42 protein-coding genes are annotated in these 57,671 nt (G+C 45.8%); 22 read left to right on the plus strand and 20 right to left on the minus strand.

Annotation, left to right across the window (positions count from 1 at the left end):
* The first annotated feature begins 1,108 nt into the window (after positions 1-1,108).
* The 4 genes from QUA56_RS15350 (at position 1,109) to QUA56_RS15365 (ending at position 10,739) form a co-directional block, all read left to right on the plus strand.
* A complete protein-coding gene (locus tag QUA56_RS15350) occupies positions 1,109-5,839 on the plus strand; it encodes a glutamate synthase-related protein (protein WP_333358985.1) in 4,731 nt (1,576 codons plus the stop codon).
* 843 nt (positions 5,840-6,682) lie between these two features.
* The gene (locus QUA56_RS15355) at positions 6,683-7,102 is read left to right on the plus strand and encodes a helix-turn-helix domain-containing protein (RefSeq protein ID WP_333358987.1); all 420 of its coding nucleotides are present in this window, start codon (positions 6,683-6,685) and stop codon (positions 7,100-7,102) included.
* The gene (locus QUA56_RS15360) at positions 7,059-7,898 is read left to right on the plus strand and encodes a transposase (protein ID WP_333358990.1); all 840 of its coding nucleotides are present in this window, start codon (positions 7,059-7,061) and stop codon (positions 7,896-7,898) included. Before QUA56_RS15355 ends, QUA56_RS15360 begins: the two co-directional genes overlap by 44 nt.
* Positions 7,899-8,000: 102 nt before the next feature.
* A complete protein-coding gene (locus QUA56_RS15365) occupies positions 8,001-10,739 on the plus strand; it encodes a DEAD/DEAH box helicase (RefSeq protein ID WP_333358992.1) in 2,739 nt (912 codons plus the stop codon).
* Here QUA56_RS15365 and QUA56_RS15370 read toward each other — a convergent pair.
* The gene (locus QUA56_RS15370) at positions 10,720-10,863 is read right to left on the minus strand and encodes a hypothetical protein (RefSeq protein ID WP_333358994.1); all 144 of its coding nucleotides are present in this window, start codon (positions 10,861-10,863) and stop codon (positions 10,720-10,722) included. The genes QUA56_RS15365 and QUA56_RS15370 overlap by 20 nt on opposite strands.
* A 224-nt stretch (positions 10,864-11,087) precedes the next feature.
* On the opposite strand from QUA56_RS15370, the gene QUA56_RS15375 reads away from it, so the two are divergent.
* The 11 genes from QUA56_RS15375 (at position 11,088) to QUA56_RS15425 (ending at position 30,504) form a co-directional block, all read left to right on the plus strand.
* Positions 11,088-13,835, plus strand: a complete 2,748-nt coding sequence (locus QUA56_RS15375; protein WP_445242913.1) for a family 10 glycosylhydrolase — start codon at positions 11,088-11,090, stop codon at positions 13,833-13,835.
* A gap of 901 nt (positions 13,836-14,736) precedes the next feature.
* Positions 14,737-18,681 carry a PAS domain S-box protein gene (locus QUA56_RS15380; RefSeq protein WP_445242914.1) on the plus strand — a complete coding sequence of 1,315 codons (3,945 nt, stop codon included), beginning with the start codon at positions 14,737-14,739 and terminating at the stop codon, positions 18,679-18,681.
* A 7-nt stretch (positions 18,682-18,688) separates the two neighbouring features.
* Positions 18,689-20,110: a response regulator gene (locus tag QUA56_RS15385; protein WP_333359001.1), complete on the plus strand. Its 1,422-nt coding sequence runs from the start codon at positions 18,689-18,691 to the stop codon at positions 20,108-20,110.
* A gap of 484 nt (positions 20,111-20,594) precedes the next feature.
* Positions 20,595-20,987 carry a response regulator gene (locus QUA56_RS15390; RefSeq protein WP_333359003.1) on the plus strand — a complete coding sequence of 131 codons (393 nt, stop codon included), beginning with the start codon at positions 20,595-20,597 and terminating at the stop codon, positions 20,985-20,987.
* Positions 20,984-23,554 carry a response regulator gene (locus QUA56_RS15395; RefSeq protein ID WP_333359005.1) on the plus strand — a complete coding sequence of 857 codons (2,571 nt, stop codon included), beginning with the start codon at positions 20,984-20,986 and terminating at the stop codon, positions 23,552-23,554. Before QUA56_RS15390 ends, QUA56_RS15395 begins: the two co-directional genes overlap by 4 nt.
* Complete coding sequence (locus tag QUA56_RS15400; RefSeq protein WP_333359007.1) at positions 23,529-25,187, plus strand: adenylate/guanylate cyclase domain-containing protein; 1,659 nt, start codon at positions 23,529-23,531, stop codon at positions 25,185-25,187. The genes QUA56_RS15395 and QUA56_RS15400 overlap by 26 nt, the downstream gene beginning before the upstream one ends.
* Before the next feature lie 68 nt (positions 25,188-25,255).
* Positions 25,256-25,771 (plus strand): DUF1499 domain-containing protein, encoded by a 516-nt coding sequence (locus QUA56_RS15405; protein ID WP_333359009.1) that lies wholly within the window; start codon positions 25,256-25,258, stop codon positions 25,769-25,771.
* Between the two features lie 603 nt (positions 25,772-26,374).
* On the plus strand, positions 26,375-27,229 hold the full coding sequence (locus tag QUA56_RS15410) for a DUF2382 domain-containing protein (protein ID WP_333359011.1): 855 nt from the start codon (positions 26,375-26,377) through the stop codon (positions 27,227-27,229).
* Between the two features lie 222 nt (positions 27,230-27,451).
* On the plus strand, positions 27,452-28,345 hold the full coding sequence (locus QUA56_RS15415; RefSeq protein WP_333359012.1) for a DUF2382 domain-containing protein: 894 nt from the start codon (positions 27,452-27,454) through the stop codon (positions 28,343-28,345).
* Between the two features lie 553 nt (positions 28,346-28,898).
* Positions 28,899-29,384: a glutathione peroxidase gene (locus tag QUA56_RS15420; protein ID WP_333359014.1), complete on the plus strand. Its 486-nt coding sequence runs from the start codon at positions 28,899-28,901 to the stop codon at positions 29,382-29,384.
* A gap of 658 nt (positions 29,385-30,042) precedes the next feature.
* Positions 30,043-30,504, plus strand: a complete 462-nt coding sequence (locus QUA56_RS15425; RefSeq protein WP_333359016.1) for a VOC family protein — start codon at positions 30,043-30,045, stop codon at positions 30,502-30,504.
* 93 nt (positions 30,505-30,597) lie between these two features.
* On the opposite strand, the gene QUA56_RS15430 is transcribed toward QUA56_RS15425, so the two are convergent.
* Positions 30,598-30,729, minus strand: coding sequence for a hypothetical protein (locus QUA56_RS15430; RefSeq protein ID WP_333359018.1), 132 nt, complete (start codon positions 30,727-30,729; stop codon positions 30,598-30,600).
* A gap of 277 nt (positions 30,730-31,006) precedes the next feature.
* On the opposite strand from QUA56_RS15430, the gene QUA56_RS15435 reads away from it, so the two are divergent.
* The 3 genes from QUA56_RS15435 (at position 31,007) to QUA56_RS15445 (ending at position 32,360) form a co-directional block, all read left to right on the plus strand.
* Positions 31,007-31,351: a BON domain-containing protein gene (locus QUA56_RS15435; RefSeq protein ID WP_333359019.1), complete on the plus strand. Its 345-nt coding sequence runs from the start codon at positions 31,007-31,009 to the stop codon at positions 31,349-31,351.
* 168 nt (positions 31,352-31,519) lie between these two features.
* A complete protein-coding gene (locus tag QUA56_RS15440) occupies positions 31,520-31,669 on the plus strand; it encodes a hypothetical protein (RefSeq protein ID WP_333359021.1) in 150 nt (49 codons plus the stop codon).
* A gap of 319 nt (positions 31,670-31,988) precedes the next feature.
* Entirely contained in the window at positions 31,989-32,360 is a 372-nt protein-coding gene (locus QUA56_RS15445; RefSeq protein ID WP_333359023.1) for a DUF4278 domain-containing protein, read from the plus strand.
* 122 nt (positions 32,361-32,482) lie between these two features.
* Here the strand turns inward: QUA56_RS15445 and QUA56_RS15450 are convergent, their stop codons facing one another.
* From QUA56_RS15450 to QUA56_RS15480, 7 genes are all read right to left on the minus strand, one after another.
* Positions 32,483-32,752: a type II toxin-antitoxin system RelE/ParE family toxin gene (locus tag QUA56_RS15450; protein WP_333359025.1), complete on the minus strand. Its 270-nt coding sequence runs from the start codon at positions 32,750-32,752 to the stop codon at positions 32,483-32,485.
* Between the two features lie 5 nt (positions 32,753-32,757).
* The gene (locus tag QUA56_RS15455; RefSeq protein ID WP_333359026.1) at positions 32,758-32,973 is read right to left on the minus strand and encodes a hypothetical protein; all 216 of its coding nucleotides are present in this window, start codon (positions 32,971-32,973) and stop codon (positions 32,758-32,760) included.
* 113 nt (positions 32,974-33,086) lie between these two features.
* The gene (locus QUA56_RS15460; RefSeq protein WP_333359028.1) at positions 33,087-34,268 is read right to left on the minus strand and encodes an RtcB family protein; all 1,182 of its coding nucleotides are present in this window, start codon (positions 34,266-34,268) and stop codon (positions 33,087-33,089) included.
* Between the two features lie 408 nt (positions 34,269-34,676).
* A complete protein-coding gene (locus QUA56_RS15465) occupies positions 34,677-35,810 on the minus strand; it encodes a hypothetical protein (RefSeq protein ID WP_333359030.1) in 1,134 nt (377 codons plus the stop codon).
* Positions 35,811-36,304: 494 nt separating this feature from the next.
* Positions 36,305-39,529, minus strand: coding sequence for an efflux RND transporter permease subunit (locus QUA56_RS15470; RefSeq protein WP_333359032.1), 3,225 nt, complete (start codon positions 39,527-39,529; stop codon positions 36,305-36,307).
* 190 nt (positions 39,530-39,719) lie between these two features.
* A complete protein-coding gene (locus QUA56_RS15475) occupies positions 39,720-39,854 on the minus strand; it encodes a hypothetical protein (RefSeq protein WP_333359035.1) in 135 nt (44 codons plus the stop codon).
* A 38-nt stretch (positions 39,855-39,892) separates the two neighbouring features.
* Positions 39,893-40,495, minus strand: coding sequence for a thioredoxin family protein (locus QUA56_RS15480; RefSeq protein ID WP_333359037.1), 603 nt, complete (start codon positions 40,493-40,495; stop codon positions 39,893-39,895).
* Between the two features lie 178 nt (positions 40,496-40,673).
* On the opposite strand from QUA56_RS15480, the gene QUA56_RS15485 reads away from it, so the two are divergent.
* The gene (locus QUA56_RS15485; RefSeq protein ID WP_293126164.1) at positions 40,674-41,078 is read left to right on the plus strand and encodes an NIL domain-containing protein; all 405 of its coding nucleotides are present in this window, start codon (positions 40,674-40,676) and stop codon (positions 41,076-41,078) included.
* A 90-nt stretch (positions 41,079-41,168) separates the two neighbouring features.
* Positions 41,169-41,612: a hypothetical protein gene (locus QUA56_RS15490; protein WP_333359039.1), complete on the plus strand. Its 444-nt coding sequence runs from the start codon at positions 41,169-41,171 to the stop codon at positions 41,610-41,612.
* A gap of 983 nt (positions 41,613-42,595) precedes the next feature.
* Here QUA56_RS15490 and QUA56_RS15495 read toward each other — a convergent pair.
* The 9 genes from QUA56_RS15495 to QUA56_RS15535 all read right to left on the minus strand — a co-directional run bounded on the left by QUA56_RS15495 (position 42,596) and on the right by QUA56_RS15535 (position 52,782).
* Positions 42,596-43,147: a shikimate kinase gene (locus QUA56_RS15495; RefSeq protein ID WP_333359041.1), complete on the minus strand. Its 552-nt coding sequence runs from the start codon at positions 43,145-43,147 to the stop codon at positions 42,596-42,598.
* 22 nt (positions 43,148-43,169) lie between these two features.
* Positions 43,170-44,054, minus strand: coding sequence for a LapA family protein (locus QUA56_RS15500; protein ID WP_333359043.1), 885 nt, complete (start codon positions 44,052-44,054; stop codon positions 43,170-43,172).
* 349 nt (positions 44,055-44,403) lie between these two features.
* Complete coding sequence (locus tag QUA56_RS15505) at positions 44,404-45,039, minus strand: flavin prenyltransferase UbiX (protein WP_333359045.1); 636 nt, start codon at positions 45,037-45,039, stop codon at positions 44,404-44,406.
* A 174-nt stretch (positions 45,040-45,213) separates the two neighbouring features.
* A complete protein-coding gene (locus tag QUA56_RS15510) occupies positions 45,214-46,548 on the minus strand; it encodes a glycosyltransferase family 39 protein (protein WP_333359047.1) in 1,335 nt (444 codons plus the stop codon).
* Positions 46,549-46,639: 91 nt separating this feature from the next.
* Positions 46,640-48,046: a glycosyltransferase family 39 protein gene (locus tag QUA56_RS15515; protein ID WP_333359049.1), complete on the minus strand. Its 1,407-nt coding sequence runs from the start codon at positions 48,044-48,046 to the stop codon at positions 46,640-46,642.
* A gap of 172 nt (positions 48,047-48,218) precedes the next feature.
* Positions 48,219-48,869, minus strand: a complete 651-nt coding sequence (locus QUA56_RS15520) for a hypothetical protein (RefSeq protein WP_333359051.1) — start codon at positions 48,867-48,869, stop codon at positions 48,219-48,221.
* Entirely contained in the window at positions 48,824-49,723 is a 900-nt protein-coding gene (locus tag QUA56_RS15525; RefSeq protein WP_333359053.1) for an FAD-dependent oxidoreductase, read from the minus strand. The genes QUA56_RS15520 and QUA56_RS15525 overlap by 46 nt, the downstream gene beginning before the upstream one ends.
* A gap of 207 nt (positions 49,724-49,930) precedes the next feature.
* The gene (locus tag QUA56_RS15530; RefSeq protein WP_333359055.1) at positions 49,931-52,294 is read right to left on the minus strand and encodes a ribonuclease R family protein; all 2,364 of its coding nucleotides are present in this window, start codon (positions 52,292-52,294) and stop codon (positions 49,931-49,933) included.
* Between the two features lie 239 nt (positions 52,295-52,533).
* Entirely contained in the window at positions 52,534-52,782 is a 249-nt protein-coding gene (locus QUA56_RS15535; protein ID WP_333359057.1) for a hypothetical protein, read from the minus strand.
* 386 nt (positions 52,783-53,168) lie between these two features.
* Here QUA56_RS15535 and QUA56_RS15540 point away from each other — a divergent pair, with 386 nt between their 5' ends.
* The gene (locus QUA56_RS15540) at positions 53,169-54,167 is read left to right on the plus strand and encodes a hypothetical protein (protein ID WP_333359059.1); all 999 of its coding nucleotides are present in this window, start codon (positions 53,169-53,171) and stop codon (positions 54,165-54,167) included.
* Between the two features lie 213 nt (positions 54,168-54,380).
* On the opposite strand, the gene clpP is transcribed toward QUA56_RS15540, so the two are convergent.
* On the minus strand, positions 54,381-55,025 hold the full coding sequence (clpP, locus tag QUA56_RS15545; protein WP_333359131.1) for an ATP-dependent Clp endopeptidase proteolytic subunit ClpP: 645 nt from the start codon (positions 55,023-55,025) through the stop codon (positions 54,381-54,383).
* Positions 55,026-55,034: 9 nt separating this feature from the next.
* On the opposite strand from clpP, the gene QUA56_RS15550 reads away from it, so the two are divergent.
* Positions 55,035-55,193, plus strand: a complete 159-nt coding sequence (locus tag QUA56_RS15550; protein ID WP_333359061.1) for a hypothetical protein — start codon at positions 55,035-55,037, stop codon at positions 55,191-55,193.
* A gap of 67 nt (positions 55,194-55,260) precedes the next feature.
* On the opposite strand, the gene QUA56_RS15555 is transcribed toward QUA56_RS15550, so the two are convergent.
* Complete coding sequence (locus QUA56_RS15555; protein WP_333359063.1) at positions 55,261-57,426, minus strand: carotenoid oxygenase family protein; 2,166 nt, start codon at positions 57,424-57,426, stop codon at positions 55,261-55,263.
* Positions 57,427-57,671 lie beyond the last annotated feature (245 nt).

The raw sequence follows: 57,671 nt of genomic DNA on the forward strand, positions 1-57,671 counted from the left end.
TTCCTACTGCCTCTGTCAAGCCAGAAGTTTCTTAGAGTTGATATCTACTATTTTCGCTCGCTCTGATGTGGTATTCAGTGAATTACATTTTTCTTAACATATTTGGGAGAGCGAATGATGAAAGAGCGATTAAAAAACAAGACTTGAATTTTTTATGCGATCGCTGTTGATACGGCAGTAGAGACTAAGTAGAAAATGACTTAGCTTTAGCCGATCGAACGACAGCAGTTCAGGGAAGAGGAACTTAAAAAGCTAATTAACAGGCGTGGCATAATTATGGGATGATTTTTGACACTCTCTGCCCTAAATAAACTGAGATTCTTGATTCAAAAAGGCTGCGCTGGCTCTACCAGTTACTCCACAATGTGTCAGAAATCCTTAAAATAGCCTTGATTGATGAGTTACAAATGTTTGTGGGTCAAAAAACACAAATTAGGGTTATAAACAACTGTCAACCTTTTTCGGCCAGGCATCTTAGCCTGGGTTCTGGACGATCGCTTACAAGACTTGCGCGCAAACTCTGACTGTAATTGGTGAAAATTTATCAGTTTCTTGATACAATTGATGTTCGCGGCACGAGAGTTGACTGCACAATAAGACAGGTTTCACGAGTTGTGAACCGCGCTGCTACATTGCACCTACCGACTGACCGGGTAGGTGGGTTTTGTGTCTGCGGGCGCTGACGAAACCAACTCAACAGCGCAGCCAACAAAATAAAGCTAGATTTACTATCTACCCGTGTTCGCTGCAAGGCTACCCTTGCGGACTCAGGAAAAAAACACCCAAAAAGCCCGCGCGGCGCAGCTATCCCGTAGGGAATCGCCAGCAATGTATCTATTTGCAGGGGGGCGATTTCCCAAAGAATCACTGCTTTTTAACAGCAGGGTATTCTAGGAGACATATCCAAGGCGATTCGAGCGAGATAATTTAAAATCTGCAAACAGGGTTTAATTGCTAAGTACAGGCCGCATCGACGTAAATTTTTAATCGAATCAGCTTCCAACGTGCTGTCTTAAAGTTTACTCGGCTCCCACCGCTCGGCAGTTTTCTATCTCCGAGCTATAAAAACGCATCAACCACACAATCACGGAAATAACATTCAATCAACATGGGTAACACGATCGATCCAAACAGAAACGTGCATCAGACTCAGCGAGGAACTCCCTATGCCGGCCAAAGCTGGTTAGTGGAAGAAAGAGATGCCTGCGGTGTGGGTTTTATTGCCAACCAAAACGGTGCAGCTACTCACTCCTTAATTCAAAAAGCTCTGCCAGCCTTAACTTGTCTGGAACACCGCGGCGGTTGCAGCGCCGACCAAGATTCCGGTGACGGTGCGGGTTTGATGACCGCGATTCCTTGGGAATTGCTGGATGCTTGGTTTGCCGAACAGGGAATTGTGCCTCCCCCACGGGAAAACTGCGGCGTGGGAATGCTGTTTTTGTCTCAAGATAAATTTCAAGCGACTATAGCGCGGCAGGTGGTTGAGCAAGTTCTGACCGATCGCGGGCTGAAGCTTTTGGGGTGGCGCCAAGTTCCCATTGTACCGTCCGTTTTGGGCGAGCAAGCGCTAGAACATCAACCTCAAATCGAACAAGTAATAGTCAGTTCACCGCACTTAGCCGGAGACGAACTCGAAAGACAGCTATTTCTGGCCCGCCGCACGATCGGACACGCCCTGTCAAATCGCCCCAACTTCACCCGCCGAGAATTTTATACTTGCTCTTTCTCCTGCCGCACGATCGTCTATAAAGGCATGGTGCGATCGGCCGTACTGGGAGAATTTTACCAAGACCTGAAAAATCCCGCTTATAAAAGCTCCTTTGCCGTCTATCACCGGCGCTTCAGCACCAACACCATGCCCCGCTGGCACTTAGCCCAGCCCATGCGCTTGCTGGGACACAACGGCGAAATTAACACGCTCTTGGGCAACATTACCTGGATGAAGGCGCGGCAAGCCAATTTATCTCACCCGAATTGGAGTCAAGCTGACATCGACACGTTCAACCCAATTGTCAAATCCGAAAGCAGCGATTCGGCAAACTTGGACAACGTGATGGAATTGTTGGTGCATTCCGGCCGCACCCCCCTAGAATCCCTGACAATTATGGTGCCCGAAGCCTACAAAAATCAGCCGGATTTGGCGACCTATCCAGAAATTGTCGATTTTTACGAATATTACAGCGGCATTCAAGAACCTTGGGACGGCCCGGCACTGCTGGTGTTTAGCGACGGCAAACAAGTAGGTGCTACGCTCGATCGCAACGGTTTGCGGCCGGCCCGCTACTGCATTACTAAAGACGGTTTGGTAATTGTGGCTTCCGAAGCCGGAGTTGTCGATATTCCCGAAGCAGATATTGTCGAAAAAGGGCGTTTGGGGCCCGGACAAATGATTGCAGTTGACCTGCAAACCAACGAAATTCTCAAAAATTGGCAACTCAAACAGCGAATTGCTAAGCGGCACCCCTACGGCGAATGGCTGAAACAAAACCGCGAAATCTTGCAGCCGCAGCCTTTTGCCGAAACCGCAACCCTCGACTCGCAAACCCTGTTAGCAACCCAAACTGCTTTCGGCTACACGGCCGAAGATTTGGACATGGTGATCGTCGAGATGGCGAGTTCTGGGAAAGAACCGACTTTCTGCATGGGCGACGACGTTCCCTTAGCTGTGCTGTCAGAAAAGCCTCAGTTGCTGTACAACTATTTCAAACAGCGGTTCGCTCAAGTGACAAATCCGCCGATCGACCCCCTGCGCGAGGGGATGGTGATGTCGCTGACGATGAGTGTGGGTCTGCGGGGCAATTTACTGCAAGCAGTGCCGGAAAATGCCAAGCGGCTGAAAATTGATTCCCCCGTACTCAACGACGCTGAACTGTCTTTCTTGAAAGAGCAAAAGTCTTTCCCAGCTACCGAATTGTCAACGCTTTACAAAATTTCTGCCGGGCCTGGCGGTTTGAAAAGCGCAGTCGAGCAACTTTGTCAAGAGGCGGCTGCTTCGGTGCGCGAGGGTTCGAGGATTCTGATTTTGAGCGATCGACTTTTGAAGAAAGAAGGCAATGTATCTTCGGGTGGATTGAGTGCAGAATGTACTTACATTCCGCCATTCCTGGCAGTTGGCGCGGTTCACCACCACTTAATTAGCGTCGGCCTGCGGATGCAAACTTCGCTGGTTGTGGATACCGCCCAGTGCTGGAGCACTCACCACTTCGCTTGTTTGCTCGGTTACGGGGCGGTGGCTGTTTGCCCTTACCTGGCATTGGAAAGCGTGCGCGCCTGGTGGTCTGACGCCAAGACTCAAAACTTGATGCAGCACGGCAAAGTTCCCAATATTACCGTGACGCAGGCTCAAGCTAGATACCGCACAGCGGTGGAAAACGGCTTGCTGAAGATTATGTCGAAAATGGGGATTTCGCTGTTGTCTAGCTATCAAGGAGGGCAAATCTTTGAGGCGATCGGCATTGGCGGCGATCTGCTCGATTTGGGTTTCAAAGGCACGGTTTCTCGGATCGGCGGTTTGAGTGTGGCGGAACTGGCTAACGAGGTAATGTCTTTCCACAGTCAGGCTTTCCCAGAATTGATTCTGAAAAAGCTGGAAAATTACGGCTTCGTGCAGTACCGCCGGGGCGGTGAATATCACATGAACAGCCCGGAAATGGCGAAGGCTTTGCACAAGGCTGTGACTACTTTTAAGGCTCAAACTAACAGTAATGGCAACGGGGCCCAAGCAAAAATGGAACCAATTGGTTCCAAAAATTCTGAAACGGCTTACGACCATTACGAGGTTTACAAGAAACAGCTTGAAAACCGCCCGGTAACGGCTTTGCGGGATTTGCTGGATTTCCAGAGCGATCGCCCTTCCATTCCTGTCGAAGAAGTAGAATCTGTAGCAGATATTGTCAAGCGGTTCGCCACCGGCGGAATGTCCCTCGGCGCTTTGTCGCCGGAAGCCCACGAAACTCTCGCGATCGCGATGAACCGCATCGGCGGCAAATCCAACTCCGGCGAAGGTGGCGAAGACCCGGTGCGCTACAAAGTGCTAAACGATGTGAGCGCGGCCGGTTTCTCACAAACGCTACCTCACTTAAAAGGTTTGCAGAACGGCGATACAGCTTCTTCATCCATCAAACAAGTAGCTTCCGGACGTTTCGGGGTGACTCCTGAGTACCTGATGAACGCCCAACAAATAGAAATTAAAATCGCACAAGGTGCGAAACCGGGTGAAGGCGGTCAATTGCCGGGGCCGAAAGTGAGCGAGTATATTGCTTATTTGCGCCGATCGAAACCGGGTGTCACGCTGATTTCTCCTCCTCCTCACCACGACATTTATTCGATCGAGGATTTGGCGCAGTTGATTTTTGACTTGCACCAAATCAATCCGAAAGCAGGAGTTTCGGTGAAGTTGGTGTCGGAAGTCGGCATCGGGACTGTAGCCGCCGGTGTCGCCAAGGCAAATGCTGATGTGATTCAAATTTCCGGTCACGACGGCGGCACCGGTGCTTCGCCACTTAGTTCGATTAAGCACGCAGGTTCTCCGTGGGAACTCGGATTGACCGAAGTTCACCGGGTGCTGATGGAAAATAAATTGCGCGATCGAGTTTTACTCCGCGTTGACGGTGGCTTCAAAAGCGGCTGGGACGTGATTGTAGGCGCTTTGATGGGCGGCGAAGAGTACGGTTTCGGCACGGTGGCAATGATTGCAGAAGGCTGCATTATGGCTCGGGTTTGCCACATGAATAGTTGTCCGGTGGGGGTGACAACTCAACAAGAACACTTGCGGAAACGGTTCCCCGGTACGCCGGAACACGTTGTTAATTTCTTCTATTTCGTAGCACAAGAAGTGCGGAGTTTGCTGGCGAAATTGGGTTATAAGTCGATCGCAGATATCATCGGCCGCGCGGATTTGCTGAAAATGCGCGAAGGAGTGCACCTGACTAAAACCCAAGCGATTAATTTGGATTGTTTGACCAAGTTACCGGATACTAAGAGCGATCGATCTTTCTCGGTGCACGGCGGCGTACACACCAACGGGCCAGTGTTAGACGATGATTTGCTCGCGGATGCTGAGATTCAAAGTGCGATCGCGAATCACGGCACTGTTAGCAAGAGTGTAAAATTGGTGAATACCGATCGCACTGTAGGCGCGCGTTTGGCAGGTGCGATCGCACAGCAACACGGCAACACCGGCTTTAGCGGTCAAATCACCCTCAACTGCACTGGTAGCGCGGGCCAAAGCTTCGGCGCGTTCAATTTGCCGGGGATGACGCTGGTACTGTCAGGCCAAGCCAACGACTATGTTGGTAAAGGAATGCACGGCGGCGAAATCGCGATCGCACCGCCGGCTGGTGCGACTTACGATGCTTCCGAAAATGCGATCGTCGGCAACACTTGTTTGTACGGTGCGACGGGCGGAATTCTGTTGGCTGCGGGTAAAGCTGGCGAACGGTTTGCGGTGCGAAATTCGATGGCGAAAGCAGTCATTGAAGGTGCGGGCGATCACTGCTGCGAGTACATGACTGGCGGCGCGATCGTCGTGTTAGGCAAAGTCGGCCGGAATGTCGGCGCTGGAATGACTGGCGGTTTGGCTTATTTCCTCGATGAAGACGGGACTTTCCCGGCTCACGTCAACGGGGAGATTGTGAAGATGCAGCGGGTTTGTACGGCCGCTGGTGAGTTGCAATTGAAGGAGTTGATTGAGATGCAGCGCGATCGAACTAACAGCAAAAAAGCCGAGAAGATTTTGGCAAATTGGTCGGAATATTTGCCGAAGTTCTGGCAAGTTGTGCCGCCAAGTGAAGCGAATTCGCCGGAGGCTTCGGAACAAAAGATAGCTGTGGAAGCTTAATTTTGTGGCTGGTTAAATACAGCGTATCCCAGGTTTATGAAGCAGGGACACCGCACCGTGCCTTTCGTCGTGTCAACTTAAGGATGCGATCGCCTGGTTGAGGGCGATCGTTCTTAACCTTCAGGGGGCGACAATGAGGTTAAAGCTGTTGCCCTCTAAGCTTTATCGCCCTCATTCCCCTCTGATAAAATAACTTTTTATTGCGAACAAAACTCAGCATAGACTCTACCCACTTCTGACATTCGTTAACAGCGATTAATACCAATTCTCGCCTCCAGAAAGCAACAATCATGAGTGTTAAGTTTGTTTCCTGAACCCTGTTTGTAAGGTGCGTCGCTGCTCGAAAAGTCGCTCTTTTTTAGAATTGTAGATGGCGACGCACCTGGAGGCTAAGTTAGAAGCCCCTTTTTTATCTAACAATGTCCAAAATATGGGGAAAGCTCTTTTTTGGTAAATGGCGCCGATCGTTAAGACATTATATCAATACGCTTGGGATCGGACACTCATGGAGACAAAACCCTGTGAAAAATAGATACGGAGAAGGCGCCTGCGCGAAGGGCTTATGCTTCGCCCAAAGCTCTCTTCGGACAAAAAAACATTAACCCAAGCGTATTGGACATTATATTTTTTTCATTGAGTTCTATCCAAGGCTACAATTAATTGAGTTCCGGCTGATATTTGACCGAAAAGCGAGACACAAGCCCCCGGCTGTCTTACGTGGGGATAAGTCGGTAGCGGTTTCAACCGCCTTGAATATTTAGCTCGTGTTCTCTTGTATTTCTTGAAAAAACGTTCAGTCGATAACTCAAGAAAAGAGTAGAATAGGTCGAGGAGGTAAAGTAAGTGTTCAATCTGACCTACGAATTCAAACTTAAGCCCACAGTAGCACAAGTAACAATCTTTGAAGATTGGCTAGAACAATGCCGTCGTGTATACAACTGGGCACTGGCAGAGCGTAAAGATTGGTTTAAATCTCGTAGCTGTCAAATTAACACTTGCTCAATTCGCGCTGAATATCTAATTCCCGCCGATCGAACCAGACCGACCTACGCCAGTCAGTGTAAGGGTTTAACTCAAGCTAGAGCAACTATACCAGCACTCAAAGCAGTTCAAGTGCACGTTCTGCAACAAACTCTTAAACGGCTTGAACGCGCATTTGTAAATATGTGGGAACAAAAACACGGATTTCCTCGCTTCAAAAAAGTTGGGAAGATGCGCTATGATTGTATTTCCTCAGATGGGAGTAGAACCTATCAAAAATAGTGCTGTTAAACTACCTAAGATTGGCTGGGTGCAGTTTCGCCCAAGTCGCGAAATACCAAGTGATGCCATACTAAAACAAGTGCGCGTAGTTAAGCGTGTTTCTGGCTGGTATGCAATGCTAGCTTTGCAATGGGACGTTTCAATCCCCGATATCATTCCACATGGAAACCCAGTGGGGCTTGATGTTGGCTTGACTAATTTTATTGCAACTTCGGATGGGCTTCTAATTAAACGTCCAAAGTTTTTTATTGATGCAGAACGCAAGGTTAAATTACTGCAACAGAGTGTCAGTAGAAAACGCATAGGCTCAAATAATTGGCAGAAAGCTCAGAAAAAAGTGGCACTGCTGCACGAGTACGTAGCCAACTGCCGAAAAGACTGGCATCGCAAGCTATCACACAAAATCTGCAATGATGCAGGGATGGTTTTTGTCGAGAATTTAAATCTGGTCGGGTTATCGAGAGGAATCTTGGGCAAGCATTGTTTAGATGCTGGTTTTGGTCAATTCTTCAACATTCTCGAACAAACTTGTTTTAAACGTGGTGTGTACTTTCAAAAAGTAGATGCCAGAAAAACCAGTCAAATTTGTCCAAATTGCGGTACAGAAACAGGCAAAAAAGACCTATCAGAACGCACTCACAGTTGTTCAAGCTGCGGGTATATAACAGATAGAGATGTAGCCTCCGCTCAAGTAGTTTTAATTAGAGGACTGGCAGCCGTAGGGCATACGGTGAAGATGCTTGCTGAGGGTAAATTCATTGGAATCCCTGTGAAGCAAGAATCCCCCGGCTTCTAGCCGTGGGGAGTGTCAAGAAGGTCTAAAATCAGTACAGTCCTCTGCTGACTTGCTTTCAGCAATATTTCAGCATAATTACCCTGAAACCTCATAATAATTCTTGTGCCCAACGATTCCCAGAACCGCTCAGAGCTGGATCTGAAGACCATTTTTCCATTCGAGCTAGATAACTTTCAGAGAGAGGCGATCGCCGCCCTCGATGCAGGTAAATCCGTTGTCGTGTGCGCTCCCACAGGCTCGGGGAAAACTTTAATCGGCGAATACGCCATCCATCAAGCACTCGACCGGGGGCGGCGCGTCTTCTACACCACTCCCCTCAAAGCTCTCTCCAACCAAAAGCTGCGCGACTTCCGCAATCAATTTGGAGACGACAACGTAGGTTTGCTGACGGGCGACATCTCCGTCAATCGAGATGCGCCGATTTTGGTGATGACTACGGAAATATTTCGGAATATGCTCTACGGTACGCCGATCGGAGCAGTCGGTACTTCCCTCACCGGAGTCGAAACCGTGGTGCTCGACGAGTGTCACTACATGAACGATCGCCAGCGCGGTACCGTCTGGGAAGAATCGATCATCTACTGTTCCAGCGAAATTCAACTGCTCGCCCTCTCAGCAACCGTGGCCAATAGCGGGCAACTCACAGACTGGATTAACAAAGTCCACGGGCCCACAGAGCTCGTCTACTCAGACTTTCGACCAGTGCCGCTGCAATTCCACTTCGCCAATCAAAAAGGGATATTCCCGCTGCTAGATGAGACCGGCAAAAGAGCCAATCTGCGCCTCATCCCCAAAAAGAAGCAGCAAAAAGTAGAAAGAGGCAGCATCCCCACTCCGAGTTTGACCGATGTTTTGTCCCGGTTGGACGATCGAGATATGCTACCAGCAATTTACTTCATCTTCAGCCGCCGCGGGTGCGACCAAGCAGTCGCAGAAGTCGGCAATTTCTCCCTAGTTAACGAAGCCGAAACAGCCGAACTCAAACGCATTATTGACGATTTTTTACAGCGGAACCCAGAAGCAGAACGTTTCGGTCAAAAAGAAGCACTTTTAAAAGGCATCGCCGCCCACCACGCAGGCATTTTGCCCGCTTGGAAAGGCTTAGTAGAAGAACTCTTTGGCAGAGGTTTGATTAAAGTCGTATTTGCCACCGAAACCCTAGCAGCCGGGATTAATATGCCCGCCCGCACCACAGTCATTTCCACCCTGTCTAAGCGCACGGACAAGGGACACAGACTGCTAAACGCTTCAGAATTCCTGCAAATGGCCGGTCGGGCGGGTCGGCGGGGGATGGACGAGCTGGGGCACGTGGTCGCAGTGCAGACGCGCTTTGAAGGCGCAAAAGAAGCCTCTTATTTGGCAACAGCCAAAGCCGACCCCCTCGCCAGTCAGTTTACGCCCAGCTACGGCATGGTGCTGAATTTGCTGCAAACTCACACGATCGATGAAGCTCAAGAGTTGGTAGAACGGAGTTTCGGTCAATACCTGTCTACCTTGTACTTGCAGCCGCAGCAATCGGAATTAGACCGGTTGCAAACAGAATTGGCGGTGCTGGAAGAGTCCCTGGCGGCGGGAGGCAATGTCTCCACCCTGGAAAAACACCTCGCCCATTACGAAAAATTGCAGGCAAGACTCAAAGAAGACAAACGTTTGCTCAAAATTCTCTTGCAGCAAGCTGAAGAAGCCAGATTTAAGGAGATGTCCGTAGCTGTGGCTTTTGCAGTGCTCGGCACGGTTCTGAGCCTCAAAGGCAAGCACGTTCCGACAGCTAAACGATCGCACACAACTCCTGTACCCGCCGTATTGGTTGCCAAAACCGCAGGTTCGGGCCAAGCACCAAATTTGGTGTGCTTGGGCAAAGACAACCGCTGGTATGTCGTCGCCATTAGCGATGTGGCTACCCTGCACGCCGAATTACCCCGATCGAGCGTCGCAGATACCTTGAACCCGCCCTCAGAAATGCCCCTGAGACTAGGCCAGTGCCGCATGGGAACTGAAGAAACTGCTTCAATTGCTCAGTTAATCCCACAATTGCCCGCACCGGAACCGAGCCCAGAGGCGATCGAGCAACAGCAAAAAATTGCAGCCCTAGAAGCTAAACTAGAAATTCACCCGGTTCTAGAATGGGGCAATCCCGCTACCTTGCTCAAACGCCAGCGCCGCCGGGAAGAATTGAAAAAAGAAATCCGTAAAAGCGAACAAGAGTTAGAAAAGCAGCGAGCTCGCTACTGGGAGCAATTTCTCAATTTAATTGACATCTTGCTCAATTTCGGCTGCTTGGAAAGAGTAGTTTCGGCAACTGGAAACCGAGATGACTCCTCCGACAGGTTGGTGCCCACAATCTTGGGCCAAGCTTGCGCCGCCATTCGCGGCGATAACGAACTGTGGCTGGGTTTGTCCCTGATGTCTGCGGAGTTTGACGAACTCGACCCCCACCACCTCGCTGCTGCTTGCGCCGCCTTAGTTACAGAAGTTTCTAGGCCGGACAGTTGGACTCACTACTCGCTGTCGCCGGAAGTTTTGGCACCTTTGGACAATCTGCAAAAAGGCCTGCGCCGCCGATTGTTTCAAGTGCAGTACCGCCACGAAGCTGCGATCCCGATTTGGCTGGAACGGGATTTAGTGACTTTGGTCGAACAGTGGGCTCTTGGCGTTGAATGGCTGGAACTGATTAGCCATACGAGTTTGGATGAAGGGGATGTGGTGCGGATTTTGCGCCGGACTTTGGATTTCTTGTCTCAGATTCCTCATGTTCCTCACGTTTCGGATGCTTTGCGGAGGAATGCTTGTCGGGCGATGCAGTTAATCGATAGATTCCCGGTTAATGAAGCTGCAAGTTAGAAAAGTGTTGACAGTTGACAGTTGGCTGTTGGCTGTTGGCTGTTGACAGTTGGCTGTTGACTGTTGACTGTTGACTGTTGGCTGTAAGCTGTGCGGCATCTAAATTGTATTTGGGGTTTTTCAACCCAAATGCACCCAGGTTTTAATCTAAAATCGTTTCCGGTTGCATCGGTATTGTTCAAATGTCCAAACAGTCACCTGTCCACTGTCATGAGGAATAGACCAAGATTTAAATCCAAAATCCCAAATCTAAAATCGCTCGATCGCTCTTAATTGTTATTAAATTTTTCTATAGCGGTGTGGTGGCTAATTCTCATATTTATGCAACAAATCAAAAAGTCTCATCAAATGCCTGATGTCTGCTCTCAGGGTCAAAAAATTCGCTTTTTCACTTTCTTGCAAAGAGTCTTAATTGGAACTCTAGCGAGTACATTACTCAATCTCTTTATCCTATTTCCCTCTCCGAGTTTCGCAGAAGTAGTTTTGGGCGTTGTTCGCAGTTCCGAGAATTCTCCCGACTGGGTGAAGATTACCACGCGCCTCTGGGAAAGTGGCATTGCTTACAAACCAATCAATCTCGAAGAAATCAAAAATTTGGCGGATTTAGCAGGCGTTAACGTGCTGTTTTTGCCCAACATAGAAACTTTGACTCCGGCGCAACTTAAAGTTTTACAAGCTTGGGCATCCCAGGGCGGCCGCTTGATTGCTTCGGGCCCAGTCGGCCGCAGTTCCCCGGCCTTGGTGCGCCAATCTTTGCGATCGCTCCTCGGGGCCTATTGGGCTTTTCCGTTAACCCAGCCGGCGGCGCCACTACCCCGCACGCGCTGTCGGGATCTGGCTTGCACTACTTCTAGCAATTGGGTGCCTGCAGCACAACAAAATGCCTCAGTCCAAGGCGGTGTCTTGATTCCCGCCGACGCGAACAGTCAAACTGTCGCTACTTGGAAAGATAGTTCCGGTTCCTCCGCAGCCATCGCCACCGATCGCGCTACCTATCTCGGCTGGCGCTGGGGTAGCGACGGTTCGGCAAATGTAGACAAGGCTTGGCTGCAAGCCTCGATCGCCCGCTGGGGAGGCACAATCGCTGCGCCACCTGCTGCGCCACCAACAGCGACCGCCCCCCCATTGCCAAATCCCCCCTCCAGAGTCACTAGAAACGTGCCTAGTTCGCCGCGCAGTACCCCCCTGAGCCGACTTTCTCCCTCTCCCTCTCCCTCGCTTCCCGATCCGGTACCTGCAACTTTTACAGACCCTTCGGATCAGTCGGCGCCGGCGGGTTTGGACGTGCAGGCAAATTCCAATAAGCCGATCGTCAGCATTGAAGCGTACTTGATGCGCCAAGAACTGACAAACCTCCTCGGTAGGTTTGAAAGCGCCATGACAGCAGCTAATTCAGCTAATACGCCTGTTAATCTCAATGCTGCTACCCCCCCTCAACTGGTGGCGGCAAGCAACAGTGCCGGCGGCCCGACGGCCAGCCGCCCGCCTGTTCTGCAAGGAATCAGGGCGCGGGCGATCGCCCAAGCGCGGCAGGTTTTGCAAACTTTCGACCAACTCCTGCAAGAGCAAAACTACGCGGAGGCCAGACAGCAGTGGGTGCAGGCGCGGCAGTTGCTGTGGCAAAATTATCCCCAGGAAGGGCAGCGCGTTGGGGCGGAAATTCGGGCGGTTTGGCTCGATCGCGGGACGATCGTCGCAGCGCGATCGGAACAGGGTTTAGCGGCAGTGTTCGATCGGCTAGCCACCGCCGGTATCAATACCGTTTTCTTTGAAACTTTGAATGCCGGATATACAATTTATCCCAGTCAAGTTGCACCGCAACAAAACCCCCTCACAGTTGGCTGGGACCCGCTGGAATCTGCGGTTAAATTGGCTCACGAGCGAGGCATGGAACTGCACGCTTGGGTGTGGATTTTTGCCACAGGAAATAAGCGCCACAATACTTTAATTGGCAAGCCTAGTGCTTATCCAGGGCCGGTGCTTGCCGCTCATCCAGATTGGGCAAATATTGACAATAAAGGACGCACGCAACATCCTAACGATGGTAAATTTTATCTCGATCCGGCGAACCCGGAAGCGCGCAGTTATTTGCTGCGAATTGTCAGCGAAATTGCCAACAACTACAAAGTAGATGGGGTGCAATTAGACTATATTCGCTATCCTTTTCAAGATGACAATGCGGGTTTTACTTACGGTTACGGTATTGCGGCGAGGCAGCAATTTAAGCAGTTGACTGGTGCAGATCCGGTGAATATTTCGCCTGGTTCCGGCAGTTTGTGGCGGCAGTGGGTTGAGTTTAAAACTAATCAAATTAATACTTTTGTAGCTGAAGTTTCTCAGCTTTTGCGGCAAAATTATCCGCGCACAATTCTGTCGGTGGCGGTGTTTCCGCACCCGGAAAGTCAGCGGATTTACAAAATTCAGCAAAATTGGGAAGTTTGGGCTCGTCAGGGAATTGTAGATTTGATTGTGCCGATGACTTATGCTTTGGATACGAACCGACTTCAGCGCATCACCGAACCGCTGGTAAAGGAACAAATTCTGGGTTCGGCTTTGATTTCTCCGTCGGTTAAGTTGTTGACTCTCCCGGAAGTTGTGGCGATCGACCAAATTCAAGCTTTGCGCGATTTGCCGACTGGGGGCTATGCTATTTTTGCGGTGGAAAGTATCAGCAGCGGGATGCAGGGGTTTTTCAACCGCACTCAAGGCCGGCCGGTGCGTTCCGCTTCTGCTGCGGAGCCGATTCCTTACCGGCAGCCGTTTGCGGCCGCAGCTTCGCGCTATACTGCTCTCAAACAGGAATGGAGTTTTTTGTTGGCTAACAATCAGTTGCGGGTGTCGGAATCTGAACTGAAAGTTTTGCAAAGTCGATCGGATGAATTGGCGCAAGCTTTGAGCAAATTGGCGGCAAATCCTTCTACGGAAAGTTTAGCAACTGCTAAAAGATTGTTGGGGGGTTTTCAATCTCAATTTCAATCTTCGATGCGCTTGCATTCGGCAGAAAATAGCTATCAAGTTCAAACTTGGCAAAATCGCTTGGAGAGTTTGGATATGCTGTTGCGTTACGGCGAAAGGATGGAGTTGAATCGCAGGTAATTGCAGGTTTTTGGGCGGAGTGCTCGTTAGCTACTGTTTGTTCAAACTGAGATGTTGCACCATTCTCAATAACCCTTCTCTGGGCGGGCAGGATGCCCACCCCACAAGAAAATGTACTTGTTGTGGAACAGGCCGGAAAGCCTGTTCTTGAGAATGGTGCAAGATGTGAGTTCAAACTGAAATGTTGCACGATCCTCGTTTAACAGGCTTTTCGGGCCTGTGAAGCCAAGAGTGAGTTTGATTGTGGGCCGTTGCTCTTCTAGCCCGCCCGTCCAATACTTAGGATCGCGAATTAAATAACTTACAATTTTAATTGTTATGGTGGGATGGGCTCTTATAGCCCGTCCAAAAAGGGCGGGCTCTTATAGCCCAACCCCTACTCCCCACTTTCAAGAGTGTAAGTTATTTAATTCTCATTCCTTAACAGGCTTTTCGGGCCTGTGAAGCCAAGAGTGAGTTTGATTGTGGGCCGTTGCTCTTCTAGCCCGCCCGTCCAAGACTTATTGAGAATGATGCAATATATCAGATGATTTCGAGTTAGGTCGATCGCGCCCAACGATCTGTATCAGTAGTTACGAAAAAAACTCTGAGTAGAAATACGCTATTTTGATATAAGGAGCGTGGATTAAATAACTTCCGTAGGTTGGGTTGAGGCACGAACCCTCCGTTTCACTCCGCCCAACAATCAAGCGTGGGGTTGGGTTTCGTTCCTCAACCCAACCTACAAAAAATGCAAGTTATTTAATTCTCATTCCTAAATTGATCGGCGGTACTGTTGTCAGTAAAGTACAGCAGAAGGAGAAAAGGAAGGGCAAAGGGAAGATGATTTCTAATCAAAACTCAAAACAATTACCAATGCCCAATTCCCCATTCCCAATTCCCAATTCCTCTTAAGATGAATATGTTTCCTAAACCGCTCAATCGCTTTGCTACCAAAATTATCGGCAAAGCTCCATTACAAACGGTGTTCGTGGTTCCTTTTTTAGTGCAAATTGTCGGCATCGTAGGAGTTGTAGGTTGGCTGTCGTTCCAAAACGGTCAGCGGGCGGTCAACGATGTTGCCGCTCAGTTGCGGGGAGAAATTAGCGATCGCATCAAAGACCGCATTGAAAATTATATGTCAATTCCCCACATTGTCAATCACCTGAACGTTCAAGGTATAAAATTGGGGCAGTTGAACCTAGAAGAAAAACAAAAACTAGAACTTCATTTCCTCGAACAAATTCAATATTTTGATTCGATCAGCATCATTTACACAGCTACAGAAAATGGAGACCACTCGGGAGCAATCCGCACTAAAGACCGGACTTTGATATCTGCTGCTGACAGCTCTACTGGCAATAAATTAGCTCGATATACTGCTGACTCTCAGGGAAACCGCGTTCAATTAGTGGAAATTTCACCCGATATTTACGACCCGCGAGTTCGCCCTTGGTACATAGCAGCAGTAGCTGCCAAAAAACCTATTTGGAGTCAAATTTATACTGATTTTTTGACTAGGGAACTGGCAATTACTGCTGCTTTGCCTATCTACGACGACGCGGGCAAACTGTTAGGAGTAGCTGGCAGCGATTTGCTGTTTTCCCGAATCAAAGAATTTCTCGTCAGCCTCAAAATTGGCAAATCGGGACAAACTTTTGTGATGGAGCGATCGGGGATGTTAATTGCCACTTCAACGGCGAGTCAAGAATTCGTGGTGGAAGGTAAAGAAACAAAACGCATCAGAGCTTCAGAAAGCGACAATCCGGTAATTCGACAAACCGCACAGCATTTAGAGAAATCCTACGACAGCTTAGCTAAAATCTCTAATTCTCAACAGCTTACTTTTGATGTAGACGGCAAGCGGAATTTTATTCAGGTAGCTCCTTTTAAAGACGATCGAGGGTTGGATTGGCTGATTGTAGTAGTTGTGCCAGAATCCGACTTTATGGAGCAAATTAACGCCAATACGCGCACGACTTTTTTGTTGTCGGTTGCAGCTTTGATTGGGGCGGCAATTCTGGGAATTTTTACTGCTAAATGGGTAGTTCAGCCGATTTTAAGATTGAATGCGGCGGCGAAAGCTTTGGCGAAGAATGAATGGGATACAAAGCTCACTCTGAGCCGCGAAGATGAACTCGGAGAACTTGCTGCTGCTTTTAACAGCATGGCAGAGCAATTGCAGCATTCATTTACTTCCTTATCGGAAAGCGAAAGCCGAGTCAAACAATTTCTCAATGCAGTACCGCTAGGCATTTTTATTGCAGAGCCAAACGGTCAACCTCTCTACATTAATCCTAGCGGAGAGCAACTTTTATCTCAAGGAATTGTGACCGCAAATGCCGAAAATTTACGTCAAATCTACCGAGTTTATTTAGCTGGTACTCAGAAAATTTACCCGGCGGAACGCGACCCAATTTTAAATGCTTTGCAGGGTAAAAGTGTAACTGTTGATGACATTGAAATATCCTCCACTGACAAAACGGTTCCCCTGCAAGTTTGGGGAACTCCTATTTACGACGCCCAAGGAAATGTTATCTACGGAATGTGCGCTTTTCAAGATATTACCAAACGCAAACTAGCGGAGAAAGTATTAAGGGAATACAACCACAATTTAGCAGTGCAAGTTGCAGAACGCACCGCCGATCTTGCCAAGGCAAAAGAAAAATTTTCTAAAGCTTTTCGTTCGAGTCCGAATGCGATTACGATCACGAGAATCTGTGACGGCTGCCACCTAGAAGTTAATGATAGTTTTTGCCGGATGATGGGTTACAGCCAGGAAGAAATTATCGGTAAAACAGCGGTGCAGCTCAATTTTTGGGCGAGTTTGGGAGAGCGCGATCGCATGATTCAAATGTTAAAAGACAAGACGGCAATTCACAATTACGAACTCAGGTTTCGCAATAGAAAGGGTACAGAAAGGACGGCGCTGCTGTCGATCGAAACAATCGATATTGACGGAGAAGCTTGTTTTTTGTCGATTTCTAGCGATATTACCGATCGCCAAAAAGCAGAAACTGCCCTCCGGGAAGCAGAAGAAAAGTATCGCAACATTTATGAAAATGCTTTGAATGGAATTTTTCAAACTGCTGGTGACGGGAAATACATCAGCGCTAACCCCGGTTTAGCTAAGATATACGGTTACGAATCGCCAGCAGAATTAATAGCAGCACAGCCGAATTTTAAGAACCAGCTTTACGTGAAACCAAACCGCCGCGACGAATTTACAGCCCTGATCGACGAGTACGGGATACTATCAAACTTTGAATCGGAAATTTACCGCAAAGATGGCAGCATAATCTGGATTTCCGAAAATTGTCGCGCTGTCTGCGATGAAGCCGGAAATCTACTTTACTACGAAGGTTTTATTAAAGACATTACTGATAACAAACAAGCGGAAATCAAAATGCAGCAGGCGAAAGAAGCGGCCGAAGCAGCAAACAAAGCTAAGAGTACCTTTCTCGCCAATATGAGCCACGAATTGCGATCGCCCCTGAATGCGGTCATCGGCTTTGCTCAAGTCATGATCCGCAGTAAAACTCTGTCTCCTGAAAATCAAGAAGATGTCGGAATTATCCTGCGGAGTGGCGAACATTTACTGGCTTTAATCAACCAAGTTTTAGATTTGTCAAAAATCGAATCCGGACGCACTACCGTATATGAAAAAAACTTTGATTTATACCGGCTGATCGACGATTTAGAAGATATGTTTGCTCTCAAATCTGAGGAAAAAGGCTTGCAATTAATCTTCAATCGGGACGCGGAAGTTCCCCATTACATTTGTACCGATGAAGTAAAATTGCGCCAAGTCTTAATTAATTTGCTCAACAATGCAATTAAATTCACTTCACAAGGCGGAGTGTCGGTGCAAGTTAAAGGAAGAAGCCGGAAGCTACACAAAAACAGCGCTGACAAATTGCCCGGCCGCTACTCGCTGCATTTTGAAGTTCAAGATACGGGTGCAGGCATTGCTGCGGAGGAAATCCCTCAGTTGTTTGAAGCCTTCGTGCAGACAAAAACTGGTAAAGAGTCTCAGGAAGGAACGGGTTTAGGTTTAGCGATTAGCCGTCAGTTCGTGCAATTAATGGGAGGTGAAATTACTGTTACCAGCGAAATCGGAAAGGGTACAATCTTTCAGTTTGACATCCAAGTTCATCTGGTTGAAGCTGGTGATATTGAAAGCAAAAAAACTCAACGTCGAGTTGTTGCTCTCGAACCGAACCAGCCGAGTTATCGCTTGCTAATTGTGGACGACAAACCTTTGAACCGCCAACTGTTGGTAAAACTTCTCAGTCCGCTTGGATTTGAGTTGAGAGAAGCTAATAACGGTAAAGAAGCGGTGGATATTTTTATGGAGTGGGAACCGCATCTGATTTGGATGGACATGAGAATGCCCGTGATGGACGGCTACGAGGCAACGAAACAGATTAAAACTACAACTGGCGGGCAAGCAACCGCGATTGTGGCCCTGACTGCTAGCGTTTTGGAGGAAGAACGGGCGGTGATTCTTTCGGCGGGTTGCGATGATTTTATGCGGAAACCGTTCCGAGAGGAAGATATCTTTGGGGCAATGGGAAAACATTTGGGAGTACGCTATATTTATGAAGATCCAACAGCAGTAAGTGCGGCAGGTGTAGCAGAGTCAAGTCAGGAGGTGCTGACACCGGAGGCGATCGCCTCTCTTTCTCCAGAATGGATAGCCGAATTCAAGCAAAATATTTTGAGTGTGGACATGGAGGCGATCGCCAGTTCGATCGCACAAATCCGCACTGTCAACTCCTCTCTTGCGGGCACGCTTCAAGATTGCATTAATAATTTTGAATATGACAGAATATTGAACATAATCGAGATTAGCGAGAACCAGTAAATATCCGATGACTTCAACTTTATCCAACACCAATCGAGCTAATATTTTAGTAGTAGACGACACTCCAGAAAACCTGCGGCTGCTGACAGGAATTTTGAGCGAAAAAGGCTATCAAGTTCGCCCAGTTCCCAACGGTAAGCTAGCACTGTCGGCAGCTCAAAAAATACCCCCGGATCTAGTGCTGCTGGATATTATGATGCCGGAGATGGACGGCTATGAAGTTTGTCAGCGCCTCAAAGATTCTGAAGTAACCAAAGACATTCCGGTGATTTTCATCAGTGCGATTAACGACGTGATGGATAAAGTTAAAGCTTTTGCGGTTGGGGGAGTGGATTTTATTACCAAACCGTTTCAGGTTGAAGAAGTTTTAGCCAGAGTCGATACTCATTTAAAAATTTGTTTGCTGCAACAAAGCTTGCAAGAAAAAAATCAAGATTTAGCAACGGCTATCCAGCAACTTCAAGCCACTCAAGAGCATTTGATTCAATCGGAAAAAATGGCGGCGCTGGGACAACTGATTGCTGGCATTGCCCACGAAATCAATACTCCCCTGGGCATTATAGGTTCCTCTGTTAATAATATAGCTAGCTTTTGGGACTATAATTTAGCAAAAATGCCTCTATTTTATCAACAAATTTCTGAAGAAAGTCAAGCTTATTTTTTAACTTTACTCTACAGAGCTACTCATCAAAAAGTTTTATTTACCAGCCGAGAGAAGCGGAAATTCAAGCAGCAGTTGACTAGCGATTTGATGGCGGAATCAGTTGAAAAACCAGATGAAATTGCCGATACTTTAGTGGATATGGAAATTTACGATAACATAGAACAGTTGTTGCCACTTTTTAAATTGCCGGATTGGGAAGTAGTTTTAAATACTGCTTACCAGTTTGCGAGCTTTAAAAAAAGTATTAGCCTCATCCAAAGAGCGACAGCTAAGTCTGGAAAAGTAGTATTTGCCTTGAAAACCTACGCTCATTTCGATAGCAAGCAAGAAAAAGTCCAGGCAAACTTGCACGACGGTATTGAAACGGTGTTAACCCTTTATCAAAATCAACTGAAACACGGTATAGAAGTAGTTAAAATTTATGGAGATTTACCCAAAATCGTCTGCTATCCCGATGACTTAAATCAAGTTTGGACGAATTTGGTTCACAATGCCCTGCAAGCAATGGATTATAAGGGTATTTTGACTATTGAAACTCAGCAGCAAGAAGCAAATGTTGTCCTCAAATTTACTGATAACGGCAAAGGTATTCCCGCAGAAGTTATTCCGAAAATTTTTCAGCCATTTTTTACGACTAAATCTGCGGGCGAAGGTAGCGGTTTGGGATTGGATATTGTGAGAAAAATTGTTGAAAAACACGAGGGAACAATTGTTGTAGAGTCCATACCAGGGCAGACAACTTTTACAGTCTTGCTGCCAATCTAGTGCACAAAACTTATACCAATTTTCGCCTCGTTATGCAACAATCATGAGTGTTTAGTTTGTTTTCTGAAAGAGTGTTTGTAAGGTGCGTCGCTGCTCGAAAAGTCGCTCTTTTTTGGGATTTTTGATGGCGACGCACCCGGAGGCTACTGTTGCATGAGTTTTCAGAATTGGTATTACCCGCAGGGGGCTGATTCCCGGTGATACTGGTGGCTGTCTCGCTGAAAAAGACAAGATTGATGGCGAGAAACCGAGTTTCTGTTCGGAAGTCCTATTAAAATAATACCACTTTTAAAAAAAATGTAACTGCAGGCAAGTTCCCAACCCTTATGAAATTAGTCATTCCCATCTAAAATCTAAAATCTAAAATCTAAAATCTAAAATGGTATAAGATAGGGGACAGATATCCTGCATCCTCGCCCCAAATTAATAACGTAGAAGCAAGTCATGTCGGTAAACCCACTAAAATTAAAGCAGAGAGGAAAAGATGAATAAGCCTGTAATTCTTTGCGTTGACGATGAACCGGATATCTTGAATAGTCTCAAGATGCAGCTAAAGAATGAATTTAAAAATGATTATTTTTATGAATTAGCTGAAAGCGGTGATGAAGCTTTAGATTTAATTGAGGATTTTGAAGAAGAAGCTCAGGTGATTGTGGTTGTTTCTGATTGGCTGATGCCGGGAATTAAAGGTGACGAACTTTTAATTAAAGTTCACCAAAAATATCCTAAAATTATTAAGGTGATGTTGACTGGACAAGCGGATGCAGCGGCAGTTCAGCGGGCGAGAAAAGAAGCTGATTTATACTGCTGTTTGTACAAACCGTGGAACAGCAAAGAGTTAATAGAGACTATAAAATCTGGGCTGGCTAAGTTATGAAAAAACCTGTAATTGTGTGTATTGATGACGAACCGGATGTTTTGAACAGTTTAAAGATTGAACTGAAAAAGGCGATCGGCGATCGGTGTATTATTGAAACGGCTGAAGGGGGGGTTGATGCTTTAGACTTGCTGGCAGATTTGCAGGCTGATGAATACGAGATTGCTTTGGTGCTTTCCGATTATATCATGCCGGATATTAAAGGGGACGAACTGCTCAGACAAATTCACGAAAGCTCGCCGGATACCCTGACTATTATGCTGACGGGGCAAGCAGATTTGGAAGCTCTGAGCAATGCTATTAAGTATGCTAAATTGTACCGTTATATCCCTAAACCTTGGCAGAATGAGGACTTAAAATTAACGGTAGTAGAAGCGGTTCACAGTTACTTGCAAGACCAAAAGTTAACAGATGAAATCCAGAAGCGGCAAGAAGTAAACGAGGAGTTAAAGCTAGTAAATGAGGCGCTGTCTGCGAGTGAAAGCCGCCTGAATCAATTTTTAGAAGCTTTGCCAGTGGGGGTATCTGTTTATAATCCCGACGGCTCGATCGCCTATTTCAACCAGACAGCGCGGGATTTGCTGGGTGCAGACACTATCGCGGAAAGCACTGCGGAACAATTAGCTGCAACTTATCAACTTTATGTTGCCAATACTGATGAGCTGTACCCGCCGGATAATCTGCCAATTTTGCGCGCACTGAAAGGAGAATTTGTCAGGGTTGACGATGTAGAAATCCGTCAAGATGGCAAAATAATTGCGATCGAGATCAATACCACGCCGATTTTTGACGCTAGCGGAAATGTTGCTTATGCGATCGCAGCTTTTCAAGATATTAGCGATCGCAAACAAGCCGAAAAAATACTAGCAGATTACCAGCGCACCTTAGAAGCCCAAATTGACGAACGCACAGAACAACTGCAACAAGCAAAACAAGCTGCTGAAGCCGCAAATAAAGCTAAAAGCACGTTTCTTGCCAATATGAGCCACGAGTTGCGTACCCCTCTCAATTCCATACTCGGGTTTGCCCAAATCATGGAACCCAGCCCGAATCTTAGTGTGGAAAACCGAGAAAATATGAGAATTATTCGCCGTAGTGGCGAACACTTGCTGACCTTGATTAATGAAGTCTTAGACTTGTCAAAAATCGAAGCGGGGCGGATGACGATCGACCCGAAAATTTTTGATCTCTACCGCTTGCTTGAGGATTTGCAAGATATGTTTCAACTGCGGGCACAAAATCAAGAATTGCAGTTGCTTTTCCAGCGCGATCCTGACGTTCCCCAGTACGTGCGAACCGATGATATTAAACTGCGGCAAGTGCTGATTAATCTTCTCAGTAATGCGATTCAATTTACGCAATCAGGCGAAATTTTTTTAAAAGTTACAAAGTTAGAAGATTCGGAATTTATTAATTTATTAGATAGTCCCATAGCTTGCTTTGATACCACAATAAGTATTCGGGATTTTTCGAGAACTAGCAGTGGTTTTGAAACAGTTGATTTGAGTGAGGAGGCTGAGGATTTAACTGTTCCGGGTTTTTTCCTTCACTTTCAAATAGAAGATACAGGAGTTGGCATTGCTCCGGAAGAACTGGGCAATATTTTTAAGGCATTTGTGCAAACAGCTTCCGGTCAAAAAAATCAGAAAGGCACGGGTTTAGGATTAAATATAAGCCGTCAATTTGTGCGTCTGATGGGAGGAGAAATCGTCGTAGAGAGTCAACTGGAACTCGGCACTACTTTTAAATTTGAAATTCCAGTCGGCGCGGTTTATGATGCTGATATTCCAGCCCCGCAAATTAACCGCGAAGTTACTGGGTTGGAACCAAATCAACCGTGCTACCGGATTTTAATTGTGGACGATCGCGAAGACAACCGCCAACTTTTAGTCAAAATGCTTGCTCCCTTGGGTTTCGGGCTGCAACAAGCCACCAACGGCCGCGAAGCAATAGAAATGTGGGAAAATTGGCACCCGCACTTAATTTTGATGGATGTGCGAATGCCAGTGATGGACGGCTACGAAGCTACTAAACAAATTAAGGTCAGAATAAAGCAGAGAGAGCAAGAGCAGCAAGGAAACGGGGAAATGAATATTTCCGATCGCGAATCCCCGATTCCGAAGATTATTGCTTTGACAGCTAGTACAATTGAAGGAAGGCGATCGTTTGCTTTATTGGTCGGCTGCGACGATTTTATTAGCAAACCTTTCTGCAAAAAAGATATATTTGATACCCTCAACAAGCATTTGGGAGTGCAGTATGTCTACTCTAACTCAACGGACTTTATCTCAACAGGCGATCGAAATAATCTATCTGGTTCCCCCTCTAATGCTGCGCTTGCTTATTTGCCCAAACTTCCCGCAGAATGGATAGATAACATGAAGCAGGTAATCCGCAGTGCTGATTTTAACTTAATTTCCAGGACTATCGAGGCAATAAGGGATGCTCATCCTGAATTTGCCGAAATCCTCCAGGGTCATCTCGATAATTTTGATTACCAGAAAATTCTCAATTTAATTGCCGAGGCGGAGGAATTAGATAATGCAGATGAAGGCGGAACAAACTGAAAACTATCAAGCAGATATTTTAGTAGTTGACGATACGCCAGATAATCTGCGCTTGTTGATTAAGATTTTACAAAAGAATAACTATAAAGTTCGACCAGTTACTAATGGTTTTTCTGCCCTAGATGCGATTCAATCTAGCGCACCAGATTTGATTTTGCTGGATATTATGATGCCGGATCTTGACGGCTACGAACTATGTCAAAAACTGAAATCAGATCCGCAATTTAGAGAGATTCCCATTATTTTTCTCAGCGCCTTAGAAGAAGGAATAAATAAGGCAAAAGCTTTTGAAGTGGGCGCAGCAGATTATATCACAAAACCTTTTCAGGTGAAAGAAGTATTGGCGCGAGTGAGCAATCAACTTACTGTGCGTTTATTGCAAATGCAATTGCAAGAAAAAAACGAAGAATTGACCGCTCAAAATGTCCAGTTGCACCAGGAAATTGCCGAACGCCGCCAGGTTGAAATGGAAACAAGCTTGCTGCTGAAGGCAACTCAAGCTATTAGTAAATCAGAGGATTTTGACTCTGCTATAGATGTGATTTTAGGTTTAATTTGCCAAACTATTGAATGGAATCTGGGCGAAGCTTGGATTCCTTGCAGTGAGGGGGTTTTAAAATGCGCTACAGGCAGGTACGTCAGCGACTTGAGTTTTGCTCAATTCCGACAAACAAGTTGGCAGTTAACTTTTTCTCCCGGTGCGGGACTCCCGGGGAGGATTTGGCAGTCGCAGCAGTCTGAATGGATCGAGGATGTTTCTATTGCACCGAAACAAGTTTTTTTGCGATCGCAAATTGCGGCGAATGTGGGATTGAAAGCAGCTTTTGGGGTGCCAATTGTGGCGGACAACCAAGTGTTAGCTATTTTGATTTTTTATCGCGATAAATTTCTGGAATGTCAGCCGCGCTTGTTGGAATTAGTGAGTGCGGTTGCTACGCAGCTAGGTTCGCTGATTCAGCGGAAACAAGCTGAGGCTGCGCTGAAATTGCAGCAAGGACAAACAGAGAAATTGCTGCTGAATATTTTACCGAAACCTATTGCCGAGCGCTTGCAAAAAGAGCAAAAATTGATAGCGGATCATTTTGATGATGTGAGCGTATTGTTTGCTGATTTGGTGGGTTTTACAGAGTTTTCTGCTCACAAAAGTCCGACGCAGTTGGTAGAAATTTTGAACGGAATTTTCTCGGAGTTTGATAGGTTGTCTGAGTTGCACGGGTTGGAAAAGATTAAGACGATTGGGGATGCTTATATGGTGGTTGGGGGTTTGCCGACGGCGCGGGAGGATCACTCTGAGGCGATCGCACTTTTAGCTTTAGAGATGCAGGCAGCTTTGAGGAGGTTTAATGTCAAAATGGGAGAAAGTTTTCAATTGCGGATCGGAATTCACAGCGGTTCGGTGGTGGCGGGAATTATTGGGATTAGCAAATTTAGCTATGATTTGTGGGGGGATACTGTTAATGTTGCTTCGCGGATGGAGTCGAACGGATTGCCGGGTAAAATTCAAGTGACGGCGGCGACTTACCAGCGTTTGAAAGAACAGTTTGTTTTTGAAGAACGGGGTCATATCCCGGTTAAAGGTAAAGGAAGAATGCTGACTTACTGGTTGATTGAAGAACAAAGTAAATCTTTTTAAATTTTTTATGTAAATTTCAATTAATATTAAAATTAGATCGAATTTACACTTTCAAGAGGGCTAATCTTTTGCAAACAGTTGAAACAAAATCGCCGACAGCATTGAAAAAAGTCCTAGTTATTTTAATATCACTGCTAGCAGTAGCGGTACTGTCGATCGCTACTTTCATCGCAATTCCCGGAGAAAAAACAATGTTTGCTGGAAAAAGACCTGCCAATATCGGCATTCAGTCAGGAAAACTCGCAGCCTGCCCTAGTTCCCCCAACTGCGTCAGCAGCTTCAGTCAAGATGCCGAACACAAAATTGAGCCTTTGGCATACACTTCGTCCCCTGCTGAAGCGATGGCAAAGCTCAAAGGGGCGATCGAGTCCTATGGAAAAACTAAAATTATCACGGCAACTGATAATTACCTCTATGCAGAATTTACTACTGCTTTGATGGGGTTTGTTGATGACGTTGAATTTTTGGTAGATGAAGGAGCTAAAATCATCCACGTGCGATCGGCTTCGCGTCTGGGAGAGTCGGATTTAGGAGTTAACCGCAAAAGAATAGAAACTATCAGAACTCAACTAAATCAACTCTGAACATAAAATTTCTAGCTTTCCCGAAGCCCCTCTCCTGCAAGATGAGGCAGGGTGGATTAATTGTCATCCTAGAAATAGGTACGTAGTTGGGCTTTAGCCCTCTTTATATATACGCCTAAAGAGGGCTAAAGCCCAACTACGTACCTTTATTCATTAATATAACAGTTGCGTCCCAGACGCGAGCTTTGAGCGGTGTTTTCTGTCGTTTCAGTTTTCTTATCCTCACAATAAAACCACCCTGCCTCTCCTGCAAGATGAGGGGCTTTGATTTTTGTTTATTACTATGTAATGTTTATTTGTAACTACCTAGTTAACAATTATTAACAGTAGGGATACCGCAATGCCTTTTCCGGCGCGGGGAGCAGGACACGGCATTGCCGTGTCCCTACGGTTCGCTTTGACTTTTAATAATGGCTATAAGATTGAGGATTGTAGAGTTTTACAACCTTTAAAATAGCTGAGCGCGCTAGCCCAGAAGAAGAGATGGGGCAGTATTCCTATAGTATTAAACGCCCTAAATTTTACACTTCAGACTTTAGGGAGAGGTAAGTCAACTAATTAATTTCTACTATTAATTTAAGTAGAGCAAAGAGGAAAAAACACATGGCACTTCAAAGAATAGAAGAATTTTATCCGAATTATCAGGAAGAAATTTTTGCTGGAGATGACATTAAGGGATTTGATGTTTATGCCGGCGACTCTGATGAAAAAGTAGGCACTGTTTATGACGCTTTGGTTGACGAAACTGGTCGTTTCCGCTATCTGGTAATTGATACCGGTATTTGGATTTTTGGCAAGAAAGTATTGCTGCCGATCGGCTCTGCCCGTTTCGACTACGGAGCCCGTCGCGTGTACGCAACAGGCCTTCGCAGCAAAGCTCAAGCAGAACAATTGCCGGCTTACAATGAATTAGAGTCAGTAGATTACGATCGCGAAGAACAGGTAAGAGGCGTTTACCGCAATCAAGACACTGCCGCGGCAATCACTGCAACTCCTGCTAGCTACGATCGCAGCAGCTACAGCTACGATATCGATCGCCCCCTCTACGACACCAACGAACAGCAGCACCAAAATCTCAAGCTTTATGAAGAACGCTTGATTGCCAACAAAAACCGCGCAAAAACAGGCGAAGTAGCAGTTGGCAAGCGCGTGGAAACTGAAACAGCGCGAGCTTCAGTACCCATTGAAAAAGAACGAGTCGTAATCGAGCGAGTAACGCCGGTAGAAGCGGGTCGAGTAGTTTCAGTCGGTGACGCTGACTTCCAATCAGGGGAAGTTGCACGCATGGAAGTCTACGAAGAAACTGCCGACATTCGCAAGGAAGCTTTCGTGCGGGAAGAAGTCAACGTCACAAAAGAAGTTGTTCGCAGCACGGTTGACGGCGAAGAAACCTTGCGTCGTGAAGAATTAGACATTAAGACCGATGGAACTCCGGTTGTAGATAATAAAGCTATCTAAACCAACCGCAGCAGGTCTTGAATAGGAATTGCGGATTCATGACATAATTCCGTCACCGCGCAGCTTTGATTTGATTGGTGGCGATCGCGCAATTCCTATGTGACGGGGCGGGTGGGGTATAAAACTTGTCTGATTTTGGCAAAGTTTATGCACTTTCCCCGCCTTTACCAATTTGCCCTTACCAATCCATAATAAAAATCCCAAAGCAGGAAAGTTTAAAAAATGAACGGTCAAGCATCAGCAGAAAAGATCGCAACTGCAAAATCAATTACACGTCTCAACCGGGTGCCGGAAAAAGTCAGAACTAAGCTAAAAAGTTTTACAGTCAAAGACAACCAAGGTTACTTGGTAGGCAAAATAAAAGATGTCTATTTTGATGCTAATGGTCAGTTAAACTTTGTGGTGGCAGGGCTAGGCAGCGAAAATACACGCTTTTTTTTAGTAAGTATTAAGCTGCTAAAGAAAGTCGATTATCAGCAAAAAACGCTGTTTGTAAGTGTTAATTCAGGTCAAGTCGATCTGCTGCCTGCTGTTTCGGCAAATGAGGGGCATCTGTCTTTAGAAAATGCCTCAGAACCGCATAGTGAATTTAGCAACAGCGAGTTAACGAATCCCTCAACAGTTATGTCAAATCTAACAGATGCCGATCGCACAAATGAAAATTTGGAGACAGATGAGGATGACGAAAATGTGGATATTGTCGATCGAGAAGTAATTCGCCTGCTTGAAGAACGATTGGTGATCAATCGCAGCAAGCGCAAAGTCGGCGAAGTCATCGTCCGCAAAGAAATTGAAACTCGGATGGTACAAGTGCCTATCCAGTGGGAAAAGCTGATTGTCGAACAAGTCGGCGACGATCCGAAGGTGTTGGCAGAAATAGATTTGGGCGAGGGAAGCATCACCGGTATAGATTTGACAGAGATTAAGAGCGATCGCCAGGAACCGACAGTTAAGGCGGAATTTACCTCTGTGCAGAAAGCTAGCAAAATCTTAAATTCGATCGCCTCTCAACCCCGCCACGGTTGCGTCAAAGTCCGCCTAGAACTCGTTCTGGAAGACAAGCAACTTGAGGATACTTACCAAAAATGGATGACGGAACACCACTCAGAGAGTTAAAATATTCCTCCTTTTCGCTGTATATTTTAGCTGTTAGCGAGAAACTTCAATCTAATAAGTAACCGGACAAAATTAATTACATCAAGCTTTTTGAAGAGGTAAGGTTTTTAGGTGGTATTTTGGGTAATTAATTGTGTCCTACTACTTAGCTGACTGTGGCGATAGATGCTGTGGGGAAAGTTCACCGCCATCTACTAAGATCGTGTTCGGTAAATTAACCGTAATTTTGGTATGGCGGGTTCACCAATATATACAGCATATTCCATGTATATGCGGTACACACAACAAGGGTCGTAAGTAAGGTGCGTCGCCACCAGTCAATCTGCAAGTTCCATTAAACACGAGCAGCGACGCACCCTACATAACACGTACCGCACAATATAGCTTTATAGTGTACTTCACGAACCACCGAATATGCTGTATATATAATACAAGCCAGAGATCCGCAAACCGGCCCCGGCCGGGATATTTAAATTTTTAGCGATCGGCATCTAGACAGGATTGTACCCAATTGCGGTAAAATTGTGGTGGTCAAATTTAAAAGTATTTGAAAATGCCCAGCACAATCTCCGACATTAAAGTAAAAACGATCGCAGGCGAAGACAAGCAGCTAGGAGAGTACGCTGGCAAGGTACTCTTGATAGTTAACGTAGCTTCCCAGTGCGGCTATACACCTCAATACAAAGGACTCGAAGAATTGAGCCAGAAGTACAGCGCTGCTGGACTCCGCGTTTTAGGATTTCCCTGCAACGATTTCGGAGGACAAGAACCCGGAAGCAATTCAGAAATCGTCAATTTTTGTACTACAAAATACGGCGTCAGCTTTGAATTATTTGACAAAGTACGCGCTAAAGGCAGTCAGCAGCACCCGCTGTACGCTAAGCTTACGAGTGCAGTCGATCCCAAGGGTGAGGTTTCCTGGAATTTTGAGAAATTCTTAGTTAGCAAACAGGGTGAAGTAGTTGCTAGATTTCGCAGCAGCGTGGGCCCCGATTCGCCAGAATTGATCGCTGCGATCGATCGAGAATTGGCAAAATAAAAAGTTCGGCAACGCGCAGTATAGAGGATTTAACGGATTTAACGGATGGATGTTTAGGGAAGAGGGAAGAACTTAATATGCTTTTTTTATACGTTGAGAGCTTGTTTTTTTCTTCTCTTCCCCATTGTTTGCAAGCACTCAGCAATTAACAAATACCGATGATGGGATTTAATTGGAGAACGGTTTAATTTAATGGAAAATACATCGGGATTAGATTTAGTTGTAGGTTTACTTGCCTTCGCAATTCTTGCAGGCGGCCTGGCCATGCTATTTGTAGGGATGGCTTCGTTCCCAAAAGAAAAATAACAATAATTGATATTATGTGCGACGATCGCACGACCCTAATAAAAGTTTTCGTAGTGAGGACTGAAATCCTCATAGAAATCTGAGGACTTCAGTCCTCACTACCAACTTACAGCATATTCCATATATATGTGGTACACACAATCTTGTCGCAAGTAAGGTGCGTCGCTTTCAGAGTAAATCTGCAAGTTCCATTGAACCTGCGGCAGATCCGCACCCTACATAACACGTACCGCACAATATAGCTGAAAAGTGTACTTCACGAACCTGGAATATGCTGTAAAACGGTTATTTTCCAGAGCAGGAGCTGAATAAATCTAACAACATTCAATTTTAACATTCGCAATTGACAATCATGCAAACTACCCAAAACACCGTCAAAATTGCTCTCGCGCCGGGGAACTTGCGCCGCGTTCACCATATCGCTTTAAACGTGCGCGATATGAAAGCTTCCCGCCACTTCTACGGTACAATTCTCGGCCTGCACGAACTAACAGGTGCAGAAATTCCCGCAACTTTAACAGAAATGGTAGCCGCCGGTAAAGTCGCTAATTTCATCACTCCAGACGGCACTGTAATTGACCTATTTTGGCAGCCCGACTTGGAACCGCCAAACCCAGACCCGGAGAAAGCTTTTACCCGCGCCAACCACTTAGCCTTCGACATCGATCCCGATTTGTTCGATCGCGCTCTCGAAGTGCTAAAGTCCAATCAAATTGCGATCGACAGCGGCCCCGTCACTCGCGCTACAGGACGCGGCATTTACTTTTACGATCCCGACGGATTTATTATCGAAATCCGCTGCGATCCGCTTTAAACATGACTGAGACGCTGCGCGCTATCCAGCAAGCGCCGGCCGCCGCCCCTGTATCATTTAACACAGGTCGCTGGCCGACACGAGATGTCCCAGTTAGTTAAACAAACCGGGAATATATTCCGGCACGCTGTGAAGTTTTTTCAAGGTGACAGTAGGAACTACTTCGACTGCGCGCCTGCTATCCAAGGCGTAAGTAGATGAGTGAGAAAATATATAAGCAGGCATTGCGGGGGTCACTCCGTGAAACGAAGCAATTGCAACGGTTCCGACGATCGATTTGCATTTTGTTACATAGTTTGGTTGATTTGGGCATACCTACTGAGCGATCGCCCTATACATCAAATAGCAACATCAACATCTGGATACCATTTAAGATTTTAGATTGTGAAAGTCTGTCGATAAAACATTTTGATAAATTTCGCTGAGTTTTGCAACAATTACGAGTCTTTTGGAATTCTAGAGCTATTGTATAAAAAGTGTATTATCAGGAGACTCAACTACTATGGGTTGGTTTAAAAGACTGTTCGGACTCGAAAAGCCTGAAGCCCCGGCTGAACCGATGGCACAAGTAGTACAGCAAGCAGCCCAAGCGCAATCCATCGCTCCTGCTAAAGTCGGCCCAGACGGAAATTTTGACGAAAGCGGCTTGGCGAAGCGGGTTGCTTTAGCTTTTGACGGCGATTCAGAAGTTGCTGATATCGAGACTGTTTATGTGGCTCAACTCAGCGGCACGGTTGTTCTCAAAGGTCAAGTTGCGAGTCAGGAACTTCTCGACAAGTTGGTGGCTCTAGCCTCTGCTGAAGAAGGCGCAACAAGCGTGCAAACCGATCAGGTGACAGTCGGCTAGAGCCTATTGGCTCACTTCTGCGATCCCTCCTCGCTTCCCTGTTTAAGGGGAGTTGAGAGGGGATGCCAGAGGCTGGTCATTCGATTTTAGATTTTAGATTTTGGATTTTGGATTGACTTGCGCGAGATAAATTCGGGGGCTTGAGGATTTTAGATTTGAGATTGTGGATTGATTCCACAGATCGATCGCGTGGCGGGTACCATCAAGAAATTCTTGGTCAAAGTTCGGAAACTAGATATGGAAAGTTTTGTAGGCATAGCTAAGTTGCTGGAGTCGATCGAACTTGACAATCAAGCATCTAGGATACCCGCCACGTGATTCATCCGTCCAGAAATAAAAAACCTGTATCCGATGAAACTTGCCCCCCGACTCGATCCGTGGGGTAAATGCTTCAATTCTAAAATCTCAAATCTAAAATCTCAAATCTAAAATCGATTGACCCCAGCAAACCTTGAGATCCCGCTGTAGCGGGCTTTTTTGTGCGCTCTGACCGTTAAAATATTAATTTTTTTTAACTTGACTGGTTATTTCACTAAATGGTAAAATAGAATACAGAAAGTAGAAATTTTTTACTGACTAAAAAGCAAACCTGACCTGACTGCCCTTTTTATCTCCATACATATAAGGATCAAAAAATATGAAACTTACTTATCGCGGCGTAAACTACGAGTACGATATTCCGACAGTAGATATGATCGAAGGCGAAGTCGCGGGCAAATATCGGGGCCAAAACTGGAACTATCGCTATCCGAGACACATTCCCGTCTCGCAAAAATCCGGCGGCACAAACTATACCACAAAGCGAGATTCTCAAGCTGGCGATCGGGATACCGCAGCAGCTAGCACCGCAGCGGCGGTGGAATCTTACCCAACAGTTGTGGAAGTGGCGCAAGTCCACCGGGCGAATATTTGCAATATTCTCGATCGCAGAACGCAAGCTGCCAAAGCCAATGGCGATGAAAGACTGCTGCGCTTGCTAGAAATTGAGTGGAGACAAATGGTCTGTTAGAGAACAGCTTCAGAAAGTCGAATATTTGCCAAGAGGGGGAAGTTGAGTTAAGCTCAATTTTCCCTTCTTCATGTAGCCACAATTAGCCGTGGGAGTATATCAAGAATCAAGATTGCAAATGTTTACGGAAAATAACGATAAAATTCCCGGCGATGTAGAACGCGCATCACTTCTATGACATCTCCGTTAACCTCTATTCCTATACGATAATCGCCGATGCGGATGCGGTAGCGACCACTGTAACCTCGCATGGCTTTAATATTAGGAATTTCCTCCAAGGTGTTGATGGCTTCTAGAGTTGTAAAGGCAAGCTCGTAGATGCGTTGGTATGATGTAGAACTCTTCAATTGCTTCAGGTCTTTTAGAAAAGCTTCACGGTATAGAACTTCCAAGATAATTATTCCTCAAGATAAGCTAATGCTTCGGCTCGACCTAACAAGGTTGTATTCACAGCTTCATTCATCGCTTTGTTCAGGCAATAATCTTCTACCGCTTCAGCCAGATTCTCCACAGAAGCTTCTCCAGTAGGTAACAGTTGTCGCCATAAATCAATCGGAATCACGACTCCGATCGCCTCGCCGTCTTGGTTGGTAAGATATTCAATATTTACCATGCCTATTTTCCTCAAGCTTGAATTTATATCGATTCCTGTCTCTAAGTGTATCATCAGAAATTCGATCCTCTGCGAGGGCTTCGCTAACGGGCGATCGCACCAAATTCTCCCTCTCACCCCTTCACGCAAACAACCTGCTTCAAAGTCGCCACAACTTCCACCAAATCCGACTGCTGACTCATCACCTCATCAATCGACTTGTAAGCCCCCGGAATTTCATCTAAAAATTGCTCATCTTTCCGGCACTCAACCCCCTCAGTCTGCCGCACCAAATCATCGAGAGTAAATACATTCTTCGCTTGAGTTCGAGACATCAATCGGCCAGCACCGTGACTGCAACTACAGTAACTTTCAGCATTTCCCTTCCCTTTAACAATAAAAGATTTCGCTCCCATCGAACCCGGAATAATCCCGTAATCCTCAACATCCGCGCGCACGGCACCCTTCCGAGTCACATACACATCTTCCCCAAAATGCACCTCTTTTTCCGCGTAATTGTGGTGGCAATTCACCTCTAATAACGGCTTAACAGATTTGCCTCCCGCTACGTGCTTTTCCACAATTCGCTTAAACCGATTCATCATTACATCGCGATTAAAACGAGCATAATCTTGCGCCCACTGCAAATCGTGCCAGTAAGCGGCAAACTCCCGCGTACCCGCTACAAAATAAGCTAAATCTTTGTCAGCCAGATTAATTTCTGCTAGTTTAGCTAAATCTTTTGCAGTGTCGATATGGTGCTGTGCTAGCAAATTCCCAATGCCGCGAGAACCGGAATGCAGCATCAGCCAAACAAAGTTTTCAGTATCAACGCAAACCTCAATAAAATGATTGCCGCCACCGAGGGAACCCATTTGTTTTAAGGCTTTAGTTTCTTGGTGTTGCACTCCTTGATGAAGTTCTTTAAATTCTCGCCATCCTTGCCAGTTTGTGACTGTTTTTTCTACTTCTTTATTTTCGGAAAATCCTACAGGGATTGCGGCTTCGATATCGAAACGAATTTGTTTGAGTTTGCCTTCTAATTTATGAGCCTTGAATGGCATTTTAATGGCAGCCATCCCACAACCAATATCCACGCCCACAGCAGCCGGAACAATCGCTTCTTTTGTGGCAATTACTGAACCGACTAAAGCACCTTTTCCTAAATGTACGTCGGGCATTAGTGCGACGTGTTTGAATACAAAGGGCAAAGATGCTACGTTTGCTGCCATCTTGGTTTCTTTTTCGCCCAGGGCGTGATTTGCCCAAGATAGCACGGGTTTTGGAGTTGATATGTCTAATTTTTCGTAGGGCATTTTTGTTTAAGTTTGTTTTGCCAGGTTGTCATGTAGTATTATTGTAATATAAAGAGTTTCGGATGTCAAACACACTAATTCTCGTAGGGTGCGTCAGTCGGGAATTTCTTTTGGGAGTCATAGAATGTTTACTGACGCACCTTACCCACTAATTCTTGCCGCGTCAACTTCACATCAAATGCAGTACCGGTATTGTTTGTAAATCCGACAGTCCGACAGGGAATGAATTCCCTGTCTCATAGCTAAAGTCCTCTGAAAGAGGACTAAAATCGATCGCACTTCCCGTCAAAATCTACAGTCGGTTTTAACCGACTTTCGCTATGAGGCAGGGGTTTAAACCCCTGTCGGGCTGCGGGAAAGCGAGTCAAAAGCTAACACGGCACAAGAAGCGTTTTGTATTGAAAATCCTTAAGAAATGCCTAAAGATTGAATGAATAATTTACTGTAGGGTGCCGATTCTTGTACCTTCGCCAGCGAACCAAACAGCTCTTTTCCCCCGAATATAACTAATGTCTTCTGTTTAGAGTCAGGTTCTTGAGTCAGGATTTGTGAATGAACGGACAGAATGCTATCTGAATCCCAACGATAGAAATAGTGCAAGTCGCCGCAAAGCTGTTCTTTAAGATCCTTGAGAGTAGGGTAAAGTTCTTTACACGAACGCGGTTCGTGACCGATTAAAATTAGTTCATCTGATATTTCCATTTTGTTAATATCGATTAGATACATGAGCCCTTCATCAGTATTAACTAGAATGCGATCGTCTGAAATGTAGCACATATAGCTACTAAAACCGTCACTCAGCCCAGGCCAAGGCCATTCGCATATTCCCAGTAGATTGCGGTCAGGAAAACTGAATCGGCTGATTTTTCGGCCGCAATCATGTACTATTAGAAATTCGCCACCAGCAGGGTGAAATTCTGGAGGCCCCATGTAATCATCGGCACAGAGAACCTCTACGGCATGAATTGTCATACCATCATCATAAAGCCAATAGATTTGCGATTCGCCCTGACCCTCGGTAGTCCAAACAGCTAAAATTTGATTTTCTGGGTGTCGTTGAAACAAGAATCCACGGTCATAAAAAGGATCTTTGAGCCTAATTTTTCGCTGGATATGCCATGAATTAGTATCGCGAATTTGAATCTCGACTTCCTCGCCTTCAATTAATTTGATACACCAAAAACGCACGCCGTCTGCATCAAACCAGCAGTCCTGAAATCCATTCTTGTTATGCAAATGTGAAAACTTAACAGGAGGGTTAGGTAAGAGTTCTTCAAAGAGGATCTGGTTTTCTGCTGTCAAAATTGCTAAGTGATTGTCATTTGCCATAATTGCGGCCAGCATATCGCCTTTGGGACTGATCGCTAAACAGCTAATTTCGTCAGGAAGCTGGTATTCGTATTTTGGCGACAAGTTGCGATCGACTAAAGTGACCTTTTTGCGATCGCCACTGACAATCGTAGCCCACTCGGAATTAATGGGTTGATTTATATACGAGAACGACCAGTCAATTTGTCTTTCATATTTTGGTAAAATCAGCATAAAGATATTCAGATATCTTGCGTAAATAAGCTCTATTTTAACTGAAATCTTGCAGCATTTATCGTAGGGTGCGTCAGTCGGAAATTTAGATCGGGAGTCAGAGAATGTTTGCTGACGCACCTTACCGACTAATTCTCGGCGCGTTAACTTAACATCAAATGCAGTACCGGTATTGTTTGTAAATCCGACAGTCCGACAGGGAATGAATTCCCTGTCTCATAGCAAAAGTCCTCTGAAAGAGGACTGATATCAATTCCGTTAGCATCGGAATGATATAAATGGAGGACACGGCAGTGCCGTGTCCCTACCACGATCAATTGTAGGGACACGGCAGTGCCGTGTCCTCTATATCATTCCGGTGCAGCCGGAATTGATATGAAATAGATCGTATTTTTCCATCAAAATCTACAGTCGGTTTTTAACCGACTTTCGCTATGAGGCAGGGGTTTAAACCCCTGCCGGATTGCGGTAAAGCGCGTGGAAAGCTAACACTTTTAATTCGCATTCTTTCTCCCCGCCTTCTGCACGGGAATAGCCACCGCCTGCGGCTTCTTCTTCGCTGCAAACATCCCGAAGAAATCGTGCAGCAAAATGTAAAAGCACGGAATAATAAACAGCGTCAGCAGCGTCGCCAGCGACAAACCCGAAAACACCACCACACCCAAAGGTTGCAAAAACTCCGAACCATCTCCAATCCCCAAAGCTAGGGGGAATAAACCCAAAACTGTGGTAATAGTTGTCATCAAAATCGGACGCAAGCGCTGAGGTGCCGCCCTGACAATTGCTGTTGTGCGATCGACCTTTTCATCTTCCTGAATTTGGTTCGCCAACTCCACCATAATAATCGCATTATTTACCACAATTCCCACCAGCAAAATCGCCCCCACAATCACCGTTGCGCCGATCGCAGTTTTAGTCGCATACAGCCCGAAAATCCCCCCAGCCAAAGCCAGCGGCACCGTTAACATAATCACCAGCGGATCGACAAGCGAATTGTACTGCACCGCCATCACCACAAATACCAAAAACGCCGCCAAAGATCCCAAAACAATCAGCGAACTTTGCAATTCCCGGTTAGTTTCCGCCGCCGAACTAGGTATCACTCGCACTCCCGGCGGCAATTTGATTTCCGACAAAACTGCATCCACTTGTTTCAAAGCATCGCCCAAACTCGCGCCCTTATTAATATTCCCAGCAATCATGAAAACTTGGCGCTGGTTAAGCCTTTGAATTTCCCCAGGCGCTTTTCCCAGTTCAATATTCGCCACATCGCTCAAGCGGATAATGCTGTTATCCCTAGCAGTTAAAGGAATAAATTTTAGTGCAGAAATCGATTGAACAGAAGCGCGATCGAACTGTACCCGCACATCAACCAAACGGTTTCCCCGCTGCAATTGCGTGGGAACAGAACCTTGAATTGCTGTCTGAATCGCCTCTCCGATTTGCCTCGCATTCAACCCGTAGATTTCCGCTTGTTCCCAGTTGGGGCGAATCTGCACTTCCGGCTGCTGCGGGTCTGCATCCGGGCGAAAAGTAGCTAAGTTTACCTTCTGCTCCAAAGTTGCCAATATCTCGCGGCCGGCTTGCTGCAATATTTGTTCGTTTTCGCCCTGAAGCAGGACATCAACTTCAGCGCCGCGCACTGGCGAATTAGTTAAAATCAAACCCCGCACATTTTCTGGATTCAGGCGCAAACGAGTATTTTTGGGCAAATCAATTTTTTTATTCAATTCTTGCGTAACTCGCTGCACAAAATCCAATGTATTGGTGCCAGGTTTCAGCGTAATGTTGCAGCCGCCGCGCAGCACATTCTCAACCGTGTTGTTGCCGAACAACAGCCCGCCCACCGTCGTCAAAGTGTATTGAGTTTCTGGTTGGCTGAGGATAATTTTATCAGCTTCGGCCATAATTCTTTGGTTGGTTGCCAAATTTGTGCCTGCAGGAAACAAAGCAAACAATCTCGCTTGACCGGTGTTAATTCTCGGCAATATTTCCTGGGGGATTTGACCGGCCATCAGCCAACTGCCGCCGCCCAATCCAATAATCGCTACTGCAATGATCATCAACCGCCACCGCACTATGCCCGATAAAAATTTACCGTAACCGGCGGTAGCATTGGTAAAAGCTCGATCGAATGCGCGCAGCGGCCAAAAGTTGCTCAAACCGCTGGATACCCGCAGCGCTAGCAGTCGAGAAGCCATCATCGGTACAACTGTCAATCCGACAATCAGAGAGGCGGCGACGGAAAAGGTGATGGTGAGAATTAATTCGTTGAAAAGTAAGGCAACTAAGCCGCCTATTAGCAAAAATGGCAGTACGGCAACTAAGTTAGTGATGGTGGAAGCAAATAAAGCTGATTCTAATTCTTGGCTGCTTTTTTCTGCTTGCTGCATCAACTGCTTGTTACTTAAGCGCTGCTTGCCATTGGCACTGTTTTTATTGCTGGTTCCTTCGACAATATTCTCCAGCATCACGATCGAGTTATCGACCACAATTCCCACACCCAGCGCCAAACCCCCCAAACTGAAAACGTTCAGAGATAGGCCAAAAACTCCCATCAGGATAATCGCCATTAAAGTTGCGAGGGGAATTGCCAGGACAATAATCAAAGTTTGGCGAAGGGAAGCGAGGAACAGCAAAACAGATGCCCCGGCTAAAACAGCCCCGGTTAAACCAGAAAATAGGACATTGCTAATAGAATCGCGGATGAACTTAGACTCGTCGAAGGTATTGACGATAGTCGTGCCTTCGGGAATTGCCCCGGATTCTTTTAATTCTTCTAGCCGCTTTTTGATGCCGTCTACAACAGAGATTGTATTCGCGTCCGGCTGCTTTTGAATGCTAATTTTTACGGCTGATTTCTGATTGAGGAATACTTTAACTCGTTCTTCTTCTGTACCGTCAATTACCTGAGCAAAATCGCGCAAAAACACTCGTTTTGGCGGATTGGAAGCCGATGCTTGAAAAGAAATTTCCTGAATTTCTTTCGCATTCTGAAAGCGCCCGACGGTGCGGGTTAATGGTTCTGCTGCTTCTTGCCGCAGCCGCCCGCCAGAAGTGTCGAGGTTGCGGGATTCGAGGGCTGATAAAACGTCGGAAATACTGACCCCTAAAGATTGCAAGCGATTTAAGTCAATATTTACTTGAATTTCTTCTTGCACGCCGCCGGCAACGTCAATTGCTGCTATTCCAGGAATTACGTTTAGTTCCCTGGATAATTCTTCGTCGGCAAATACGCGCAAATCAACTCCTTGCAAGGAGTTGGAAGTGAGGGCAAATTCGTAAATCGGCTGCTGGGAAGGGTCAACTTTTGAGAGAGTGGGCGATTCAACTGTATCGGGAAGTCGGTTGCGGATGCGGTTGACAGCGGCGGTGGCGTCGTTGAGGGCCTGGTCGATGTTTCCCCCGGGTTTGAAGAATAAATCTACGCTGACTTGTCCTTCGCGAGTGCGGGAGAAAACTTGCATGACGCCTTCAGTGGCGGAAAGTCCTTGTTCGAGGGGGCGGGTAACTTCGTCTATTGCTACTTCTGGGGAGACTCCGGGGGCGTCTAGGCGCACGGAGATGCGGGGATAGGTGATGGATGGTAGCAAGTCAACGGGCAGTTGGGTGATGTAGAAAATGCCCACGATTATAATAGCAAGTGTCAGCATGAGGGTGCCGATATGGCGGCGAATGGCGGTCGCGCTAATGCTGAATCCGGTTTTGTCGGCTGTCATTCGATTTTAGATTTTAGATTTTAGATTTTAGATTTTAGATTGAAAAGTTTACCGCGTCAGTCAGACTAACTCTAGTAGGGTGCGTCAATCTTGAATTTCTTTCGGGGGCGATAGAATATCTACTGACGCACCTTACGAGGAGTATAATAAGTCTTAATAAACTTCCCCAAAAGTTTTTGTGAATATTTCTTTAGAGGTAGACGACCGTCCAATATAGAGAGCTAGAGAAGTTGCGATCGGCTTTTGAATCTCTGTAAGTCATCGCAATCACGAACAGGCAAGATGCCTGTGAAGCGAGAAAGTTTATTTGTTGTGCAACAGGCATCTTGCCTGTTCCCTATTCCTTCTTCCTTCTTCCTTCTTTCACTGTACTTGAGAGCCGTGGGCGCGGGGGTCAGAGCTACTTGTTTTCACAGGCCCTGTGGCGGGAGTAAAATTAGAAACTTGACCTGCTGCTTGGACGTGCGGCAGAGGTTTTCCTGCAATTAAGGCTTCTAAGTTAGCTTCCATAATAGTGCGCGGCATTTCGCCCATCGTTTCAGCAACGGCACTGCCTTTATCGTTCAAATAGACAAAGTGCGGAATGCCGTCTACTCGATATTTGGTGATTTCTGGCAGCCATTTGTCATTGTCTACATTCAGCATTACAAAATTCAGCGGTTCGGCATATTTCTCTTTGATTTCGCTCAGATCGTTAGCCATTGCCTGACAGCTACCGCACCAATTAGCATAAAATTCCATTAGCGTCGGCTTGCCGTTTGCTAAAGCTGTTTCTAATGGCGTCGAGGCTTTTGCCATTTCGGTGAGACTGCTTGACGGCGTTTGAGTTCGGACTCCGAAGAAGATAGATACTGAAAGGGCGATCGCTGCTAACACGATCAATAAGTTTCTGAGGCGCGCAGCGACTTTTGTTTCGGGATTTTTGGCTGCGGGGGCGACAGTTGAGTTGGGCGAATTCTGGGTCATAAAATAAATTGCGGTTTTATTTCTATGTTTTTATTTTAAATAATAGATTCAGATTATACCACATTTTGAGATAATCAGACTAATCTCATAAAATTTTTTGCTAAAGGCAGTCATTAGACCAAGTACGCTAAAACATAAGATAAGAAAGATTGTTTGTAAATTACCGAGGACTTGCAGGGTGAAAAAACGGGTAACGCTGACGTTTCCGCAACGATCGATCCAAATGCCAGTCACCTATCGACTGGCTAAGGATTTTAATGTTGCTGCCAACATTATCCGCGCTCAGGTGGCTCCGAATCAAGTAGGCAAACTGGTGCTAGAGTTATCAGGGGACATCGACCAACTAGAAGCGGCGATCGACTGGATGCGATCGCAAAACATCGGCGTTTCCCTAGCCAGCAGGGAAATACTCATAGACGAAGATATTTGCGTTCACTGCGGCTTGTGTACGGGGGTTTGCCCGACAGAAGCCTTGACCCTAGATCCAGAAAGCTTTAAACTAACGTTTGCTCGATCGCGGTGTATCGTGTGCGAGCAGTGCATCCCTACTTGTCCCGTGCAAGCTATTTCTACTAACCTCTAAGCCCTGTACAAACTCATCGGGCTCATCTCAAGGCATTCGTCAGTCGATTTGAGATTTATTATTAAAGAATTGACTCCACAGATCGGTAACATGAAAAAAAACTCTTGGGTTTCCCTAACTCTACTTTTTGTTACTTATTTCATTTTTGGCTGGAAGTTATCTGAGTTTGATGTACCCCCGCACCTGACTTGGTTTTTAGCCGTAGCTTCTGTTTTACTGTTATCTGTCGGCTTGTCATTCCCGCTGAAAGACATAAAAGCCTTAATTATGCGGTGGTTTTCGAGTGATGCGGGTGCTTTTATTTCTATTATTTTAGGAGCTTTTGTGGCTGTGGTAGTAGTTGCCTGGTCACACCTTTTTGCTACTTGTTTAGTCTTGATTTCAGCCGCAGCTTTGGCAAGACTCGATATTCAACTATCTGGTTGGAAAACTTGGCGGGCTTTTGCGGTATTAGCTACCATTTCTTTAACAGGTGTGGCGTTGGGCGGAGCGATCGAGTTTTTGTTCAAAACAGGCAGGCTCGTATTATATTAATTGGGAACCGGAAATTCACCCAACCAAATTCTACAACTCACAACGGATATTTAGCCGAAAACTATCCGATCGCCCATCAATAAATACAGCTCATTTTTTTTCAATCCCCCACCCGGATTAATGCCCGTTTCGCGCCGTAATTATAGCAGTTTTCAACCCTCGTGAGGTACAGCTTCTCAATTACCGATTCCCCGTTTCCCCTTGCCTATTCCTAATTACCTATTCTCAATTATCTATTACCTATTACCTACGCACCTGGAGTGCAACTGAAAACCGCTATGGCAGTATTGATCTGTAGCGACTGTTGCTCACAATGTTATTCCCAAGAATCCGCAACTCCGGCCGCCAAAAACTCGATCGCAATAAAAAAGCAGCTTTAGGGAGCTGCTCGTCAGAATGCATGAGGTATTGTTTTTAGAATAGAACACCTTAAATTCGATCGGTACTGGGTTACATTTTTTGATACGGGAGAATTGATGAGTGAATGGACGATCGTAAAATCGTCACATAGGAGGATAGCATTGATGCTAAATTTTCCGACAATTAAGTTAGCGTTTAACTGTCCTTGCGCCCTACAGCCCTTCAGCGGTGGGGCCATTTTATTTTTAGGGAGAACTCAATAGCCGACTTTAACGCATCAGATGAGTCTGCCATTAGTTTTTGCACAAAATCTCCCCATCCCCCAATCCTCACACTTAAAAAAACTTACGCCTCGCATCCACTCAAACCCGGTTGATTCCCAAATATTAGACGGTTAAACAGATACACTCAGGCAAAAATCAGTATTTTTACCGAAGTCCTACCATTTTAGATTTTAGATTTTAGATTTTAGATTTTAAATTTTAAATTTTAGATTTTAGATTTGGGAATGACTGATGAATCTGGTGGTTGGGAGCTTGCGTACTGTTGCATTATTTTTTTGAACTGGTATCAAAAGTCCTCAGAAACCTGTTATTTTCCCAGAAACTCGGTTTCAGAATGTATCAATTGAGATCGGGCCCGGTTTCTGGTTTGATAACTTTTTGGATTTCCTCGATCGCCCTAGCCGCCACTGCTTCAGGCCTTTCGCCCACACCTGTACAGACTCGGACATCTGCTTGAGTGTAGAAACGCTCTCGCTCGTTAAAAAGGCTTTGCAGCTTAGATTCGATCTCGCCCTCCCGCAGTAGGGGTCGAGTGGTATCCGAACGCAATCGATCGTACAGTTGGTCTACAGGCACATCCAGCCAAACCACTATACCGTAGTGCAAATAACCCCAATTCATCGATCGCGCCACAATACCGCCGCCCGTAGCAACGACCGAATTTTTATAAGCAGACAATTCGCCGAGCACTTTAGTTTCTAGTTCCCGAAATGCCTCTTCCCCTTCTCGCTCGAAAATCTCAGCAATTGACTGATTAGCAACTCGAACAATTAGTTCATCAGTATCAAAAAAACGGTATTTTAATTTTCTTGCCAAAATCCGCCCCACCGTTGTTTTTCCCGCACCCATCATCCCGACGAGATAGATATTCACTCCCCTCAACCAATCCACTGCCAAATCCTCCCATGTTTTTCTATTTTTTTAGGTCAATCGATCCGCCGCTGGGGCGATCGTCGTCCTCAAACTCATCATCCTCATCCAATCCCCAATCATCCTCTGCTTCTGCAATAGGATTTTTCGGTGCTTCATCAGCGGGTTTAGGTATCGCCTCTTGCGGGGGAACCAGCACCCGATACTCCGCATCGTAGACAGACTCAGTTTGCCCCACCCCAGACTGGCTCGGATCTCGATAACCGTAAGAATATACGGAGCCAGCCCAAGACTTGCTTTTCGGTTCCTGCTGAGCTTCGTAAGCCCTCGGATTTGCCGCTGGAACATCATTTACCTGCGGTCGATCGGAAAAATCGCGATCGTCCCCCCAATCATCATCGCTGCCTTGAGAGCCGGATTTTGAGCCACCTGAGACCCAATCGTCCTCATCGTCTGCCGCTGCATAAGTCCCGGCTTGAGCGTAATCCTTCGCCCCATCAGGGTTCGGAGTTTCTTGCAGGAAAGTCCCGGCACTGTAACCCGCAGGTGTCCCGTACTCAGTTCGGTAGGAAGCAGCAGCCTGAGTTTGGTTATTTTCCCTATTCAGATCCGGGTCAATTCCCTGTTTTCTAGGAGGGGGAGGCGGCGTGTAAGGTGTTCTCCGGTCCTCTGGGAAAGTATCGGGACGGCTGCGACTGTCGCGGCCGGTGCGCTCTCGTGTTTGAGATAAGTAATTTGAAAAAGCGAGCAAACCAGAAATCAATAAAGATGTGAGAGCTCCCGCCGCCATGCTCAGCAGAATCCAGATAGATAAGGGTAAAGCAGGCGATCGAACTCCCAAAAATACCAGCGATAATGCCGGCTCCACATTTTGCAGGGCAAAAATAGTCAGCCCCACCACAATTACTAGCAAAAATACAGGTCGCATATTAAAAATATTAGTAATTTGTTTGTTGTCAGTTGTCAGTTGTCAGTTGTTTGTTGTCAGTTGTTTGTTGTCAGTTATTGGTGATTGGTTATTGGTGATTGGTTATTGGTGATTGGTTATTGGTTATTGGTTATTCGTTATTCGTTATTGGTTATTCGTTATTGGTTATTGGTGATTGGTTATTGGTTATTGGTTATTGGTGATTGGTTATTGGTGATTGGTTATTGGTGATTGGTTATTGGTTGTTGGTTGTTACTGTCAACTGCCAACTGCCAACTGCCAACTGTCAACTGCCAACTGCCAACTGTCAACTGTCAACTGTCAACTGTCAGCCGTCAACTGTCAACTGTCAACTGACTTCTTCCTTCCAGCGTTTGAGAGGAACGCAATCAATCCCCAACTGGTCTAAAGCGCGAGCCACCACAAAGTCTACCAAATCTTCAATAGTTTGCGGATTGTGATACCAAGCGGGAATCGCTGGTACAATTCTAGCTCCAGCTTCTGCCAAGGTAGTCAAATTCCGCAGGTGAATCAAGCTAAAAGGCGTTTCCCGAGGCACAAGTACCAATTTTCTCCCTTCCTTGAGCTGAACGTCGGCCGCTCTTTCGAGCAAATCCGAGCTCAAGCCAGCCGCCAACTTGCCCAGTGTACTCATGCTACAGGGAATAATCATCATCCCTTGGGTGCGAAACGAGCCGCTAGCAATATTAGCACCGACATCTTGCCAGGGATGGCACCGAAGTTTACCCATTGTGGCTACTCCTGCTTGTTCCCGCCAGAATTCTTCTTGCAGAGTCGGTTCTGCCGGCATTCGGATGTTCTGTTCGCTTTGCCAAACCATGTAAGTAGACTTGGAAGCCACGAGTTCGATCGCGCGATCGGCTTCCAAGAGATATTTCAGAGTTCGCACCGCGTAAATCAGTCCCGATGCTCCAGTCACTCCTACAATTAGGGGTTGGGCGGGGACTGAAACAGAATTAGTCATGGGCATGATCCAGCAATAAGCTCATTAATTATAGCGCGATCGAATTACCCCAACATTGCCGACTCGATATTACTATTACTTCCTTCTTTCTTCTTCCTTCGTGTCCTTCGCGTCTTCGCGGTTAAATAATACTAATTCTTCGGGCCCGAAACGAGAAAAGTTACCAATGTCGCCTTACTCCTGAATATTTTTTGGCTTAATTTTATCTACAATCAGCCACAAGCCATATCCTGCTAGCAGACAGATTATTGGCGTAATGGCAAGGCGAAACCTATGGCTGCCAACTATCCCACCTGATACAGTCAGGAAGTAGACAGCGACGCTGACAAGCGTAATCATTGCCCTATTTTTCAGGAATCTCTTTGATAGTAATGCTGTGGCTGCACCTAAAAGATACACGCCTGATAATAATGACAGGCTTAAATTAGTCCAAAATACGATAGAGCTGTATCGATCGAGATTTTGATATGAAGGAGTGAGCGATCGATCGAACCGCCCCACGAATAATAGTACATATCGCTTTGCTGGGGTCTGAACTAAAGTCATGAACATTCCTTTTAAATGGATTATTGAGTAAGTTAAAGGCTGACTCAAAATCATCTTTTTTCCTTCTTTACCCATGTAACGGTAAATTTGAGCCTGACTCCACTGTCGCTGTTCAGGATGAAGCATAAAATATTTCTCGTGTTTAGTACACCCCAATTGTTCGTGGGTATCTTCAAACTCTATTCTTTTTTGATCGGCGATTAAAGCAGCTCCATTATAGCAATATAGGTTGTAATCTGAAACAGCAGCAACTCCCGAATATCCTGCTTTGACATAGTTTCTGGTTTGCCAAATACCAATACTACCCATCGACACGAGCAAAAAAATAAAGGTATGAATAATTAAAAGTTTCCTTGCCTGCATATTTTTTAAATTCCAGACTAGGAGGATACCAGTTATCAGGAAAGGCAAATAATATCCGATAGGTCTGACGTAAATAGATGCTGCTAAAGTAATAGCTGCCAAAGCCAGGTGTTTTCCTGATTTATTCTTGAAGTATTCTAACAGCAGCTTCAAAAACAAAGTTAATAAAGTTGTATGTAAAGTCTCAGACATTAAAAAAGCTGACCTGAGTATTGGCAAGGGTTCAATGGCATATAGTAAAGCACATACAATGGCAATTTCATCTTTTTCAAAGAGGAGCAAAGCAATTTTGTAGATCAGATATACAGTCAAACAATCTAGAATTATTTGAATAAAAATGGTCACATTTTCCACATTATCTACTAATAGTCCGGGAATTAGTAGTAAAGGATAGCCAGGAGTGCGAAATAGTTCTGGTTGATTATCAATGTTTAAAAACTGACCGACTTCTATTAGCTTTTTTGCAGGAATTATGAATGACAATGTATCACCTCTATTAAAGATTTCTAAATCTTGGGTAATACTCAAAGCTAAAACAGGCAGTAATAACCTCATCAATAAAGCGACTAACAAAACTGACAAAATGGTAAATTTAGGCATGAATCTTTCGGTATTTTTTATCATCTTAACAATCACCTACTTGCAATTTTAAAATTATGTAACACTGCCTATTTGACATTAAAATTGCCAGCTATATATCTCCTTGATTATGAATATTTTTTGGCTTAATTTTATCTACAATCAGCCACAAGCCATATCCTGCTAGCAGACAGATTATTGGCGTAATGGCAAGGCGAAACCTATAGCCACCTGCAACGCCCCCGGATACGGCAAGGAAGTATGCGGCTATGCTAACAAGCGTGATCATTGCCCTATTTTTCAGGAAATTACTGGATAGCAAAGCTGCGGTAACACCTAAAAAATATGCTCCTGATATTAATAACAAGCTTAAGTCAGAAAAAAAGACTAGAGGCGAAAGGTGAAAATCACTAAATATTGCTTTCCAGCTTGTTTGACCAGTTAAAACTTTAGGAATTTGAGAGGAAGGACTTAGAGCAGGATTACGTTGCTTAGTGAATCGTTTTAGGTACAGCTTTGCGGGTGTCTCAATCAAGGTTCTAATAGTTCCTTCTAAATGAATAATTGACGCATCCACAGTATTGCTCATAATCATTTTCTTTCCTTCTTTTCCCATATGGCGGTAAATTTTGCTCTGACTCCATGTTTGCTGTTCGGGATGAAATTTTAAATACTTTGCGGGATTATTACATCCAAGCTGTTCAGCCATGTCTTCAAATGCTATATTTTTTTGCTTTGCAATTACAGATGCCCCGTTATAGCAGTATAGATTGTAGTCAGAAACAGCCGCAAATCCCGAATATCCCGTTTTTACATAGTTCCTGACTTGCCAAATGCCAACGCTACCCATCGCGACTATAAAGAAAACGCAAGCATGAATCATCAAAATCTTATTTTTTTGAATCTTTGTCAAGCTACCTATCAATAAGATAGCAGAGATTAGGAAAGGTAAATAATACCCTATAGGTCGGACATAAATAGATGCAGCCAAGGTAATTGCTGCACACAGTAAATATTTCCACGACTTTTCAGTAAAGTATTTTATCAGTAGATACATGAATAAGGTGATTAAAGCCGTAAACAGAGTTTCAGGCATCAGCAGCGTCAGCCATAGGATAGATACTGGTTCAACTGCATACAGCAAGGCACAAAAAGTTGCAATTTTGCTTTCACCCCAAATAGCCAATCCAATTTTATATATTAGAAATATCGTGAAGCAGCTCAGCATTATTTGAATAAATATTGCCACAAGTTCTTGCTGACCTAATAAAATTCCTGGTATCAATAATAGTGGATAGCCAGGAGTGCGGAAAATTTCAGGCTGTACGCTATTTGCAAATTGACCTGACTCTATTAACTTTCTGGCTGTTACCAGGTATAATTCGGTGTCGGGAGTGTAAGCTGCTGAGATGTTGTTAATAGCAAGAACCACACTTGTCAATAAGCACCTCAGCAAAAAAGCTATGGTCAGCACTCCCCAGATTGTAAAACTAAAGCCATATATTTTTGTATTTTTCATCTATTTAATCCTCATTGAAAGCAATAAATACTCTGTTAATACTGCATATTTGATCTGGACTTACGCAGGGGTAGTCAGAAACCGGGTTTTTTACCGAATCTGCGATGCTCCAACGAAGTATTGTCGTAAAAAAACCGGTTTCTCAGTCCCTATTTGATGTGAAAATTACCAGCTAAAATCTATTCTTTGATATTCGTTGCTGCAAAAAATGTAGGATTTTTCGTCGCCTCCCAAAACCAACTCGCCTAGTGGGAGTAGTCGCAGCATCAACACTCGCTTCTTCCACATATTCACTGTCAGAATTCACCTCCCAAAGGTCATGTTTCCCTGGGTTCAACACATTCTGGGCCGCTAAAATCCCCATCAACAAACTGTGGTCTTGGTTGTTATACTTAAAAGCACCGTAACGACCCACAACTTGCAAATTCTCAAACTGTTTGATATAAGTTTTAATTTCTGATAAAATGTGTTTGTAATCCCCTGCATAAATTGGGTAAGTACGCGGCAAGCGAACTACAAAACCTCCCGCAACCTTCTCATCGCGAAGCAGCCCAATTTTTCTCAATTCTTGTTCTGCCAAACTCAAAAGCTCTGCTTCCGGCTGCTGCCACATCGGTTGGTCGAAGTTGCACCAATATTCGCAGCATAAAGGCGTTTGGTGCTGGTTCGGCAGCATATTCGGCGACCAATTGGCAAAATTAGTCACCCTCCCGACGCTGACACTGGGTTCGTTGATATAAAGCCAGTTGTCAGGGAATAACTGGCTGCCTTCAATTATTAGATAAACGAGAATTGTGTTGCGAAACTTGAGCGATCGCGCCAATGATAAGATTTGCTTACGGGGGGGGGGAGAATCATTTGCTCTACTAATGTATTCAGCGGCACTGAGGAAATCACTGCACTACAGCCAACCGTTGACTCTACTCCGGTGTGGCGATTTCTCAGAGTGAGTTTAGTGACGCGGCTGTTGTGCTCGTACACCCGCACTACTTCTGTATTCAGGAGAATTTCCTGATTTTTTTCCAGTAGATAGTCGCTGATTTTGTCGTATAATTGCCCTGAGCCTAAGCGGGGAAATTGAAATTGATCGATCAGGCTTTTAACTTTGCCATCGCTACCCAAAAAAGCGGTGCGAAGCGCTTTGAGCAGCGACAGTCCTTTAATCCGCTGAGCGGCCCATTCAGCACTAATTTCAGTGCAGGAAATCCCCCAAAGTTTTTCTGTATAAGCTTCAAAAAATATCTCAAATAAACGCTTGCCAAATTTAGCTGTCACCCATTCTGAAAAGTTTTCCGGGTGGCGGTTGGGTAACAGCTTTGCTGCTAAATAAGAAAAAAAGATGCGTATATTTTCAACTATACCGAGGGCAAATAAGACTTCTAAGGCTTTGAGGGGATAGCTAAAGTATTTGCCGCTGTAGTAAATGCGGGTGAGGCGGCTGACTGTGACTTGTTCGGTGCCCAAAACTTCGTTCCAGAGTTTGAGGACGGGGGGAATTTTAGTGTAAAAACGGTGGGGACCGAGGTCGAGAATAAACCCTTGATACTCTATGCTTTTAGCGAGTCCGCCAACTTGCGATTCTCGCTCAACGACGACAACTGTTTGACCTTGCTGTGTGAGGGTATAAGCGGCAGCTAGACCCGCAGGCCCAGCCCCAAGTATGTATATTGGGGGCACGTTTTGCTGTTGATGAAGTTTTTATAACTAACGTTTGAGGATACCACACTCTGTCAATACAACAATCTATATATCCTAATTTTAGGGCCGATCGATCTTACGCAGATTGTCTAAGTATAGTTGGGTTTCGCTATCGCTCAACCCAACCTACAAAATAAAAACTGTCAACTGTCAACCGTTAACCGTCAACTGTCAACTGTCAACAGATTATTCATCATCATCAAAAGCTTGGCTGCCGCCCCCAACTGCAACTAAATCAATTTGCTGGCGGTAGTAGTCAACACTCTTGACTTGAACTTCTACCCGATCGCCCAAACGGTACTGATTGCGGTTTTTGCGACCCACTAGAGTTTGCTGGCGCGATCGATACTCGTACCAGTCATCCTTGAGCGAAGAAACGTGCACCAATCCCTCAACTCGCAGGATCTCGCTCTCGGGCGGCCGCACCTCAATTTCCACAAAGAAACCGTAAGACTGCACACCTGTAATCAAACCCTGGAAAGTTTGCCCGGTGCGTTCTTTCATCAATCCCGTTTTCTTCAATCCCTGCAAATCGCTTTCGGCATCCTCAGCAACCCTTTCGCGTTCCGTCAGGTGTACCACGGCCGATGCAAACTCTGTCTCAAATTCGTGGTGCAAATCTGGCGGGAGAACATTCCAAGTAATTTGACCGTGACAGGAGGAATGGTGCAAGTCAACTTTTTCCTTAGCCCGTGTTGTGCGGCTGCTGCGGCCTTGCTCGAACACTGCTTGCAACACCCGCAGCACCAGCAAATCGGCGTAGCGGGAAAGCGGCGAAGTGCAGCGCGTGTAACCCTGTGGTAGCGCCAAACCGAAGTGCGGCTTGGGAGTCGTGCTGTAAACAGCGGGTTTCATGGTGTCTTCGAGGAGGTAGGTGAGAACTCTTTCGGACTTCAGGCCGGCAAACTGCTGGGTAAATCGCTGAAAGTCAAAGGGCAGAACTTCTTCTTCGGTTTCGAGATACAGTTCGCCTCCGAGGTTGTTCGAGAGTTTGATGAACTCTTGAATGTCTGCCGGGTCTGGCATCGGCTGGACGCGGTAGATTGCTGGGACTCCCAAGGCTTGCAGGTGGGTGGCGACAGCTTGGTTGGCGAGTACCACCAACTCGGAGACCGCCGACTGGGCGGCGGGAGCCATCGCAAAAGCTCCTAATTCGCCTTCGTCGTCGAAGTGAGAGTTAGCGTCGGGCAAATTTAGTTCAAAAGCTCCTCGCTTGAGCCTTGCCTGTCTGGCAGCCTGTGAGGCGGCCATAATTTGATCTAGGAAAGGACGGAGGGCGGAGGACAAAGGATGAACTTCTGGATCGCCTGGTTCGAGAATTGCTTGAGCTTGCTGGTAGGTGAGGTGGTAGTCAATATGAAGGACGCTGGTTTGAATTTCGTATTCTAGGAGTTCTCCTGATTCGTCTAGGGTGAGCAGTATGCTGAAGGTCAGCCGTTCGGTGTCTGGCAGCAGAGAGCAGCGCTCGTTGACGATTTCTGGCAGCACGGCGATGATTTTTTCTCCCAGATGGGCGCAGGTGCCTCGCTTGCGGGCTTCGCGGTCGATCGGGGTTTCTGGCTGTACGTACTCGGCGGCGTCGGTGATGTGGATTCCTACTTGCCAGCCGCCGGACTTCAGGGTTTCGATCGACAGAGCGCGTTCCACTGGCGGATCGGAGAGGAATGAGGTCGGGTCAAACTCGTTTTCGGCTGCTCCCTCGGAGATATTTTCCTCCTGGGCTTGAAGGACATCGTTTTTGCTGTTGGTTCCGGGTTCGTTTTTGCTGAAGGTAACAGTCAGGATGTTACGCAAATCTAGGCGTTTTTTGAGGTCGGTTTTTTTGAGTTTGCTGGGCAAATTTTCGGCTGCTTTGATGACGGCGGCCGGGAAGGAGCGCGGCAAGTCGTGCTTGCAGCATACGATGTCGAGGTCGTCAGCGGCTTCGGCGTCGGAGCCTAGTACCTGTACTACTTTACCGACTGGGCGGTGGGTGCCGAGGGGGTAGCGCTTGACTTCGACGTGTACTAGGTGGTCGATCGCTTCTTGGAGGTTGCTGCCATTTGCCAGCAAGTCTAGTTCAAACAGCAGGCGATCGTCCAGGGGAATTGCTCTGTAGCTGACGCGGCCGGTGGGAGTGGAAGTTTGCTTGACTCGGGCGAGTACCGAAGGGTTGGCGCGTTCGAGTATCAGCATGACTTCGCCTTCGGGCGATCGGCGGCGGCTGCCTTCTTTGATGATTTTGACTAAGACTCGATCGCCGTTCCAAGCTGTCGAGAGGTGACTTTCCCGCACGTAAACGTCTTCTGAGCCTTCGGCATCTTGAATTGCAAAGCAAAATCCTTTGCTCGAACAGCGCAGTTTTGCTTCTACTACGTCGTCTTCAGCTACTCGGCGGTAGCGGCCTTTGTCTTTGACTAATATGCCAATTTTCTCTAGAGCTTCTAATGCGATTTGAAGTTTGAGTTGACTGGTGGCGTCGTTGCAGTCGAGTTTTTTCTCCAATGCTTTAGGGGCCACTAATTTGTCTTCTGTAAAATTTGCCAGCAGTGCAGCGATAGAAAATTCCATGTAGCGATCGATCCTCTTGTTTCCAGCAATTAGTCTAATTTTGGCGAAATCAGCCGCACCCCCTCGGGCCCTCGCAGTGCCTGCTTCCCAACAAATGCGCGGGTTAATAAGACGCGAGTACAGCCGCCTTCTTCGATCGCGAGGATTTTTTGATATTCTCTCCCGACACAAGCTTCGTGCTAATTGTCTGCTGTCTGTCTTGAACTGACTGCTGACGGTGCATAAAACTCTCCCCCACGCTATTCCCCAATACAATTTTTTAGCGTTGGTTTGTTTGCTTTTAGGTCAGCAGCGCCGAGCACTTCGCGAATTAGAAAGCCCCTGTCGGTTCTTAAAAGATGGCTCGATACTGAAAGCGACGGCTTGAGTCGAGGATGAGCCGATGGAGATATGGAGAGGGAGAAAATTTGCATTTCTGCCTTCTGCCTTGTTCCTTCTGCCTTGTTCCTTCTTCCTTTTGAAGTGCCTCTTGCTTCTTGCTTTAGCAAAGAATTTACCGGCTCAAGGCAAAATTGCTAGTAGCTCGCTGCTGCGATGTCCCTGTTTTTTGCACGCGATCTGCCCTTGCGGACGGAGGTGCAACGACGAGCGGGTCGGGAGCAATCTGTGCTGTAGAAAGTGCAAGTTACACAAAACCGGAGACTTTTACTACTTTTGCTTAGTTGCTGTGTCATTTCCTATAGGTAGAAATGACGCCCGGTGCTTGTTAGCTTAACCGCCGGATGTGGGATGGGGTTTAGTGGCGTGAAAGGTTGCGCGGATGACTCACCTTTAATTTATTGTATGTTGAATATGTGCTTTCAGAAAATTGTTTTCTCTCTCGCTGTACTACACTTAAGTCATAAGCCCCTTCTGGTTTCGGGGTCAAAAAATTATGTTTGCTGAATTTCGCGCCCTTTATCCCGCTGGACAGTTAATCTGTGAGTTGCTGACTGTTCATCACGGTAAGTTTGTTGTTCGCTGTCTGGTTCAGGTTGACGGCAAAACTCTTGCTACGGCCATGTCGGCTGCTGAGTCTGTTGAGGATGCTGAAGACCGCGCCCGGTTGCGATCGATCGCTGTCCTGGGATTTGCTGCGCCCACGACTGGACTCGCGAGTGTTTCTCCGGTTGCGCCGGTTGCGCCGGTTGCGGTTCCGGTTCCCCCGACAAGCGATCCTCTTCCTGTTTTAGAAATGCCTGCTACGGTTGCTCCGGTTGCTCCGGTTGCTCCGGTTGCTCCGGTTCCGCCGGCAAGCGATCCTCTTCCTGTTTTAGAAATGCCTGTTGCCGACAAAGTTTCTATACCACATCAGAGCAATTTTGTCAAGACTGAAGCGAAATTAAACGAACAGCCGATCGCACCTGTACCGGAACCGCTGCCGCCAACGGTCGATCGGGCGGAGGCTACTGGATTTGTACCGAAGCAGTTAGACTCGGACGCTTGGCTTTCTTCCAGCTACGGCGAACCGATCGCGGAATTGGATGTGCCGACTGCTAGCCCAAGTGAACTGCTACAGGGTGCGGCCGAAGTCAGGGAATTGCAACCGATCGCGTTGGGAATTCCGAGCGATGCGATCGAGGATAATTCTGATACGATCGCCCAAATAGACGCTATCCTCAAACGCCTGCAATGGAAGAAAAAACAGGAAAGCGACTGTCTCGAACACAATTACGGCAAGTCGTCGCAGAGAGAGCTTTCTAGCGAAGAGTTGGTAGACTTCCTAGAATATCTGGAAATCTACAGCAGAACCACTGAGGAAATCAAGCGGTTGGGCTGGACTCCCAGCCAAGGCAAAGATTATCTCAAACAAGGTTACGGTCAAGAAGCGCGCCATTTCTTAAAGCAAGAACAATTGCTCGACTTCCTGCAATATCTCGAATCTTTGCCCTAGTAGTTATGTAGGGTTTCTAGGTGTGATGTTTTTTAGAAAAAGCTACATATAGCAGTTTTCAATTGTATGAAATACAGTAAGGACTTAACTATGATGCCGTATCATGCGCCCCAGCATCTGTAATTCACTCCATTGAAAACTGCTATATGACCGTTAAAAATTAAAAATCAAAAATGAAGAATATTTCCTCATTTTTGATTTTTAACTTTTTATTTAGACGACAGCGGCGATCGGGCGGCTGGCGGAAGGACGGCGATCGATCACTTGATCGACTAATCCGTAGTCCTTTGCTTCTTCAGCCGACATAAAGAAATCCCGTTCGGTATCTTCTTCAATGCGGGAAAGCGGCTGACCGGTATGGTTGGCAAGATGTTCGTTCAGGCGGCGTTTGTGGTACAAAATCTCTTTAGCCTGAATTTCAATATCGGTTGCTTGTCCTTGAGCTCCGCCGAGAGGTTGGTGGATCATAATCCGGGAGTGAGGCAAACTCATCCGCTTGCCTTTAGCGCCGGCACTCAACAGAAAAGCGCCCATGCTGGCAGCCAAACCGAGACAAATGGTGCAAACATCGGGGCGGATGTGGTTCATCGTGTCAAAAATGCCCATACCTGCTGTCACCGAACCCCCAGGGGAGTTGAGATACAGGTAAATATCTTTCTCGGGGTCTTCGGCGTCTAAAAATAGCAATTGGGCAACGATCAGGTTGGCTAAGTCAGAGTCAACCTGTTGGCCCAAGAAGACGATGCGATCGCGCAGGAGTCGCGAGTAGATGTCAAAGGCGCGTTCGCCGCGACCGGATTGTTCTATAACTGTTGGGATCATTGACCGGGCCTGCCTATTTACGTATCTTTTTTTAATTTTAGCGATTTGGGCTCAGTTATAGTTAGGGATTCGGTGGCGGGCGATCGAGAAATCGGCAAAATCCTTGATTTGGGCGGGGTTGGGGCGGTAATTTGTGGAAGTTGTGGCGGGTGTGCGATCGGATTTCCGATCCCGCAGGCGATCGATTACGAAGCAGAAACCTAAGTAAGCGATTCTTAGGAATCCCCATGTCCTCACGCCCGGGAGGAGGTCAATCTGTCCTTATCGCACTTCACACTGAGGGGTTTTTCGATTTAAAATGTGGGTAAATTTCCTTCTCAAATAACTCTTGAATTGCTGCCGGCTGCTGTGCCACTAAATCTTGATAATCTTCCTCAACAGGAATATTGTAAGTAGCTGTCCGTTTAGCAATTTTTGGCAACCAGGTTGTATGTACTGTAATTCCAAAATTAAGTTGAGGATGCCAGAGTTTACACAATGGCCCTTGTTTCAGATTTGTCGCATCAAAAACCCAGATTTGATTGCCATTATCCGGTTCATCATCTGTGCCGTGATAAACAACACACATAATGTATCCATCCGTAGAACTACCATCTCCTCCTGCTTTGCGAGGGATGAACTGAGGTGAGTTTACAAAATAACCAGTTTCAAACTGATAAATATCTTGAATCTCTAATCTGTTTTCACCCTCTTTGACGCTTTCCAAAGGTTTGATATGCAACCTCAATAAATTAGACTTGATTCCTTTTTTGGTAAGTTCAAGGAGTTCGGGTACCGGCACCTCTCGATATTTATAAGGTGCGTACATTTTTAAGCCTTCTTCTGTGAGAATATCCTCCCACGCACCAAAAAAACTCCAGTAAATATCTTGAAACTTTTCTGTGGGTTGGTTGTCCTGGTAAGCATAAAGCGCCGGTCCCCAAGTGTACTGACAAAACTCTTTCTTTTCTTTTTGTTGACCAGGGGAATTATCTTGATAAACGCTGGTTAGATCCGATCTTACTACCTTTGCCTTTTCTGCATCAATGACATAGCATCCCATACGGCTAATATCCAATGGCCCTACAGTCATCCCGTACATGGGAGGCTGTTTATTTGAGAGGGTTGTTTCGTCGGTACTATCGAAATCGATATCACGAATCCATTCGGCTGTGTCCCAGGCACAAATATGAGCCAAGTGAAGGGTAATTTGTTGCTTGGGATTTTTAAAATCTACCAAAAAGTGTGTCGTCTCGCGGGGTATGACAACTTTTTGGGCTTCAATATTCTTCTTGCCTGGTTTCAAATCAGTACGTTTGATAATATATATATCTGTATCAGGTAATTGCGGATAATCTATAAGATTTTTGACTATTTTTTTCAATTTTTTGCTTATTTTGTTTGTTGTAGCTGGCAAAAGCTCTTCCAATAAAAATTTAAACCCTGTGTCAACTAGCAATACATAATTTTCGGTCAATCCCATTTGATGAATACTTTGTTTAATTTGGAGCGGCTTATCATTGTATGTTATATTCCATCTAGTAAGCTGTCCTTTTCCATCCCAAGCAATCAGATCAACATAATGATCGAAAACCTTTATATTTTTGACAACCATTTTTATGAGATACTTATAAGCAGTCCTGTTTAATTTACTAAAAATTTTACTAGAATTATAAAAATCCTTAATTACAGTAATAATAAATTGCATTGATTGAGCCATAAAAGTCAAAACAGACCAACCGCAATTAACGGTAAACATCTGCTGGCTTTTAGGATCAAAACAAGGATGAGCGGAAGAATGAACTAATTTAAAGCAAAAATCAGGTTGAAATGGCAGACGAGATAATAGAGGATTCATCGCCCGCCACTCTTCATTCCAACCAACAGGGGTTACGATTTCAAGAGTTTTTGTGTCTATCTCATAAGGACGCCCCATATCCCAAGTTACCAGCAGACGCTCACCTTCCTCCTCAGAATATTTCATTGGAAGAAACCCTGTATTAAGCTGGTTACGAGTACCAAGTTTTTTAGACATCCGCATAATACCAAAATTTTGAAATTTAAAATCTGGAAAACACTTTGCAGTTGCTATATCAGCATAGTAACACGGAGTTTTCAGAAGCCGAGTTGTTAGAAAAATTCCTTGTTCAATGTTGTCAAAGTCAATACGGTAAACTATCCCATCCCCGTTATAAAAAGGAGTAGAACCATCGCTGGACGGAAAGACGATATTATTCTCCAAAAGACGGTGAGAATCTACCGAGCCTGCGGCTGAGATAATAAACACATGACCGTGTAAGTCTTCTGGTAGAGTTACTTCGTCTTTAACTAGCAGTTGAAGAGGCAAACTTTTAGCATCTGGATTATTCTTTGGAAGTCCAAATTCTTGCCGACTAACTGATAATATAGAGCGAGGAAATATTTTTCTATCAGAGTCTTTTGTTTTGTTTAAATTCATGGTTGTACTTTCAAGAAATCTTACTTACAATATGTTAAGCGATAGGGTTAATGATAACGGTTAAGCGGACACAAAAGAATCGCAGTTTTCTTAGATTACCACACTTAGGTAAAAACAGGATATCGGTTAAACTTTAAAATCTGTACTAACTCGTCACCGCAGCTATTTCACAAAATTTTACACTCTAAAACTATTCGTTAACTATTTAAAATTTACAAAAATTACTTGCCAAACTTCCCTAATTA

The sequence above is a fragment of the Microcoleus sp. N3A4 genome (assembly GCF_036701805.1).
Lineage (GTDB): Bacteria > Cyanobacteriota > Cyanobacteriia > Cyanobacteriales > Microcoleaceae > Microcoleus.

Bases quoted from the DNA above. Each gene is read 5' to 3' on its own strand.
- QUA56_RS15350 (WP_333358985.1), top strand. From the start codon at position 1,109: ATGGGTAACACGATCGATCCAAACAGAAACGTGCATCAGACTCAGCGA.
- QUA56_RS15360 (WP_333358990.1), top strand. From the start codon at position 7,059: ATGATTGTATTTCCTCAGATGGGAGTAGAACCTATCAAAAATAGTGCT.
- QUA56_RS15375 (WP_445242913.1), top strand. From the start codon at position 11,088: ATGCCTGATGTCTGCTCTCAGGGTCAAAAAATTCGCTTTTTCACTTTC.
- QUA56_RS15380 (WP_445242914.1), top strand. From the start codon at position 14,737: ATGTTTCCTAAACCGCTCAATCGCTTTGCTACCAAAATTATCGGCAAA.
- QUA56_RS15385 (WP_333359001.1), top strand. From the start codon at position 18,689: ATGACTTCAACTTTATCCAACACCAATCGAGCTAATATTTTAGTAGTA.
- QUA56_RS15390 (WP_333359003.1), top strand. From the start codon at position 20,595: ATGAATAAGCCTGTAATTCTTTGCGTTGACGATGAACCGGATATCTTG.
- QUA56_RS15395 (WP_333359005.1), top strand. From the start codon at position 20,984: ATGAAAAAACCTGTAATTGTGTGTATTGATGACGAACCGGATGTTTTG.
- QUA56_RS15400 (WP_333359007.1), top strand. From the start codon at position 23,529: ATGCAGATGAAGGCGGAACAAACTGAAAACTATCAAGCAGATATTTTA.
- QUA56_RS15410 (WP_333359011.1), top strand. From the start codon at position 26,375: ATGGCACTTCAAAGAATAGAAGAATTTTATCCGAATTATCAGGAAGAA.
- QUA56_RS15415 (WP_333359012.1), top strand. From the start codon at position 27,452: ATGAACGGTCAAGCATCAGCAGAAAAGATCGCAACTGCAAAATCAATT.
- QUA56_RS15420 (WP_333359014.1), top strand. From the start codon at position 28,899: ATGCCCAGCACAATCTCCGACATTAAAGTAAAAACGATCGCAGGCGAA.
- QUA56_RS15425 (WP_333359016.1), top strand. From the start codon at position 30,043: ATGCAAACTACCCAAAACACCGTCAAAATTGCTCTCGCGCCGGGGAAC.
- QUA56_RS15430 (WP_333359018.1), bottom strand. From the start codon at position 30,729: ATGCCTGCTTATATATTTTCTCACTCATCTACTTACGCCTTGGATAGC.
- QUA56_RS15435 (WP_333359019.1), top strand. From the start codon at position 31,007: ATGGGTTGGTTTAAAAGACTGTTCGGACTCGAAAAGCCTGAAGCCCCG.
- QUA56_RS15445 (WP_333359023.1), top strand. From the start codon at position 31,989: ATGAAACTTACTTATCGCGGCGTAAACTACGAGTACGATATTCCGACA.
- QUA56_RS15455 (WP_333359026.1), bottom strand. From the start codon at position 32,973: ATGGTAAATATTGAATATCTTACCAACCAAGACGGCGAGGCGATCGGA.
- QUA56_RS15460 (WP_333359028.1), bottom strand. From the start codon at position 34,268: ATGCCCTACGAAAAATTAGACATATCAACTCCAAAACCCGTGCTATCT.
- QUA56_RS15465 (WP_333359030.1), bottom strand. From the start codon at position 35,810: ATGCTGATTTTACCAAAATATGAAAGACAAATTGACTGGTCGTTCTCG.
- QUA56_RS15470 (WP_333359032.1), bottom strand. From the start codon at position 39,529: ATGACAGCCGACAAAACCGGATTCAGCATTAGCGCGACCGCCATTCGC.
- QUA56_RS15475 (WP_333359035.1), bottom strand. From the start codon at position 39,854: ATGCCTGTTGCACAACAAATAAACTTTCTCGCTTCACAGGCATCTTGC.
- QUA56_RS15480 (WP_333359037.1), bottom strand. From the start codon at position 40,495: ATGACCCAGAATTCGCCCAACTCAACTGTCGCCCCCGCAGCCAAAAAT.
- QUA56_RS15490 (WP_333359039.1), top strand. From the start codon at position 41,169: ATGAAAAAAAACTCTTGGGTTTCCCTAACTCTACTTTTTGTTACTTAT.
- QUA56_RS15500 (WP_333359043.1), bottom strand. From the start codon at position 44,054: ATGCGACCTGTATTTTTGCTAGTAATTGTGGTGGGGCTGACTATTTTT.
- QUA56_RS15505 (WP_333359045.1), bottom strand. From the start codon at position 45,039: ATGACTAATTCTGTTTCAGTCCCCGCCCAACCCCTAATTGTAGGAGTG.
- QUA56_RS15510 (WP_333359047.1), bottom strand. From the start codon at position 46,548: ATGCCTAAATTTACCATTTTGTCAGTTTTGTTAGTCGCTTTATTGATG.
- QUA56_RS15515 (WP_333359049.1), bottom strand. From the start codon at position 48,046: ATGAAAAATACAAAAATATATGGCTTTAGTTTTACAATCTGGGGAGTG.
- QUA56_RS15530 (WP_333359055.1), bottom strand. From the start codon at position 52,294: ATGGAATTTTCTATCGCTGCACTGCTGGCAAATTTTACAGAAGACAAA.
- QUA56_RS15540 (WP_333359059.1), top strand. From the start codon at position 53,169: ATGTTTGCTGAATTTCGCGCCCTTTATCCCGCTGGACAGTTAATCTGT.
- QUA56_RS15555 (WP_333359063.1), bottom strand. From the start codon at position 57,426: ATGAATTTAAACAAAACAAAAGACTCTGATAGAAAAATATTTCCTCGC.